Annotated in this window: 50 protein-coding genes, 1 tRNA gene and 2 pseudogenes; 22 read left to right on the top strand and 31 right to left on the bottom strand. The window is 62.7% G+C overall.

Annotated features, from left to right (window positions below):
• A pseudogene (locus E5X88_RS12380) lies at positions 1–1483 on the bottom strand (glutamate synthase subunit alpha); the annotation flags it as partial.
• Positions 1484–1961: 478 nt separating this feature from the next.
• Between E5X88_RS12380 and E5X88_RS12385 the strand changes: the two are divergent.
• Positions 1962–3014 carry a low specificity L-threonine aldolase gene (locus E5X88_RS12385; RefSeq protein WP_292161569.1) on the top strand — a complete coding sequence of 351 codons (1053 nt, stop codon included), beginning with the start codon at positions 1962–1964 and terminating at the stop codon, positions 3012–3014.
• Between the two features lie 80 nt (positions 3015–3094).
• Here E5X88_RS12385 and E5X88_RS12390 read toward each other — a convergent pair whose 3' ends face one another.
• The gene (locus E5X88_RS12390) at positions 3095–3562 is read right to left on the bottom strand and encodes an Hsp20 family protein (protein WP_292161570.1); all 468 of its coding nucleotides are present in this window, start codon (positions 3560–3562) and stop codon (positions 3095–3097) included.
• A 580-nt stretch (positions 3563–4142) separates the two neighbouring features.
• Between E5X88_RS12390 and E5X88_RS12395 the strand changes: the two genes are divergently transcribed.
• Complete coding sequence (locus E5X88_RS12395; protein ID WP_292161571.1) at positions 4143–5117, top strand: alpha/beta hydrolase; 975 nt, start codon at positions 4143–4145, stop codon at positions 5115–5117.
• 30 nt (positions 5118–5147) lie between these two features.
• On the opposite strand, the gene E5X88_RS12400 is transcribed toward E5X88_RS12395, so the two are convergent.
• The 3 genes from E5X88_RS12400 to E5X88_RS12410 all read right to left on the bottom strand — a co-directional run bounded on the left by E5X88_RS12400 (position 5148) and on the right by E5X88_RS12410 (position 8065).
• Positions 5148–5678, bottom strand: coding sequence for a DUF1579 domain-containing protein (locus E5X88_RS12400; RefSeq protein WP_292161572.1), 531 nt, complete (start codon positions 5676–5678; stop codon positions 5148–5150).
• 259 nt (positions 5679–5937) lie between these two features.
• Positions 5938–6711: a histidinol-phosphatase gene (gene hisN, locus E5X88_RS12405; protein WP_292161573.1), complete on the bottom strand. Its 774-nt coding sequence runs from the start codon at positions 6709–6711 to the stop codon at positions 5938–5940.
• A 412-nt stretch (positions 6712–7123) separates the two neighbouring features.
• Positions 7124–8065 carry an N-formylglutamate amidohydrolase gene (locus E5X88_RS12410; protein ID WP_292161574.1) on the bottom strand — a complete coding sequence of 314 codons (942 nt, stop codon included), beginning with the start codon at positions 8063–8065 and terminating at the stop codon, positions 7124–7126.
• A 163-nt stretch (positions 8066–8228) separates the two neighbouring features.
• Here E5X88_RS12410 and cpdR point away from each other — a divergent pair, with 163 nt between their 5' ends.
• Together cpdR and E5X88_RS12420 are read left to right on the top strand one after the other, a co-directional pair.
• Positions 8229–8591, top strand: a complete 363-nt coding sequence (cpdR, locus tag E5X88_RS12415; protein ID WP_006199474.1) for a cell cycle two-component system response regulator CpdR — start codon at positions 8229–8231, stop codon at positions 8589–8591.
• A 115-nt stretch (positions 8592–8706) separates the two neighbouring features.
• Positions 8707–8781, top strand: a tRNA-Val gene (locus tag E5X88_RS12420).
• 181 nt (positions 8782–8962) lie between these two features.
• On the opposite strand, the gene E5X88_RS12425 is transcribed toward E5X88_RS12420, so the two are convergent.
• The 3 genes from E5X88_RS12425 to E5X88_RS12435 form a co-directional block, all read right to left on the bottom strand.
• A complete protein-coding gene (locus tag E5X88_RS12425) occupies positions 8963–9256 on the bottom strand; it encodes a hypothetical protein (protein ID WP_292161575.1) in 294 nt (97 codons plus the stop codon).
• 103 nt (positions 9257–9359) lie between these two features.
• Entirely contained in the window at positions 9360–10322 is a 963-nt protein-coding gene (locus E5X88_RS12430; protein ID WP_292161576.1) for a GDP-L-fucose synthase, read from the bottom strand.
• Positions 10323–10462: 140 nt separating this feature from the next.
• Complete coding sequence (locus tag E5X88_RS12435; RefSeq protein WP_292161577.1) at positions 10463–11617, bottom strand: dihydrodipicolinate synthase family protein; 1155 nt, start codon at positions 11615–11617, stop codon at positions 10463–10465.
• Positions 11618–11855: 238 nt separating this feature from the next.
• Between E5X88_RS12435 and E5X88_RS12440 the strand changes: the two genes are divergently transcribed.
• The 13 genes and pseudogenes from E5X88_RS12440 to E5X88_RS12500 all read left to right on the top strand — a co-directional run bounded on the left by E5X88_RS12440 (position 11856) and on the right by E5X88_RS12500 (position 26647).
• Positions 11856–12899 carry a LacI family DNA-binding transcriptional regulator gene (locus E5X88_RS12440; protein ID WP_292161578.1) on the top strand — a complete coding sequence of 348 codons (1044 nt, stop codon included), beginning with the start codon at positions 11856–11858 and terminating at the stop codon, positions 12897–12899.
• Positions 12896–13912, top strand: coding sequence for a Gfo/Idh/MocA family oxidoreductase (locus E5X88_RS12445; RefSeq protein ID WP_292161579.1), 1017 nt, complete (start codon positions 12896–12898; stop codon positions 13910–13912). Before E5X88_RS12440 ends, E5X88_RS12445 begins: the two co-directional genes overlap by 4 nt.
• The gene (locus E5X88_RS12450; RefSeq protein ID WP_292161580.1) at positions 13909–15510 is read left to right on the top strand and encodes an acyl CoA:acetate/3-ketoacid CoA transferase; all 1602 of its coding nucleotides are present in this window, start codon (positions 13909–13911) and stop codon (positions 15508–15510) included. Before E5X88_RS12445 ends, E5X88_RS12450 begins: the two co-directional genes overlap by 4 nt.
• Entirely contained in the window at positions 15503–16279 is a 777-nt protein-coding gene (locus E5X88_RS12455) for an enoyl-CoA hydratase/isomerase family protein (RefSeq protein ID WP_292161581.1), read from the top strand. The genes E5X88_RS12450 and E5X88_RS12455 overlap by 8 nt, the downstream gene beginning before the upstream one ends.
• Before the next feature lie 16 nt (positions 16280–16295).
• Entirely contained in the window at positions 16296–17807 is a 1512-nt protein-coding gene (locus E5X88_RS12460) for an aldehyde dehydrogenase family protein (RefSeq protein ID WP_292161582.1), read from the top strand.
• 59 nt (positions 17808–17866) lie between these two features.
• The gene (locus tag E5X88_RS12465) at positions 17867–19120 is read left to right on the top strand and encodes an ABC transporter substrate-binding protein (RefSeq protein ID WP_292161583.1); all 1254 of its coding nucleotides are present in this window, start codon (positions 17867–17869) and stop codon (positions 19118–19120) included.
• 155 nt (positions 19121–19275) lie between these two features.
• On the top strand, positions 19276–20235 hold the full coding sequence (locus tag E5X88_RS12470; RefSeq protein ID WP_292161584.1) for a carbohydrate ABC transporter permease: 960 nt from the start codon (positions 19276–19278) through the stop codon (positions 20233–20235).
• Positions 20232–21176 (top strand): carbohydrate ABC transporter permease, encoded by a 945-nt coding sequence (locus tag E5X88_RS12475; protein WP_292161585.1) that lies wholly within the window; start codon positions 20232–20234, stop codon positions 21174–21176. Before E5X88_RS12470 ends, E5X88_RS12475 begins: the two co-directional genes overlap by 4 nt.
• A 4-nt stretch (positions 21177–21180) precedes the next feature.
• A complete protein-coding gene (locus tag E5X88_RS12480) occupies positions 21181–22296 on the top strand; it encodes an ABC transporter ATP-binding protein (protein WP_292161586.1) in 1116 nt (371 codons plus the stop codon).
• Between the two features lie 5 nt (positions 22297–22301).
• Positions 22302–23816: a GMC family oxidoreductase gene (locus tag E5X88_RS12485; RefSeq protein WP_292161587.1), complete on the top strand. Its 1515-nt coding sequence runs from the start codon at positions 22302–22304 to the stop codon at positions 23814–23816.
• Positions 23813–24574: a 3-ketoacyl-ACP reductase gene (locus E5X88_RS12490; RefSeq protein ID WP_292161588.1), complete on the top strand. Its 762-nt coding sequence runs from the start codon at positions 23813–23815 to the stop codon at positions 24572–24574. Before E5X88_RS12485 ends, E5X88_RS12490 begins: the two co-directional genes overlap by 4 nt.
• 12 nt (positions 24575–24586) lie before the next feature.
• A complete protein-coding gene (locus E5X88_RS12495) occupies positions 24587–26245 on the top strand; it encodes a choline dehydrogenase (protein WP_292161589.1) in 1659 nt (552 codons plus the stop codon).
• An 89-nt stretch (positions 26246–26334) separates the two neighbouring features.
• Positions 26335–26647 (top strand): annotated as a pseudogene (locus E5X88_RS12500) (Dabb family protein).
• A 1-nt stretch (position 26648) separates the two neighbouring features.
• Here E5X88_RS12500 and E5X88_RS12505 read toward each other — a convergent pair.
• The 9 genes from E5X88_RS12505 to E5X88_RS12545 form a co-directional block, all read right to left on the bottom strand.
• Positions 26649–27494, bottom strand: a complete 846-nt coding sequence (locus tag E5X88_RS12505) for an EamA family transporter (RefSeq protein WP_292161590.1) — start codon at positions 27492–27494, stop codon at positions 26649–26651.
• A 7-nt stretch (positions 27495–27501) separates the two neighbouring features.
• Positions 27502–28416 carry an endonuclease/exonuclease/phosphatase family protein gene (locus tag E5X88_RS12510; RefSeq protein WP_292161592.1) on the bottom strand — a complete coding sequence of 305 codons (915 nt, stop codon included), beginning with the start codon at positions 28414–28416 and terminating at the stop codon, positions 27502–27504.
• A gap of 320 nt (positions 28417–28736) precedes the next feature.
• On the bottom strand, positions 28737–29726 hold the full coding sequence (locus E5X88_RS12515; RefSeq protein ID WP_292161595.1) for an SIS domain-containing protein: 990 nt from the start codon (positions 29724–29726) through the stop codon (positions 28737–28739).
• A gap of 56 nt (positions 29727–29782) precedes the next feature.
• Complete coding sequence (locus tag E5X88_RS12520; RefSeq protein WP_292161597.1) at positions 29783–30691, bottom strand: sugar kinase; 909 nt, start codon at positions 30689–30691, stop codon at positions 29783–29785.
• An 87-nt stretch (positions 30692–30778) separates the two neighbouring features.
• Positions 30779–31873: an ABC transporter ATP-binding protein gene (locus tag E5X88_RS12525; protein WP_292161599.1), complete on the bottom strand. Its 1095-nt coding sequence runs from the start codon at positions 31871–31873 to the stop codon at positions 30779–30781.
• Between the two features lie 51 nt (positions 31874–31924).
• Positions 31925–32803 carry a carbohydrate ABC transporter permease gene (locus tag E5X88_RS12530; RefSeq protein ID WP_292161602.1) on the bottom strand — a complete coding sequence of 293 codons (879 nt, stop codon included), beginning with the start codon at positions 32801–32803 and terminating at the stop codon, positions 31925–31927.
• A complete protein-coding gene (locus E5X88_RS12535; RefSeq protein WP_292161603.1) occupies positions 32800–33687 on the bottom strand; it encodes a carbohydrate ABC transporter permease in 888 nt (295 codons plus the stop codon). The genes E5X88_RS12530 and E5X88_RS12535 overlap by 4 nt, the downstream gene beginning before the upstream one ends.
• A gap of 66 nt (positions 33688–33753) precedes the next feature.
• A complete protein-coding gene (locus E5X88_RS12540; protein ID WP_292161604.1) occupies positions 33754–35028 on the bottom strand; it encodes an extracellular solute-binding protein in 1275 nt (424 codons plus the stop codon).
• Positions 35029–35209: 181 nt separating this feature from the next.
• Positions 35210–36373 (bottom strand): ROK family transcriptional regulator, encoded by a 1164-nt coding sequence (locus E5X88_RS12545; protein ID WP_292161605.1) that lies wholly within the window; start codon positions 36371–36373, stop codon positions 35210–35212.
• A 153-nt stretch (positions 36374–36526) separates the two neighbouring features.
• Between E5X88_RS12545 and E5X88_RS12550 the strand changes: the two genes are divergently transcribed.
• Complete coding sequence (locus tag E5X88_RS12550; protein WP_292161607.1) at positions 36527–37675, top strand: DSD1 family PLP-dependent enzyme; 1149 nt, start codon at positions 36527–36529, stop codon at positions 37673–37675.
• A gap of 52 nt (positions 37676–37727) precedes the next feature.
• Here the strand turns inward: E5X88_RS12550 and E5X88_RS12555 are convergent, their stop codons facing one another.
• The 10 genes from E5X88_RS12555 to E5X88_RS12600 all read right to left on the bottom strand — a co-directional run bounded on the left by E5X88_RS12555 (position 37728) and on the right by E5X88_RS12600 (position 50143).
• Positions 37728–39278, bottom strand: coding sequence for a sodium:proton antiporter (locus E5X88_RS12555; RefSeq protein ID WP_292161610.1), 1551 nt, complete (start codon positions 39276–39278; stop codon positions 37728–37730).
• Positions 39279–39454: 176 nt separating this feature from the next.
• Positions 39455–40519: an ABC transporter ATP-binding protein gene (locus tag E5X88_RS12560; RefSeq protein WP_145720683.1), complete on the bottom strand. Its 1065-nt coding sequence runs from the start codon at positions 40517–40519 to the stop codon at positions 39455–39457.
• A gap of 28 nt (positions 40520–40547) precedes the next feature.
• Positions 40548–41342, bottom strand: a complete 795-nt coding sequence (locus E5X88_RS12565; RefSeq protein ID WP_292161865.1) for an ABC transporter permease — start codon at positions 41340–41342, stop codon at positions 40548–40550.
• Positions 41339–42232 (bottom strand): ABC transporter permease subunit, encoded by an 894-nt coding sequence (locus tag E5X88_RS12570; protein ID WP_292161613.1) that lies wholly within the window; start codon positions 42230–42232, stop codon positions 41339–41341. The genes E5X88_RS12565 and E5X88_RS12570 overlap by 4 nt, the downstream gene beginning before the upstream one ends.
• Before the next feature lie 73 nt (positions 42233–42305).
• A complete protein-coding gene (locus tag E5X88_RS12575) occupies positions 42306–43412 on the bottom strand; it encodes an ABC transporter substrate-binding protein (protein WP_292161614.1) in 1107 nt (368 codons plus the stop codon).
• 242 nt (positions 43413–43654) lie between these two features.
• On the bottom strand, positions 43655–44827 hold the full coding sequence (locus tag E5X88_RS12580) for an iron-containing alcohol dehydrogenase (protein WP_292161615.1): 1173 nt from the start codon (positions 44825–44827) through the stop codon (positions 43655–43657).
• 17 nt (positions 44828–44844) lie between these two features.
• Positions 44845–46233, bottom strand: a complete 1389-nt coding sequence (locus E5X88_RS12585) for an aldehyde dehydrogenase family protein (RefSeq protein WP_292161616.1) — start codon at positions 46231–46233, stop codon at positions 44845–44847.
• An 88-nt stretch (positions 46234–46321) separates the two neighbouring features.
• On the bottom strand, positions 46322–47692 hold the full coding sequence (locus E5X88_RS12590; RefSeq protein ID WP_292161617.1) for a glutamine synthetase family protein: 1371 nt from the start codon (positions 47690–47692) through the stop codon (positions 46322–46324).
• A 96-nt stretch (positions 47693–47788) separates the two neighbouring features.
• A complete protein-coding gene (locus E5X88_RS12595) occupies positions 47789–49303 on the bottom strand; it encodes an amino acid permease (RefSeq protein WP_292161619.1) in 1515 nt (504 codons plus the stop codon).
• A gap of 18 nt (positions 49304–49321) precedes the next feature.
• Positions 49322–50143, bottom strand: a complete 822-nt coding sequence (locus E5X88_RS12600; RefSeq protein ID WP_292161621.1) for an N-formylglutamate amidohydrolase — start codon at positions 50141–50143, stop codon at positions 49322–49324.
• A gap of 134 nt (positions 50144–50277) precedes the next feature.
• On the opposite strand from E5X88_RS12600, the gene E5X88_RS12605 reads away from it, so the two are divergent.
• From E5X88_RS12605 to E5X88_RS12620, 4 genes are all read left to right on the top strand, one after another.
• Positions 50278–51105, top strand: a complete 828-nt coding sequence (locus tag E5X88_RS12605) for a MurR/RpiR family transcriptional regulator (RefSeq protein ID WP_292161623.1) — start codon at positions 50278–50280, stop codon at positions 51103–51105.
• A gap of 358 nt (positions 51106–51463) precedes the next feature.
• Entirely contained in the window at positions 51464–51730 is a 267-nt protein-coding gene (rpsU, locus tag E5X88_RS12610) for a 30S ribosomal protein S21 (RefSeq protein WP_023797519.1), read from the top strand.
• Between the two features lie 147 nt (positions 51731–51877).
• Positions 51878–52723 (top strand): tetratricopeptide repeat protein, encoded by an 846-nt coding sequence (locus tag E5X88_RS12615; RefSeq protein WP_292161624.1) that lies wholly within the window; start codon positions 51878–51880, stop codon positions 52721–52723.
• A 276-nt stretch (positions 52724–52999) separates the two neighbouring features.
• Positions 53000–53473 (top strand): DUF992 domain-containing protein, encoded by a 474-nt coding sequence (locus E5X88_RS12620; protein ID WP_126034642.1) that lies wholly within the window; start codon positions 53000–53002, stop codon positions 53471–53473.
• 98 nt (positions 53474–53571) lie between these two features.
• On the opposite strand, the gene E5X88_RS12625 is transcribed toward E5X88_RS12620, so the two are convergent.
• The 4 genes from E5X88_RS12625 to E5X88_RS12640 form a co-directional block, all read right to left on the bottom strand.
• On the bottom strand, positions 53572–54732 hold the full coding sequence (locus tag E5X88_RS12625; protein WP_292161625.1) for an ABC transporter permease: 1161 nt from the start codon (positions 54730–54732) through the stop codon (positions 53572–53574).
• A 55-nt stretch (positions 54733–54787) separates the two neighbouring features.
• Positions 54788–55531: an ABC transporter ATP-binding protein gene (locus E5X88_RS12630; protein WP_292161628.1), complete on the bottom strand. Its 744-nt coding sequence runs from the start codon at positions 55529–55531 to the stop codon at positions 54788–54790.
• A gap of 7 nt (positions 55532–55538) precedes the next feature.
• Positions 55539–56993: an efflux RND transporter periplasmic adaptor subunit gene (locus E5X88_RS12635; protein ID WP_292161630.1), complete on the bottom strand. Its 1455-nt coding sequence runs from the start codon at positions 56991–56993 to the stop codon at positions 55539–55541.
• A 140-nt stretch (positions 56994–57133) separates the two neighbouring features.
• Complete coding sequence (locus E5X88_RS12640) at positions 57134–57460, bottom strand: hypothetical protein (RefSeq protein WP_292161633.1); 327 nt, start codon at positions 57458–57460, stop codon at positions 57134–57136.
• Positions 57461–57671 lie beyond the last annotated feature (211 nt).

Here is a 57671-nt window from a genome sequence, read left to right on the forward strand (position 1 = left end):
GGCTGACATCCTTGCGCAGCGCGCGCGGTTCGACCGGCTTCAGGTCTTCGAGGATCAACTGCGTGTTGGCGAGCCAGTTCTTGTAGGGGTGCCTGGTCGCGATCTCCGACTTGATCTCCTCGTCGGAGATGATGCGGCCCTTCTCCAGGTCGATCAAAAGCATGCGGCCGGGCTGCAGCCGCCACTTCTTGACGATCCGCTCCTCCGGCACCGGCAGCACGCCGGCCTCGGAGGCCATGATGACGCGGTCGTCGTCGGTGACGATGTAGCGCGCCGGGCGCAGTCCGTTGCGGTCGAGCGTCGCGCCGATCTGGCGGCCATCGGTGAAGACGACCGCCGCCGGCCCGTCCCAAGGCTCCATCAGCGCGGCATGATATTCATAGAAAGCCTTGCGATCGGCATCCATGAGCTTGTTGCCGGCCCAGGCTTCCGGGATCAGCATCATCATGGCGTGGCTGAGGCTGTATCCGCCCTGAAACAGGAACTCGAGCGCATTGTCGAAGCACGCGGTGTCGGATTGGCCGTCGTAGGAGATCGGCCAAAGCTTCGAGATATTGTTGCCGAACAGCTCGGAGTCGACGGACGCCTGTCGCGCCGCCATCCAGTTGTTGTTGCCGCGCACGGTGTTGATCTCGCCATTGTGCGCGACCATGCGATAGGGATGCGCCAGCTTCCACGACGGAAACGTGTTGGTCGAAAAGCGCTGGTGGACGAGGATCAGAGCGGTCTCGAAACGCGGATCGATGAGGTCCTTGTAGTAGGCCCCGACCTGATAGGCCAGGAACATGCCCTTGTAGACGATGGTGCGCGCCGACAGCGACACGCAATAGGAACCGATGTCCTTGTTGTCGTTCTCGGCGTAGATACGGCCCGATATGACCTTGCGCAGCAAATAGAGCCTGGCCTCGTACTCCTCGTCGTCGGTAATGTCTGCCGTGCGGCCGATGAAGACCTGCCGATGGAACGGCTCGGATGCCACGATGTCCGGAGCCTTCGACAGGGACGAATTGTCGACGGGCACGTCACGGAAACCGATCAACGGAAGCCCCTCGGCCTGAGCCGATTCGGCGATGATGTCCTCGATATGGGCGCGAAGTGCTGCATCCTGCGGCATGAACCAATGTCCGACGCCGTACTGACCCGCTGGCGGCAGATCGATGCCCTGGGCTGCCATTTCCTCGCGGAAGAAACGGTCTGGAAGCTGCACCAGAACGCCGGCGCCATCGCCGACGAGCGGATCGGCGCCGACGGCGCCGCGATGCGTCAGGTTTTCGAGCACGGCAAGGCCGTCCTTGACGATCTGGTGCGACTTGACGCCCTTCATGTTGACGATGAAGCCGACGCCGCAGGCATCGTGCTCGTTGCGCGGATCGTAAAGGCCGTGAGCGGCGTAGCCGGTAGGGGTTCGCAATGGATTTTTGACGGCTGGCGCTTTCGTCTGCGCGGCCGGGCCGTTCGTCGCAGATGGCGTCACTTCCGTCATCATCCTGTCCTCCGTTCCGCGCCGCTTAGGGGCGCTGGTTTCCATCGGGAAGCGCATGGGCTTCCCTCTCATCCTTACGGCACGTCTTGCGAAATCCTTGCCGAACCAAGTGGCTTTCCACATGGTTCGCATCCGGCAATCTACAGGCCAGAGCCAGACTGTCTACCTGTCGCTCGCGGCAACAGCCGGAGAGGCCCGATGATACGCCAATCCAGCCTGTTTTGCGCGACAAAATAAGACAGCACTACTGTCCTAAATTTTTATGACAGAAATTGCAGATGCGCACAAGACCGATTCACAACAATCTTGGGCATTCAGCGATAGAAAATTACGCACGGCCATGTCAAAACGTAACCTTCGGTCGTTTGTCTCCATCCTTGCCTCTCACTGGCTTTACCGCTTTTTCGGCGCCTGGCACTTGCGGGCGGCATGCGAAAGCGGCCAAGGTCGCATCGATTTTCCCAGCACAGGCAAACGCATGATTTTCGCTTCCGACAATTGGGCAGGCGCCCATCCCGACATCGCCGCGGGCCTGTCGGCCCATGCCGGCGGCTTTTCCATCGCCTATGGCGACGGCGCCCTCGACCAGGCCGTCTACCGACGCTTCAACGAAATCTTCGAGCGCGAGGTCGCGGTGTTTTTCGTAGCGACCGGCACTGCTGCCAATTCGCTGTCGCTGACCACCTACAACAAGCCCGGCGGCATTTCCTTCTGCCATCGAGAATCGCACGTCATCGAGGATGAATGCGGCGCGCCGGAATACTTTACCGGCGGCTCACGACTTTACGCCGTCGACGGTGCGCTGGGCAAGATCGATCCGAACAAGCTGGAAAGGGCGGTCAGCCGGTTCGCGCCTGAAATCGTCCATTCCGGGCGCCCGATGGCAGTGTCGATCACCCAGTCGACGGAGGTCGGCACCATCTACACGCTGAACGAAATCGACCGGATTTCGGAGATCGCCAAGCATCACAAACTGCCGCTGCACATGGATGGCGCCCGCTTCGCCAATGCGCTGGTCGCGCTCGACACAACGCCGGCGGAGATGACCTGGAAGCGCGGCATCGACATCCTTTCCTTCGGCGGCACCAAGAACGGCTGCTGGTGCGCCGAGGCTATCGTGCTGTTCGATCTCGACCGCGCCGGGGAACTGGCCTTCCTGCGCAAGCGCGCGGCGCAATTATTCTCGAAATCGCGCTTCGTCGCTGCGCAATTCGAAGCCTATTTCAAGGACGGCTTATGGCTCGACACGGCCCGGCACGCCAACGCCATGGCAGCGCGCCTTGCAGCAGTGATCGAGGATTCCCCGTCGGCGCGTCTGGCTTGGCTGCCGCAAGCCAACGAGGTCTTCGCGGTGATGAAAAAGGCAGAGGCTGAAAGAGCGCAAGTGGCCGGTGCGGCCTTCTATGACTGGCACAAGCCGCATGGCTTTGACGGCCATATCGGCGAGGACGAGGCACTCTACCGGTTCGTCACCAGCTTTGCCACCACAGCCGAAGACGTCGACCGTTTTGGCACCCTGATCGCTGGGTAGCGGCACTCGTCCACCCAATAGAAAAGGGCGGCGCTTGGCGCCGCCCTTAGTCCCTGACGAGACCGTTTTGGTTACGCAGCTTACGCGGCGTTCTTGGCCTCGATCTGCTTGGCCTTCGCCGAAGACGCGGTGATCGCGATCTTGCGGGGCTTCAGCTCCTCGGGAATGTTCCGCTTGAGGTCGACGAAGAGGAGGCCGTTCTTCAGCGTTGCGCCGACGACCTCGACATGGTCGGCAAGCTGGAAGCGGCGCTCGAAGGCACGCGACGCGATACCGCGATAGAGCAGTTCGGAGCCTTCGCCATTGCCCTCTTCCTTGCGCTCACCCTTGACGGTCAGCACATTACGGTGGGCTTCGATCGAAATCTCGTCTTCCGAGAAGCCGGCGACCGCCATCGAGATGCGATAGGCATCCTCGCCGGTGCGCTCGATGTTGTAGGGCGGATAGGTCTGCGCGCCGTCGGGCTGCGCAAGCGAATCGAGCATGGTGAACAACCGGTCGAAGCCGACGGTCGAACGATAGAGCGGGGAAAAATCAACGTGACGCATGGTGTGTTCTCCTGTTGAGCAACAAGGTTTGCGTATGGCCGGTGCAAAACCCGTAAAGGCGTTCCGGATGGGCCAGCGGCCCCGACATTGGCGGCCGCACTCAACATTTGGGGAGTAGCCGAAAGCATTTCAAGATTTCTCGATGAACGGCAGATGAACCGGGGCTTCGGCCGACGTTCAGCTTAGCGGCGCTAGACTGTTTCCAGGATCAAGCAACAGGCGGCGGTTATGGCGCCGCGCGTCCGCCGGGCGCGCAAAGGACGCTGTAACACTTTGATTGCGCATGATCTCCAGCGAAAATCGGGTCCGATTTTCGGGGTCATGCGCGAGGCGCCGCGACGAGGCCGACCGGGTGTAACGTCCCTTCCTCCCGGATCGACAGAGGCCGGAAGCAGCCGCAGGCTGCTTCCGGCCTTGCTCGTTGCCTGCGCGCTCATCCACCCGGAACTCCTTTGCTTTTGGCGCATGGGCGTCTATCACCATGCCCTGGGGCTTGCATCCAATGCAGGCCTCAATGCCGGCCATACCGGCCCAATACCGGCCCAATACCGGCAATGACATACCAAGAACGAAGTGCCGAATGACGGACCTCCTCCACGAAGTTCCCATCTTCCACGAAATTCCGGGCAATCCGTCACCGGAAAATGCGGCCGGCGGTTTCTTCACCACGCGTGACGGCAAGAAGATCCGCTACGGCCTATTTCCGGCCGTTGCCCGCCCGATAAAGGGCACCGTGATCGTCCTCACCGGCCGCAACGAGTGCATCGAGAAATATTTCGAGACCATCCGCAACCTTGCCGACCGCGGCTTCGGCGTTGCGACCCTCGACTGGCGCGGCCAGGGCGGCTCCGACCGGCTGATCGGCGACCCCCAGCGCGGCTATGTCAGGAGCTTCCTCGACTACACCGCCGATCTGGAACAGTTCTTCGAGGAGATCGTGCTGCCCGACTGCCGGGGGCCATACTACATATTGGCCCATTCGGCAGGGGCGGTGATTACGCTGCTTGCCGCGCCGTCGATGGTGAACCGGGTGCGGCGCATGGTGCTGATCGCGCCGTTCTTGACCGTGCCCGACCTGCCGGTCTCGATAAAGACCGTTCGCCGCCTCTGTTCGTTGTTCTGTTTCCTCGGCCTTGGCCGTCTCTATGCCGCCTGGGGGCCGCGGCCGAAGGAGCCCGCACCCTTTGCAACCAACAAGGTGACATCGGATCCGGAGCGATATCGGCGCAACACGCTGATCTACGAGACCTACCCGCAACTGGCGCTCGGCGGCCCGACGATCCGCTGGCTGAAAGCAGCCGCGGAGGCGTCGGTAACCATCAGCGATCCGGGCTTCATGGCCCGGATCCAGGTCCCCTTGCTGGTGATCGCCGCCGGCGCCGATCAGGTCGTTTCGACCAAGGCCGTGGAAGCCTATGCCAGACGTCTGCGTCTCGGCTCGCTGCTGACGATCGATGGCGCACGCCATGAAATCCTGCAGGAAGCCGACATCTATCGCGAGCAGTTCCTTGCCGCCTTCGACGCCTTCATTCCCGGAAGCGACGACACGGCCTGAGCGACCGGCCGGTGTTTCGGCATGGGTGGGTCATGCGCTGGCCGTTGACTCGGCCTGCCGGGCGAAATCCATGATCCAGTTGGTTTCCCAGCTCTTGCCGCCATCCGGTGAAAAAGCCTGCTCCCAACGCGCCGAGTTTTCAGTGTTCCGCGACCAGAGGAAGCGAACCTGGATCGTGCGGCCGTCGAAGACGTCTTCGCACAGGAACGTGCCGACCTCCGCCTTGAAGGTGCCACGCATCGGAACATCCATTGTCGACGGGTTGCGGCCGTCGATCCACCAGATCGACCATTGTCTCGCCGCCGGATCGAACGTCCGCAGCGTGGCGGCGCGATAGGCGCCGCCGGGCAATTCAATGACATTGTCGTCGACATTGCCGAGGCCGCCAAGGATCGGGCGCACGTCGCATGTCCCGCCAAACACGTCCCAGTTCATGTCGCCTTGCAGGCGCTTCCGCAACCGTCGATGGCTGACGTTCCAGCATCCGTGGAAGAAATCGAAATCGGTCCGGCCGTCTTGCGGGCCTTCGTCGGAACGGCTTGCTGTTGCTTGCGTCGGCATGTGTGATCCTCCCTCTGGTGACACCCTTCCATAGCAGAGGGCTACTGACATCCTGCTGTCAGGACTGGCCCCGTCGAATCTAGCAATCGCTGCCTGATCCACCCGTAACTGCGCCAGGGGTCCGTTGAGATTCAGGTCAGGCCAAGTCGAAAATCGTGGCTTCCGAGAACCGGAGCGGAGCGTACTTTTGGGTACGTGAGCCCCGGAAGCGCAGGAAGCGGCGGTTTACAGACCGGCATCACCTGAATATCAGCGGACCCTAGCCGCGCAGCGCGGCCATCGCGGCGGCATGAAGCTCCGGTGTCGCTGCGGCCAGGATGTCGCCGCCGTTTTCCGCCGGTCCGCCTTCGAAAGTGGTGACGACACCGCCGGCCTTCTCGATGATCGGGATCAGTGCGACGATGTCGTAGGGTTTCAATCCGGGGTCGGCGACGATGTCGACGCTTCCCGCCGCGACCATGGCGAAGGCGTAACAGTCGGTGCCGTAGCGGGCGAGCTGGACCTGCTGCTCGAACAGATCGTAGCGCAGGCGAGCGTCTCCCTTGAACAGAGCCGGCGTGGTGGTGAACAGCGTCGCCTCGGCGAGATCAGTCGTCTTGCGTGTCGTCAGCCTTCGCGGTCCGCCCGGACCTTCGTAGTGGGCACCGGAAGCGTTGGCGTAGAAAAGCTCGCCGGTGAAAGGCTGCGACATCATGCCGGCAACGGCATCGCCGTCGACCGTCAGCCCGACCAGCGTGCCCCACACCGGCAGGCCCGAAATGAAGGCGCGCGTGCCGTCGATCGGATCGACCACCCAGACATGCCTGCTGGAGATGTTCTCGCTGCCATGCTCCTCGCCGAGGATACCGTGATCGGGATACTCCGCCGATATAAGCGCCCGGATGACCCGCTCGGCCTCACGATCGGCCTCGGTGACCGGGTCGAAGCTGCCTTGCTCCTTGTTGGCGACCGCGCCTTGGCTGCGGAAGCGCGGCAAGGTTTCGGCCGCGGCGGCATGTGCAATGCGCCGCATGAAATCGATGCTGATGTCCAACGGATTCTCCCGCGTTGCGGCATGCTGAGACAGTCGTTTGCCTGTGGTCTTCCGCCAAAACAAGGGCGTGTGGAAACTTTTGCGCAGCGGCAACTGTTGCTCGAATGCAACGCTGCCTACCTCGAAATGCAATTTTCACATCACAGTGAATTAAAAACGCCTGCCGGCGCCTTGACATTTGTGCAGCGCACAATAGTTTTGTTCTCGGACAGGTTTTCCTGTCCATGCCCTCCTTGGGCGTTTCCTCCCTAGACTTCGACCGTGTCGTGCAAACGATGCGGTCTTTTTTTCGGCGCGACATCCAGCGAACCGTGCGCCTTTCCCCGACCCGCACGCTGACGCCTTTATCCGGCGCAAGATCTCTTCATCTGGTGCAGGATCCCTTGCAAGAATCGATTCCCGATTTTTGGCGTCATTCAGCGGCAAGCGGCAGATCGATGAAATGGTGATCGGGCATCGCCATCAGGTCGGCCGAGAATTGTGCCAGGTCGTCGGCGAGCGCATCGAAGCCGGCGGATTTCTGGAACGTCCGCTCGTTCATGTAAAGCCCGCGATTGACCTCGATCTGCAGTGCATGGAGATGGCGCACCGGGCGGCCATAGTGCTCGGTGATGAAGCCTCCGGCATAGGGCTTGTTATGGGCGACGGTGTAGCCCATGCCGATGAGCAGGCCGATCGCCGTCTCGGTCAACGCTGCCGAGGCGGACATGCCGAAACGGTCGCCGACGATGAAGTCCGGCCTGAGACCGCTGTCGCCGACCCTGATGCTCGCCGGCATCGAGTGGCAATCGATCAACACGGCAAAGCCGAACCGCGCATGGGTCCTGGTCAAAAGCCGTTTCAGTGTCTCGTGATAAGGCTTGTAGACAGCCTCGATACGCGCGATGGCTTCCGCCAGCGGCAAGCGGCCGGCATAGATGTCGAGCCCCTCTCCCACCAGCTTCGGCACGGTGCCAAGCCCACCGGCCACGCGCGCCGAGCGGATGTTGCAGAAGGACGGCACGGGTTCGGCGAACATGCGCGGATCGAGTTCCCATGGCTCCCGGTTGACGTCGAGATAGGCGCGCGGGAAGTTTGCCGCCAGCATCGGCGCGCCGAGCGCAACGGCGCCGCCGAACAATTCGTCGACATAGCAATCCTCGGACCGGCGGATGGCGTTTCGGTCCAGCCTTGCCATGGCCAGGAACCGGTCCGGATAGTGGCGGCCGCTATGCGGCGAGTTGAAGAGGAAGGGGACGCGCTGTTCGGCGCCCGACCGGATTTCGAAGGGTGGAACGACCGAAAAATCCTCGGCTGCCGTTTTCAATTTGAACGAACCCGAAAATACGAATGCATCATGGTTGGAAAGTGCCACCTCACCGGCCGCATGTCCAGCATTTCGGCGTCCGGACCGCTTTGTTAAATACGGGTCGGGCTCTTCATCGTTCACTTGATGTTTACCGTCACCTCCTCATATACAGGATGGTTAACGGGCTTGCCCCACGGCAGTCTCGGGTGGGTGATTCGGACGGGATAAGATGGCACGCATTCTACTGGCGGAAGACGACGACGATATGCGCCGGTTCCTCGTCAAGGCGCTGGAGCGTGCCGGCTACCAGGTCAGCGATTTCGACAATGGCGCCAGCGCCTATGAGCGGCTGCGCGAAGAGCCTTTCTCGCTGCTCTTGACCGATATCGTCATGCCGGAGATGGACGGCATAGAACTCGCCCGCCGCGCCACCGAGATCGATCCCGACCTCAAGGTCATGTTCATCACCGGCTTCGCCGCCGTTGCGCTCAATCCGGACTCCAAGGCGCCGAAAGACGCCAAGGTGCTGTCGAAGCCATTCCATCTGCGCGATCTCGTCAACGAGGTCGAAAAGATGCTGCAGGCAGCCTGAACCGATTCAGGCAGGCCTTCGGCACGCCCTCAACGGTGCGACAAGGCGAGCCTTTCTTTCCCTTTTCCTGCTATTGACGCGCCGGCGCAAAAATGGTGTATGCGCGGCTTCGGATGGGCGTGTAGCTCAGCGGGAGAGCACTGCATTGACATTGCAGGGGTCACAGGTTCAATCCCTGTCACGCCCACCATCCAGACAAATCGTCCGTCTCCTGTATTTCGCCTGCATCGCGTCGGTTTATCCCCGAGCGGCCTCCGGATCGGTATTGCCTAGCGAATACCATGAGAAAGCTGTGAGCGGATCTTGAGAACGCCCCGCCCTGAAACGTGGGACGCCCGCCCCGGCTCGAACCAGGACGGGCGGGGTCGGGATCATTGGGGCCTTGGGTCTGGCGTATTTCCCGGTCTGCCGCCGTTGCCTTCCCGGCAGTTGGTATCGCCCACGCCGCAGCATTTGCCGCTGTAGACGGTTTTTGTATTTGGTTTGTCGCACTCTCTCGTCACTGTCGTCTGACAACCCGCCAGCACCGAAGCGGCGACGGCGGCAAGAAAGATATTTCGTATAGCAATAGACATGAGAAGTTCTCCATGATTGACCGCGCTTTGCAAACGCAGTGCTTGGTTGCTTCTCGGGCAGGATTGGTTCACAAGAAAATTAAAGGACATGCCAAAACGTCTGCGAAGCCGTCGCTTCCAGGCGCCGCATGAGCCTCGCGACGCGCTTCGGGGCGGGGCGGTCGTCTCCTTTGGCAATCGGTGCGATTGAGAGTCAGGCCGCGCCGAGGCGGAGATCGCCCTTCTCGATATGCTGGAGAAACCACGCATAGGTCTGTTCCAGTCCGCTGCGAAGCGGGTACCGCGGGCGCCAGCCCGTGGCAAACAGGCGCGACACGTCCATCAGCTTGCGCGGCGTGCCGTCCGGCTTCGTCGCATCGAATGTGAGCCTGGCATCGGCGCCGACGACGGAGAGCATGGTGCGGGCCAGTTCGGCAATGGTGATGTCTTCGCCCGAGCCGACATTGACGTGGCTGTCGCCGGCATAGTTTTTCAGCAGCCAGACCAGGGCATCGGCGGCGTCGTCGACATGCAGGAATTCGCGCATCGGCGTGCCCGATCCCCAGACCTCCAGGCTTTTGTCGCCGGCGCGCTTTGCCTTGTGCGCCTTGCGCATGAGAGCCGGTACGACATGGCTGGTGGAAAGGTCGAAATTGTCGCCCGGACCGTAGAGGTTGGTCGGCATCGCCGAGATGTACTCGACACCATATTGGCGCCGATAGGCCTGGCACAGTTTCAGCCCGGCGATCTTGGCGATCGCATACCATTCGTTGGTAGGCTCGAGCGGCCCGGTCAGCAAGGCGTCCTCGGAAATAGGCTGCGCCGCGAATTTCGGATAGATGCAGGACGAACCGAGAAACAGCAATTTCTGCACCTCGTTGCGAAAAGCGCTCTCGATGACGTTGGTCTGCATGATGAGATTGTCCTGCAGGAAATCCACCGGCAACCTGTCGTTTGCCAGGATGCCGCCAACCTTGGCCGCCGCCATCACCACCGCGTCCGGCCTGTGGTCGGCCATCCAGCGCCGCACGCCGGCTTGGTTCATCAGGTCGAGTTCATCACGGGAAGCGGTCAGCACTTCGCAGTCCTCGTCCGCCAGCCTGCGCACGATGGCCGAACCGACCATGCCGCGATGCCCGGCCACGAAAACGCGCTTGCCCTGAAGTTCGAAATCCATTGGCGTATCCCTGTGCAGAACGGCCGCTATGACCATCTGGCGTCGGTGCGCCGGATGGGCCTGCGTCGGACGCATACCGCATACAGATTTGGCCGGACAAGGCAAATCGAAGATTTAGGCGGAGTCTTTTCGGCAAACAGTCAGACACCCGCGACGGCACACAGGCTCTTCATTCTTGCGACGGCAAGCTCCGGGTCGGCCAGCAATCCGGCCTGATCGGCAAGGCGGAAGACATCGGCATAGTGGCGGATGCCGCGTGCCGATTGCATGCCGCCGACCATCGAAAAATGCTCCTGGTGGCCGTTCAACCATGCCATCAAGACGATGCCGGCCTTGTAGTATTCGGTCGGCGCCTCGAAGATCTTCCGCGACAAAGGCACGGTCGGCGCCATCAGCGCGTCATAGCCGGCGCGGTCGCCGTCGGCCAGTTTCGCCAGCGCGGCATTGGCGACCGGCGCGATGGCGTCGAAAATGCCGAGCAGCGCATGCGAATGTCTTTCGCCATCGCCGGCGATCAGCTCGGGATAGTTGAAATCGTCGCCGGTGAACATGACCACCCCGTCAGGCAGCCGGTTCCGCAAGGCAACCTCTTTGCCGGCGTCGAGCAGCGAGATTTTTATCCCCTCGACCTTGCCGGCGTGCCGTTCGATGAGGGCGACGACCGTATCGAGCGCGACCTCGAAGTCATGGCTGCCCCAATAACCCTTCAGGGCCGGATCGAACATGTCGCCCAGCCAGTGCAGGATGACCTTGCCGGATGCCTGAGACAGGATGCGGTCGTAGACGCTGATATAATCGTCAGCCCCCCTGGCGACAGTCGCCAGCGCGCGGCTGGCCATCATGATCGCCTTGCCGCCCAGGCCTTCGACGAAACCGAACTGCTCTTCATAAGCCGCGATGACATCGTCGAGCCCCTTGGCGGCATCTGGCGTCAGATGGTCTGTCCCGGCACCCGAAGCGAGATCGGCGCCTTCAACCGTTCGCGCCTCGGCGATCGAACGCCGGATCAATTCCCTGGCGTTTGCCCAGTCGAAGCCCATGCCGCGCTGCGCGGTGTCCATCGCCTCGGCGACACGGAAGCCGAGCCGCCAGAGATGATGGCGGAACGCCATCGTGCAATCCCAGTCGATCACGGGATGAGACCACGGATCGGTCATGGAAAGCGGGTCGGCAACGACATGAGCAGCCGCATAGGCGATGCGCGAAAACCGGGCGCCGATTACCGGCTGTGCCGGCTGGCCGACAAGACGGTAGCGCGTGCTGCGGCCGCCCTCCTCGGGCAAGGCAATGTCCATCGATCTCTCCCTTGGCCGCGCCTATTAAATGGAACGTTCCAATAAATCAAGTGCCGTTTTGATTCTGAGATCCGCTCTCGGCAGATGTTATGTCGCAGCATAATCCCTTGGAAGCACCGCATTCAGTGCGCTGAACTCCTCGTTTTCCGATGGGAAAAATCCTGATTGACTCAGATGCAGCATCGGGATTAGAACGTTCCAATAAATTCGATCTGAAATACCGGGAGGACGGATCTGGATGGCCAGCAGGGCCAAGGCGACGATACTCGACATTGCCCGTGAGGCGGGCGTGTCCAAATCGACGGTGTCGCTCGTGCTGCAGGGCAGCGGGCTGATCCGGCCTGAAACCGCGCTGAAGGTGCGCAAGGCGATCGAGGACGTCGGCTATGTCTACAATCGCGGCGCCGCCAATCTGCGCAAGGCCCATTCCAATGTCATCGGCATGGTCATCAACGATCTCACCAATCCCTTTTTCGCCGAAATGGCGGTCGGCATGGAGCGCGTCTTCCAGTCGGCAGGCGTCGTGCCGTTCATCGCCAACACGGCGGAGAACCCAGTGCGTCAGGAAGAAGTGCTGAAATCGCTGATGGAACAAGGTGTCGCCGGGCTGATCGTGTCGCCGGCGCGCGGCACGACGCCCGGTGCCTTCCGCCGCATCGAGACGGCGGGCCTTCCGATCGTCTTCACCATGCGCCGCCTTCCCGAGAGCCGCATCCCGGTGATCGCGCCCGACAATCATCGCGGCGCAAGGCTCGCTACCGCCCATCTGATCGGCAAGGGCCATCGGCGGCTGGCCTTCTTCGGCGGATCGTCGGATCTGGTGGTCTATCACGAGCGCCTGGGTGGTTTTCGCGAGGCTTGCGAGGCGCTCGGCATCGCCTCGCGCGATACGCTCGTCGTCGAAGGCGAGACCAGCCGCAGGGGCGGCATTGCCTGTCTGGAAACGGCCCTCGCCATGGCCGAGCCGCCGACCGCGGCGCTGTGCTTCAACGATGCGGTCGCTTTCGGCGTCATGCTGGCGCTGCGCAAGCGCGGCCTCGAGCCCGGCGCGGATTTCGCCGTCGTCGGCTTCGACGACGTGGTCGAGGCCCAGCATTACATGCCGGCGCTGACCAGCGTCGCGGTGGATTCGGCGGGGCTCGGCGAGCGCGCCGCCCATGTCATGCTGAAGATGATCCAGTCGCGCACGACGCGCGCCGAGGATCATATCGGCGCCGTCAACCTCGTCGTCAGGGACAGTTGCGGTCCTGATCGGCGTGCGGGAATGGGAGACGCGGCATGACCGTGAAATGGGGACTGATCGGCGCAAGCACGATCGCCAGGCAATTCATGATCAGCGCCATCCGCGCTCAGGCCGACGGGCGGATCGCGGCGGTGATGAGTTCCAGCCCGGAGCGCGCCACGTCCTATGCGAAGGAGAACGGCATTCCGCTCGCCGTCTCGACGCTCGATGAATTGCTCGGCTCCGACATCGACGCCGTCTACATCTCGACCACCAACGAACTGCATCTCGAACAGGCATTGGCAGCCATCAAGGCGGGGAAACATGTGTTGTGCGAAAAGCCGCTCGCGCTGACCAGCGCCGATGCGCGCAGGATGGTCGCCGCCGCCAGGGCGGCCGGCATCGTGCTCGGCACCAATCACCACCTGCGCAATGCCGGCTCGCACCGGGCGATGCGCGAAGCCATTGCCGCCGGCCGCATCGGCAAGCCGATTGCCGCACGCGTCTTCCACGCCGTCTATCTGCCGGAAAACCTGCAGGGCTGGCGCATCACCAGGCCGGAAGCGGGTGGCGGCGTGGTGCTCGACATCACCGTGCACGATGCCGACACGCTGCGCTTCGTGCTTGGCGACGATCCGCTCGAGGTCTCGGCGTTCACGCAGACGGCAGGCATGGCCGGCAGCGGACTGGAAGATGGCGCGATGTGTGTCTGGCGCTTCAAATCGGGCATCATCGCGCAGTCGCATGAGGGCTTCACCACCAAATTCGCCGGCACCGGCTTCGAGGTGCATGGCAGCGAAGGCTCGCTGATCGCGAAAGATGTGATGACCCAGAAACCGATCGGCTCCGTGCTGCTGCGCACGGCAAAGGGCGAGGAGGAATTGAGCTTCGACCGCGAGGATCTCTATGTCAGGTCGGTGCGGCAGTTCCATGCGGCGATCCATGGTAAGGGCCGACCGTCGGCCACCGGCGAGGACGGCGTCTGGTCTCTGACAGCGGCCGAAGCGGCGTTGCATTCAGCCAAGTCCGGCAAATCAGTCGCGATCGATCCGAAACTCGAGGGCGCAGGATGAGCAAGCTCGTCTCCGCCGCACAGGCCGCGAGCCTGATCAGGGACGGCATGGTCGTTTCCGTCTCGTCGTCGAGCGGCCTCGGCTGCCCGGATGCGGTGCTTGCCGCGATCGGCGAGCGCTTCGACGCCGAAGGCCATCCGAAGAACATCACGACGCTGCACCCGATCGCCGCCGGCGACATGTACGGCATCAAGGGCATCGATCATCTGGCCAAGCCCGGCCTGTTGACGCGCACGCTGTGCGGCTCCTATCCGTCCGGCCCCTCCTCCTCTGAACCACCGCAGATCTGGAAGATGATCGGCGACAATTCGGTCGCTGCCTACAATGTGCCGTCAGGCATCCTGTTCGACATGCATCGCGAGGCCGCTGCCAAGCGCCCCGGCGTGCTGACCAAGGTCGGCCTCGATACCTTCGCCGATCCGCGTCATCAGGGCTGCGCCATGAATGCGGCCGCGAGCGAGCCGATCGTTTCGGTGCAGCAGTTCGACGGCGAGGAATGGCTCTATTTCCGCTCCATCGTGCCTGATGTCTCGATCATCCGGGCGACGACGGCCGACGAGCGCGGCAACCTCACCTATGAGCACGAGGGCGCCTATCTCGGCGGGCTCGAGCAGGCGCTCGCCGCCCGCAACAATGGCGGCATCGTCATCGCGCAGGTCAAACGCGTCGTCGAGAACGGTACGCTGAAGCCGCATGACGTGCGCGTGCCCGGCGTGCTGGTCGACCATGTCGTGGTGGCGCCCGACCAGTTGCAAACGACGCTGACACCCTATGATCCGGCGATCTCGGGCGAGATCTTCAGGCCGCTGTCGACCTTTCGCACCACCGAGATGAGCGTCCAGAAGGTGATCGCCCGGCGCGTCGCGATGGAGCTTGCCGACGGCATGGCCGTCAACATCGGCTTCGGCATCTCGGCCAACGTGCCGCGCATCCTTCTCGAGGAAGGCCAGCACGGCAAGGTCACCTGGGTGATTGAGCAGGGCGCGGTCGGCGGCGTGCCGCTGCTCGACTTCAAGTTCGGCTGCTCGTCGAACGCCGATGCCTTCATGCCCTCGCCGCACCAGTTCATCTATTTCCAGGGCGGCGGCTTCGACGCTTCGCTGCTCTCGTTCCTGCAGATCGACCGCCACGGCTCGGTCAACGTGTCGAAGCTTTCGGCGAGGCCGCATGTCACCGCTGGCGCCGGCGGTTTTGTCGACATCACCGCACGGGCGAAGAAGATCGTCTTTTCCGGTTTCTTCAATGCCGGCGCCAAGCTGTCGCTGGCCGATGGCGGCATCCGCATCGACGGGGAAGGCAAGGTCAAGAAGGTGGTCGGCGAGGTCGAGCACATCTCGTTCTCGGGCAAGCGCGCGGTCGCGCAAGGACAGGACATCACCTATGTCACCGAGCGCTGCGTGATGATGCTGACGCCGGATGGGCTGATGGTGACGGAGCTGGCACCGGGCATCGACCTTGAGCGCGATGTGCTGGCGCAGGCCGAGATTCCGCTCGGTGTCGCCAACGACCTGAAAGTGACACCTTCGGTGCTCTATCAGGATCGGCCGATCGGCCTGTCGCTCAATGGCGGCGCCTCGCTTGGAGGTGCGCATGCCTGAGCGTCTCGTCACCTTTGAAACCGACGGGCCCCTCGGCATCGTCACGTTGCGCCGGCCGGAGAAATTCAACGCGCTCGACATACCGATGCTGCGCGCGCTGGAAGCCGCGCTCGACGAGGCCGAGGCAGCGGATGGCGTCCGCGTCGTGCTGCTATGCGGTGAAGGCAAGGGCTTTTGCTCCGGCGGCGACGTCGAAGCCTGGTCGCAGATGAGCGCCGCCGATTTCCAGGTTCAGTGGGTGCGCTACGGCCACCGCGTCTTCGACCGGCTGGCAAGGTTGCGGCAGCCGACCGTCGCCGTGCTGTCCGGCCATGCGCTGGGCGGCGGGGTGGAACTGGCGGTCGCCTGCGACTTCCGCGTGGCGGAAACGCAGGTGAAGCTCGGCTTCCCTGAAACCTCGATCGGCGTGGTGCCCGGCTGGTCCGGCACGCAGCGCGCGGTGCGCCGCTTCGGCGCGCAGACAGTGCGGCGCATGGCGCTCGGCGGCGAGGTCTTTCCCGCTTCCGAGGCGCTTGCTCTGGGCATCATTGACCGCGTGGTGGAAGCCGGCAAGGCACTCGCCGAGGCCAAGGCCTGGGGAGAAAAAATCGCCGCGCGCGGGCCGCTGGCGACCGAGGCCGCCAAGCTGATGATCGCGGTCGCCGAGGGGGAGGAAAGTGCCGCCGCGACAGAGGCGCTGGCCAGCGGCTTCATTGCGCTGACCGGTGACATCAAGGCCGGTGTCGGCGCTTTCAAGGCCAAACAGAAACCAGCGTTTTCAAGATCATAAGCGGAATCCAAAACGTATGAACTTGCCCCTCGAGATCGCCATGCCCACCGAGGCATCCACAGCGCCGAAGGCGTACCGGCTGCTGATCGACGGCAAGCATGTCGATGCCCGCGATGGGCGGACGCTGGAGCGCAAGAGCCCCGGCCATGGCTTCACGGTTTCGCGCTATGCGCAAGCCGGGGCTGCGGACGTCGAGGCGGCGGTGACCGCCGCGCACAAGGCGTTCGAGACCGGCCCCTGGCCGCGCATGAAGGCCGCAGAGCGCGCCGCGATCCTGCTCAAGGCGGCGGACCTGATCGAGGCGCGGCTCGAGGAGATCGCCCGGCTCGATGCGCTGGAATCCGGCAAGCCGATCGCCCAGGCGCGCGGCGAAATCGGCGGCGCCGTCGACATCTGGCGCTATGCGGCATCCCTTGCCCGTACGCTCCATGGCGAAACCTACGCCAATCTCGGCGACGCCATGCTGGGCGTCGTGCTGCGCGAACCGATCGGCGTCGTCTCGATCATCACGCCATGGAATTTTCCGTTTCTCATCGTCAGCCAGAAGCTGCCCTTCGCGCTTGCCGCCGGCTGCACGGCTGTCGTCAAGCCGAGTGAGATGACATCGGCCTCGACCTTCGTTCTCGGCGACATCCTGATGCAGGCCGGCCTGCCGAATGGCGTCGTCAACATACTCGCTGGCCTGGGCGCCGATGTCGGCGCAACGATGGTCAGCCATCCGCTGGTCGAGATGGTGTCGTTCACCGGCTCCACCCGGGTCGGCAAGATGACCATGGCGTCGGCTGCCAATTCGCTGAAGAAAGTGTCGATGGAGCTCGGCGGCAAGAACGGCCAGATCGTCTTCCCCGACGCCGACCTCGAGGCAGCCGCCGACGCGGCAGTGTTCGGCGGCTTCTTCAACGCCGGCGAATGCTGCAACGCTGGCAGCCGGCTGATCGTGCATGAAGCGATCGCCGACGATTTCCTCGGCGCGGTGAAGGCACTGACCGCCAGGGTCACCGTCGGCGATCCGCTCGACGACGGCACCAAGGTCGGCGCGATGATCTCTTCCGAGCACCTGGCCAAGGTCACGGGCTATGTCGCAGCGGCGGCGAGCGATGGCAGCCAGGTCACCAGCGGCGGCAAGCAGATCGCCTCGAGTGCCGGCCAGTATCTCGACCCGACCATCATCCGCGGCGTGACCGAGGACATGGCCATTGCACGCGAGGAAGTGTTCGGCCCGGTGCTCTCGGTGCTGACCTTTGAATCGATTGAAAAGGCGTTGCGCATCGCCAACAACACGCCCTATGGTTTATCGGCGGGCGTGTGGAGCGCCAGCATCGACACCTGCATGTCGGTGGCGCGGAATGTGCGTTCGGGAACCGTTTGGGTGAACACGTTCATGGAAGGTTATCCCGAGTTGCCTTTCGGAGGCTACAAGCAGTCCGGTCTCGGACGCGAACTCGGCAAGCGAGCCGTCGAGGATTATACCGAGGAAAAGACAATCCAGTTTCATCGCGGCCAGCGCACCGGATGGTGGGTCGGCTGAGTTGGGAAGAACCCGGCGGACAACCGCCGGTCGTGTAACTGCAACAAGGGAGGAAGTACATGTTGCGCAAACTGCTTATCGGAACGGCCCTCGGGTCGGGCCTTGCGTTCGCGGCCCATGCCCAGGACGTCAAGGAAGTCGAGATGCTGCATTGGTGGACGTCTGGCGGCGAAGCGGCCGCCTTGAACGTGCTCAAGGAGGATCTGGCCAAGCAAGGCTTTGCCTGGAAGGACGTGCCCGTGGCCGGCGGTGGCGGCGATGCCGCCATGACCGCGCTGAAGGCGATGGTCGCGGCCGGCAACTACCCGACCGCCTCGCAGATGCTCGGCTATACCGTGCTCGACTATGCCGAGGCCGGCGTGATGGGCGACCTGACCGAGACGGCGGTAAAGGAAGGCTGGGACAAGTCCGTTCCGGCCGCCCTGCAGAAGTTCTCGGTCTATGACGGCAAGTGGGTCGCGGCTCCGGTCAACGTCCACTCGGTCAACTGGCTGTGGATCAACAAGGCGGTAATGGACAAGATCGGCGGCACCGAGCCCAAGACCTTCGACGACTTTGTCGCGCTGCTCGACAAGGCCAAGGCTGCTGGCGTCATCCCGCTCGCGCTCGGTGGCCAGAACTGGCAGGAAGCCACCATGTTCGATTCGGTCGTGCTGTCGACCGGCGGACCCGAGTTCTACAAAAAGGCCTTCAACGACCTCGACGAGGAATCGCTGAAGTCCGACACGATGAAGAAGTCGTTCGACAATCTCGCCAAGCTCGTCACCTATGTCGATCCGAATTTCTCGGGCCGCGACTGGAACCTTGCCACCGCCATGGTCATCAAGGGCGATGCGCTGGTGCAGGTGATGGGCGACTGGGCCAAGGGCGAATTCAACGCCGCCAAGAAGACCCCGGGCACCGACTTCCTGTGCTACCGCTTCCCGGGCACCGACGGCAGCGTGGTCTACAACTCCGACATGTTCGGCATGTTCGACGTTCCGGACGACCGCAAGGCCGCCCAGGCCGCCTTGGCCACCGCCACTTTGTCGAAGAGCTTCCAGTCGGCCTTCAACGTCGTCAAGGGCTCGGTCCCGGCCCGCACCGACGTGCCTGACACCGACTTCGACGCTTGCGGCAAGAAGGGCATTGCCGACCTGAAGGCCGCCAACGAAGGCGGCACGCTGTTCGGTTCGCTGGCGCAAGGCTATGGCGCGCCTCCGGCCGTCGCCAATGCCTACAAGGACGTCGTCTCGAAATTCGTCCACGGCCAGATCAAGACCTCGGACGAGGCCGTCACCGAGCTGGTCAACGCGATCGAAGACGCCAAGTAAGGCCTTCTCGATCTGAAAACGCCTTCCCCGCGTGCGCGGGGAAGGTCCTCTTGAGGCAGGGTTTGGGACAGCTTGATCGGCACGCTTCGAAGGTGCCAGTGAGCTCCAGGATACCGGATGAGCTGATACCGGATGACCCGTTACTGGATGAGCCAATGAGCACGGTTGCCGAAACCAATATCAAGCCGACGCCGGAGCATGGTACCCGTCCGGGCGCCTCGATCCGTTCGCGCCTGCAGGACGCGCTGCCGAAGATCGTACTGGCGCCGAGCTTTGCGATCACCGTTGTCTTCGTCTACGGCTTCATCCTGTGGACGGTCTATCTGTCCTTCACCAACTCCAAGACCTTCCCGTCTTACGCCATCACCGGGTCACGCGCCTATCAGCGGCTGTGGCGCTGGACCTTCGAGAGCGACCCGCCATCGAGCTGGTACACGTCGATCACCAATATGGGCATTTTCGGCTTTCTCTACATCTTCATCTGCCTGGCACTCGGCCTGTTCCTGGCGATCCTGCTCGACCAGAAGATCCGCGGCGAAGGCATGTTGCGACCAATCTATCTCTACCCGATGGCGCTGTCCTTCATCGTCACCGGCGTCGCCTGGAAATGGTTCCTCGATCCCGGCCTCGGCCTTGAGCAGACCCTGCACCAGTGGGGCTGGACGAGTTTCCATTTCGACTGGATCAAGAACAAGGATTTCGTCATCTACACCGTGGTGATCGCCGGCGTCTGGCAGGCCTCCGGCTTCATCATGGCGATGTTCCTCGCCGGCCTGCGTGGCATCGACGGCGAGATCATGAAGGCAGCACAAATCGACGGCGCCACCACTTTCCAGCTCTATCGCCGGATCGTCATCCCGCTGCTGCGGCCGGTGTTCCTTTCTGCCTTCATCGTGCTCGCCCACCTCGCCATCAAGTCCTACGATCTGGTCGTCGCGCTGACCAGCGGCGGGCCGGGCGGCTCGGCCTGGCTGCCTTCGAACTTCATGTATGAGTACACCTTCAAGCGCAACGAGATGGCCGTCGGCTCGGCCAGCGCCGTGATCATGCTGATGACCATCACCGCGATCATCGTGCCCTATCTCTATTCCGAGCTCAGGGAGAGGCCGCGATGAGCGTCATTGCCACGCCCGCTCGCCAGAGCACTGGCGGTACCAGCGCCAGGACCATCAACCGCATCGTCATCTACGGGCTGCTGGCGCTGTTCGCGCTGTTTTACCTGATGCCGCTGTTCGTCATGCTGGTGACCTCGTTCAAGACCATGGAGGAGATCCAGAACGGCAACATGCTGGCGCTGCCGCAGGCGCCGACATTCGAGCCGTGGGCGAAAGCCTGGGGCGAGACCTGCGTCGGCCTGACCTGCGCCGGCATCAAGGGCTATTTCTGGAACTCCATCAAGATGGTGGTTCCGGCAGTGCTGATCTCGACGCTGCTCGGCGCGCTCAACGGCTATGTCCTGACCAAATGGCGCTTCCGCGGCCACACGCTGGTCTTCGGCCTGATGCTGTTTGCCTGCTTCATCCCGTTCCAGTCGGTGCTGTTGCCGATGGCGACGATCCTAGGCAGCCTCGGCCGTTTCGGCGTGACGCTTCGCAACGCAACGGGATTTTCGTTCGGCTTGGGCAATCCGACGGTCAACCTGGTCTTTGTCCACGTCGTCTACGGCCTTGGCTTCACCACCTTGTTCTTCCGCAACTATTACGAGGCCTTCCCCACCGAACTGATCAAGGCGGCGCAGGTCGACGGCGCCAGCTTCTTCCAGATCTTCCGGCGCATCATGCTGCCGAATTCGATGCCGATCTTCGTCGTCACCGTCATCTACCAGTTCACCAACATCTGGAACGACTTCCTGTTCGCCTCCGCCTATGCCGGTACCGGCGACGCGATGCCGATGACGGTGGCGCTGAACAACGTCGTCAACACCTCGACCGGCGTCGTCGAATACAACGTCAACATGGCGGCGGCGATGATAGCCGCACTGCCGACCCTTCTCGTCTACGTGGTCGCTGGCCGCTATTTCGTGCGTGGCCTGATGGCCGGCGCCGTCAAAGGATAATCGGATGGCTTTTCTCGAAATTGATGGGCTGAAGAAGCGGTTTGGATCGGTCGAGATCCTGAAGGGCATCGACGTCGAGCTCGAAAAGGGCGGCTTCCTCGTGCTGGTCGGCCCGTCCGGCTGCGGCAAGTCCACCCTGCTCAACACCATCGCCGGCCTCGAAACCATCACCGAAGGCGAAATCCGTGTCGACGGCCGCACGATCAACGATCTCCACCCCTCGAAGCGCGACATCGCCATGGTGTTCCAGAGCTACGCGCTCTATCCGAACATGACGGTCGCAGGAAACATTGCCTTCGGCATGGAGATGCGCGGCGTGCCGGCTCAGGAGCGCCAGAAGGCGATCGACAAGGTGGCGAAGGTGCTGCAGATCGGCCACCTCCTGCAGCGCAAGCCAAGCCAGCTTTCCGGCGGCCAGCGCCAGCGCGTCGCCATGGGCCGGGCGCTGGTGCGCGACCCCAAGCTCTTTCTTTTCGACGAGCCGCTGTCCAATCTCGACGCCAAGCTGCGCGTCGACATGCGCATCGAGATCAAGCGGCTGCACGCGACCACCGGCACAACCATCGTCTACGTCACCCACGATCAGATCGAGGCGATGACGCTGGCCACCAAGATCGCGGTGATGCGCGATGGCGAGGTGCAGCAGTTCGGCACGCCGGCCGAGATCTACAACAATCCGACCAATCTGTTCGTCGCCGACTTCATGGGCTCGCCGGCGATGAACCTGGTCCCGGCGACGATCGGCGGCAACGGCAGTGCACTCTCTGTGGTGCTGCAGCGCGAGGCGCGCGATCCGATCTCGCTGCCGCTGGCCAATGCGCCTGCCGGCCTGTCGGCATTCCAGGGCAAACCGGTCATCTTCGGTGTCCGCCCCGAGGCCTTGACCGATCCGGAAGGCGCCGAGCGCAACGCGTCGAACATCGCCACCGCCGACTGCCACATCGAGGTCGTCGAGCCGGCGGGCTCCGACACCTTCGCGGTCACCAATCTCGGCGGCAAAGCTGTGGTGGCACGCCTGCGCGCCGACGCCAACATCCAGCCGGGCACCAGCACGCCGCTCGCCTTCAACCTGACCAAGGCGGTGTTCTTCGATCCTGCGACCGAGAACCGTATTCTCTGACGGCTATGGCAAACCCCGACATCGTCATCATCGGCTCCGGCATCGGCGGCGCCACGATCGCCTCCGGCCTTGCCGGCAGCGGTGCCTCGATCCTGATGCTGGAGCGCGGCGAGACGCTGCCGGCGACGCCGCATACGCGCGACACGCGCGCCATCTTCGTCGATGGCCACTACCGGCCGAAGGAGATGTGGCGCGAGGCCGGGGGTGCTGCGTTCAACCCCGGCAATTACTACTACGTCGGCGGCAACTCGAAATTCTACGGCGCGGTGCTGATCCGCTACCGCGAGCAAGATTTTTCCGCCATGGAGCATTATGGCGGCGTCTCTCCGGCCTGGCCGTTTTCCTATGAGGAGTTCGAGCCGTGGTACTCGAAGGCCGAGCAGCTTTTTCGCGTGCGCGGCGCGCTCGGCGAAGATCCGACCGAGCCGTTCCACTCGATCCCTTACGCCTTCGGGCCGGTCCCGGACGAGCCGCCGATCGCGCGCGCCCGCGCCGAACTCAAGGGCCTCGGCCTGCATCCCGCATCGCTGCCGCTCGGTGTCGATATCGACGCCTGGCTGAAGGACGGCAAGACAGGCTGGGACGCATTTCCCAACACCGGGACCGGCAAGGTCGACGCCCAATCGGGGCCGCTGACCGCGGCCCTTGCCGACCGGAACATCCGGCTCGAGACCGGCGCCCATGTCGAATATCTCGAAGCCGCGAGCGACGGCAAAACCATCGCAGCCGTCCACTACAGCCAGAACGGCGAGTTAAAGAAAGTCACGCCGAAGCTGGTCATCCTCTCGGCCGGCGCGGTCAATTCCGCCGTGATCCTGCTGCGCTCGCCTTCCCCCAGCAGCAAGGGAGGCGGCAAGGGCCTCGCCAACCGCTCCGACCAGGTCGGCCGCAACTTCATGAACCACAATTCGAGCGCCATGCTGGCGATCGACCCGCGCCGCAGGAACGATGCCGTCTATCAAAAGACGCTGATGCTCAACGACTACTATCTGTCCAACGGCAAGGGCGGCAAGCCGCTCGGCAACGTCCAGCTTCTCGGCAAGATCGACGGCAATATCCTGCGGGCCAACGTCAAGCTTGCGCCCAAATTCGCGCTGGATTTCATGGCCGGCCACGCCGTCGACTGGTACCTGATGTGCGAGGATCTGCCCGATCCCGAAAGCCGCATCATGGTCGACGGCAAGGACATCGTCATGCAGTGGCGGCGCTCAAACATGCAGTCGCTCGACGGGCTGACCAAGGTGATGCGCGAGAACTTCCGCGCCTGCGGCTACCCGATCGTGCTGTCGCGACCTTTCGACAAGCGCACGCCCTCGCACCAGTGCGGCACGGTCAAGATGGGCGACGATCCGGCGACCGCGCCGCTCGACCCGTTCTGCCGCTCGTTCGACCACAAGAACCTGTTCGTCGTCGATGCCGGCTTCCTGCCGAATTCGGCCGCCGTCAACCCGGCGCTGTCGATCGCCGCACAGGCGCTGCGCGTCGCCGATCATATCCGCAAGACGGAGCTTGTCGCATGAGCCGCCCGGCAGCCATCATCACCGGCGGCGCGCGCGGCATCGGCCGTGCCTGCGCCGAGGCGCTGGCTGATGCGGGCTTCGATATTCTCGTCGTGGACCTCGCCGACAACGCGGCCAAGGACCTTGCCGCCAACATCACCGCGCGCGGCGCCAAATTCGCCTATCATTGCGGTGATATCGCCAATCTCGACACCCACGCAGCACTGGTCGATGCCGCGACAAGCACCTTCGGCCGCATCGACTGCCTGGTTAACAATGCCGGCATCGGCGCTGTCGTGCGCGGCGATTTGCTGGAGTTGAAACCGGATAATTTCGACCGGATCCTCGCCATCAACCTGCGCGGCACGGTGTTTCTCAGCCAGGCTGTTGCAAGGGCGATGCTTGCGGCGCCGGGCGATCACCCAAAATCGATCATCACCATCACCTCGGTCAGCGCCGAAATGGCCTCGCCGGAACGTGCCGACTATTGCATCTCCAAGGCCGGGCTTTCGATGTGGATAAAGACCCTGGCGCTGCGGCTCGCTGCCGAGAATATCGGTGTGTTCGAGGTGCGGCCGGGCATCATCCGCACCGACATGACCGCAGGGGTAACGGCCAAATACGACGCCCTGATCGATGGCGGGCTGGTGCCGGCAAAACGCTGGGGTGAAGCGGGCGACGTCGGCGCCGCGGTGGCGGCCCTTGCCAGCGGGAAACTCGGCTTTTCGACCGGCTCGATCATCAATGTCGACGGCGCACTCTCGGTGCCGAGGCTGTGAACAGGTGACGCCATGACCGACTACATCATCGTTGGCGCCGGCCCGGCCGGCTGCGTCCTGGCCAACCGGCTGAGCGAAGATCCGTCGCATCGGGTGCTGTTGCTCGAAGCCGGTGGCAAGGACTGGCATCCACTGATCCATATGCCCGCCGGCTTCGCCAAGATGACCAAGGGCATCGCCTCCTGGGGTTGGTCGACTGTGCCGCAGAAGCACATGAAGGACCGCGTCTTCTGGTACACGCAGGCCAAGGTGATCGGCGGCGGCTCCTCCATCAACGCCCAGATCTACACGCGCGGCAATGCCCGAGATTACGACGCCTGGGAAAAGGAAGAGGGCCTTTCCGGCTGGGGCTATCGCGACGTGCTGCCCTATTTCAAGCGGGCCGAGAACAACCAGCGCTACGCCAACGATTTTCACGGCGATCAGGGCCCGCTCGGCGTCTCGAACCCGATTGCGCCGCTGCCGATCTGCGAGGCCTATTTCCGCGCCGGACAGGAGATGGGCATCCCGTTCAATCCCGACTTCAACGGAGCAACCCAAGAGGGCGTCGGCTACTATCAGCTGACGCAGAAAGATGCCAGGCGCTCCTCCGCCTCGGTCGCCTATCTCAGGCCGATCCGCGAGCGCAAGAACCTGACGATCAGGACCGGCGCGCTGGTGACGCGCATCGTCATCGACAAGGGCCGCGCCGTCGGTGTCGAAATCGTCAACAGGCCGGGCGCCCAGCCGACGATCCTGCGCGCCGAGCGCGAGGTGATCGTCTCGTCCGGCGCCATCGGCTCACCGAAGCTCCTGATGCAGTCAGGCATCGGCCCAGCCGACCATCTGAAATCGGTCGGCGTGACGCCGGTGCACGATCTGCCCGGCGTCGGCTCCAACCTGCAGGACCATCTCGACCTGTTCGTCATCGCCGAATGCACCGGCGACCACACCTACGACAACTACGCCAAGCTGCACCGGACGGTATGGGCCGGCCTGCAATATCTGCTGCTGAAGAAGGGACCGGTTGCGTCAAGCCTGTTCGAGACCGGCGGCTTCTGGTACGCCGACCCGACCGCCGCCTCGCCCGACATCCAGTTCCACCTCGGACTCGGTTCCGGCATCGAGGCCGGCGTCGAGAAACTCAGGAATCCGGGCGTGACGTTGAACTCGGCTTTCCTGCGCCCGCGCTCGCGCGGCACGGTGCGGCTGAACAGCGCCGACCCGGCCGATTACCCGCTGATCGATCCGAATTACTGGTCCGATCCCTACGACCGCGACATGTCGATCAAGGGCCTAAGGCTGGCGCGCGAGATCATGCGGCAGAAGGCGCTTGCTCCCTATGTGCTGCGCGAGGTGTTGCCGGGGCCGACACTCACCAGCGACGACGAGCTGTTCGACTATGCCTGCCGCAGTTCCAAGACCGACCACCATCCCGTCGGCACCTGCCGCATGGGCCATGACGACATGAGCGTGGTAACGCCCGACCTCAGGCTGCGCGGCATTGAAGGCCTGCGCGTCTGCGACGCATCGGTGATGCCGCGCATACCCTCCTCCAACACCAATGCGCCGACCATTATGGTCGGCGAAAAAGGCGCCGATCTGATCCTTGGGCACGAGTCGCTGCCGCCGGCCGTGTTTTCAGGCAACCACAGCGCCGCGCGTCCTATGGACGCGCAAAGGACGCTGTAGCACTTTGATCTGCGCATGATCCTTTACCGAAAACCGATTCCGGTTTTCGGGGTCATGCGCTACGCAGCACAGGAAGAAAAAGAGAAAAAATGATCAGGCACTGTGTTTTCGTCAGGTTCCGCGACGACGTCGACGCCACCGAGCGCGCGGCGATCCATGCCGACCTCGAGGCGCTGCGGCGGGTGGTCGACGGCATGGGCAAGGTCGAATTCAGCGCCAACACCAGCCCGGAACCGTTCGCGCGGTTTCACGCACGGCTTCACCATCGACTTCCGCGATGCCGCCGCACGCGACGCCTATCTGGTGCATGACGATCACAGCCGAGCTGGCGCCCGGCTGGTCGCGGCGCTTGAAGGCGGCACCGACGGGCTGATGGTGTTCGATCTGGAGATAAGCGTTTAGCCTATCCAAGCCTCAGCGCGACGACGCCGGCAACGATGCTGAGCACGGCGGCACCCCGCCAGGCCGTCATCTTCTCGCCGAGCGCAAACACCGAGATCATCATGGCGAACAGGATCGAGGTTTCGCGCAGCGCCGCGACCGAGGCGATTGGCGCCTTGGTCATCGCCCACATCACGATCCAGTAGGCGGCCCCGCTGAGCACGCCGGTATACACGCCCGCCTTCCAGTCGCGCGCCAGCACCGGCAGCGCCTTTGGCCCGCGGAAGATCAGGCACAGCACGAGCGCCCACAGCGCATCGCAAACGAATAGCCATGCGGCATAGCTCGAGGCCGTCGCGGCCAGCCGCGCACCGCTGCCGTCGGACAGCGTGTAGCTGGCGATAAAGATCGAGGTGCCCAGCGCAAAGCCGACCGCGCGCAGGTTTAGCCGCTCCAGATGAGCGCCGCCGCGAAACGACAGCACCAGCGTGCCGGCCGACAGCAGAACAATGCCGAGAATGGCCAGCGGCGCCGGAACTTCGGCGACGACCACCATGCCACCAAGTGCCGCAAGCAGCGGCGCGGTGCCGCGCGCCAGCGGATAGGTCTGGGCGAAATCGCCGGCCTTGTAGGCGCCGATCAGGAACGTCCTGTAGCCCATATGGAAGATCACCGAGGCGATGATGTACGGCCACACCTCGGCTTTCGGCACCTCGACGAAAGGCAATGCCAAAAGTGCAACACCGCCCATGCCGAGCGTCATCAGCGTGATCGACAGGAAGCGGTCGAGATGGACCTTGACCAGCGCGTTCCACATCGCGTGCATGGCGGCGGCGGCAAGCACCGCGAAGAAGACGAACAAGGTCATAGGTGACTCATCCGCCTCCGGTCCCTGTCGCGAACGGCGTTTCCAGGTCGATGTCGACCCGCAGCGGAAAATGGTCGGAGGTGATTTCGCCGATATCGGCACCGACCGAGCGCACGCGTCCGGCGAGCATGCCGCCGACGAAGCAATGGTCGAGTCGTCGCTTCGTCAGCCTGCCGTCGATTGCCTTCACATGGGTGTGGAAATCCGACGTCGGTTCGCCGGCGACAGCGGCGGCATCGACAAAACCGTCGAGATAGGCAGCGCCCCGATGATAGGGCGTGCTGCCGACGATGCGCCGGTACTCGGTGCTGCCCGGCTCCATGTTGAAATCGCCCATCCAGATCGCCGCCAGCGGGTTTTCCGGCTCCGGCTCGCCATTGCTCCAGTTGCGCACGGGCTCATCGTCGGCGCCGCTCCACGGGCCGCCGTCGATTGGTGCCCGGCGATGTTCGGCGAGCAGGTAGTCGATCTGCTCCAGCCGCTCTTCGGCGGCGATATGCGCGAGATGCAGTGACAGTACCCGCACCGGACCGGCCGGGGTGCGGATCATGCATTCGAGCGCCGCGTTGCGGGTGTTGAGCGGACGCACTGTGCGGCGCAGCGGTAGCGTGTGCAGGCGCGACCAGACGATCGGCAGCTTCGACAGCACCATGGTGCCGAATTGCCGCCGCCGGTTGACGACGCGGCCGTCACGCCGCTCGCTGGCGTCCATGTCGAAGGCTGGGCCATAGACGCAATAGTATTCGGGCAGCAGCCGCGAGAGGATGTCCGGCTGGTCGTCCTCGTTACTGCGCAGCCAGTGCCGCTCCACTTCCTGCAACGCGATGATGTCGGCGCCGGCGACGACCTTGGCGCAGCGCGCGAGATCGTAGCGACCGTCGCCGCCGAACCCGTACTGGATGTTGTAGCTGACGAGCTTCATTGCTTAACCGGCTCAATTTCGTGATGGCAGTAGCGGTTTGGCGGATTTGTTGCAATGCGCCTGGCGAATGGGGAGAGCTTGGGCCAGAAATGTTTCCTCCTGCCTTGGCAGAAGAATCACGCAAGGTTCTAAAGCGTTGAAGGGTTTCTTGCTCGCCGGAAAACGACACACGCGGCGGCGCACCTCGGCGCGGTCGAGGTGATCAGGACGGGGGGTCCTGCTGGACTTAAGCATACTGGACAAGGAGGCCGACAACGGGTGCCGGCCAGATTGGCAATCGAACGGTATGTATGATTACTGCAATCCGTGCCCGCCCTGGATCAGGGGATCTTGGTGTCGGTCTGCCGGTAGCGGAACTTGGTGTCGGTGAGGCCCGCCGCATCCGACAGCTCCGCTGCAAGCAAGTGCGCCACCATAATGTCGAGAATGCCGCGGGCGATCCGGTTCTCCTCGGCGGGCACGCGCAGCACCGTCAGCTTGCCCTTGTCGTCGATGTCGCCATTCGCGGTGATCAGGACGACCGGGCAGCCGAGTCCATCGAGCTGTTCGGCAAGGCGCACTTCGCGACCGTCGCCAATGACAACGACGCCCGTGGTGGCGTCCATCGATTCCATCGGGCCGTGCAGATAGTGACGCGTATCGGTGGCACCAGCCGGAATGCGCGAGGCTTCACGGATCAGCAAGGAGGCGCCATCGGCGGTGCCGAGCGACGAGACGGCACCGACACAATCGATAGCACGGCGGGCGGCGAACAATTCGCCGATGTGCTTCATCTTGGTCGCGGCGCGGCCAAGCAGGTCGGCCACTTTGCCCGGCAGCGCGTCCCAGTCGGTCGCTGTCGCGCCGCAAAGGCTTTCGGTGAGCAGCCCGGCGGCAGCAAGCGACCCGGTATAGCCGGTGCTGGAGGGCGTCGCATCGTTGCCATTGTCGAGCTTGATATGGCGACCTGCGGCCAACGCCAGCGGGCTCGTCTCACCCTTTGTGATGGCCAGCGCCGGCACGCCTGCTTGCGCCTTCAGCGCATCGACAGTCTCCACGCTACGGCCACGATGCGACATTGCGATAATGGCGTCGGCGACATCTGTGCCGTCGATCATGTCAACAGCGCGCATGGCGACCGCACGACGACCGCGCCTTGCCAATTCGCCAGCCACGACGACCGATGCAGCGTAGCTCGCACCAATGCCGGTCACCGCGACAAGGCCGGAGCTGAACGGGGATAGATCGACGCTTGCCAATCCCTGACGGGCCGACCGGATGCAGGCTGCGATGGATTCCGGTTGGCGTGCGACTTCGGAGCGATAGCTCATATGGTGCCTTTCTTTGCTTTTTGCGTGTGGCTTGTCGTCAGACTATGGCGCGGCAACTATTGCGTGGCTGGGACCCAATCCTCGGCCATCGCCTCCGCCATGCGGCAGGCGCCTTCGACGGGCGGTCCATGAAAGATCCTTGCAGCGAGAGTTCCCCGCGACTGGACCTCGATTTCGGCCAGGAACGCCGCAGCAAGCGACTCCTGCGCGACCATCACCCCGCCCCCGGCCACCACCATGTCGGCAGCCGCGCCATTGTGCTTCAGGCGCATCGCCAGCTCAGCGAGATGACGCGCGCCATCGCGGATCACCTTGCCTGCCAGTTTGGAGCCTTGCTCACACGCCGCAAAAACAAGCGGCGCGTGGTATCCGAGGGCCGCTGCCCCGCCCTGGCGCGCGATCGAACTGCCGACGCGGGCGGCGCTCCTGATCCCGAAGGCTTCGAAGAAGAGGCGCACCAGGGGTTCGTCGAACGAACCGCCGCAATCCAGATGCAGGCTGATCGCGCGGCCCGCCTCACGCACCAGCCCCGCAGCGCTGCCTTCGTCGCCGATAACCCAGCCCCAGCCGCCGGCAACCATCATGCCGCGTGAGGCGTCGCGGCAGACGGCGATCGAACCGGTTCCGGCGACCAGCCCGATCTGCCGCTCATAACCGAGCGCCGCGGGCAGCAGTTCCGCGTCGTTGACGACCTTGACGGAACAGGTCGCACGGCGTGCAAGGGCTGCCTCGAAGGCTTCGCATTCGGAGGTGTCGTCGCAGCCATGCGCGCCAACGGCGAGCGCTGCCACGTGCCCACCCTCGACCAGCTGCTTGACGTTTTCGAGCAGTGCCGCGGCGTCCCTGTCCCAGTCACGGACCCGCCAATCGGCCGTCGGCATGACAAGCTCGCGAGCGGTACCGGCAGCATCGCAGGCACGCAGATGAGTCTTGGTGCCGCCAATATCGATTCCAACTCTGATCAACGGATTCCTCCAGGCAATTGCAGCGCGCAGACTGCTCGGCATGCTACAGTTTCCCCGCAGCGCGGGGCGCATTGTCAGGCAATTCGGTCAAGCGCTTCTGATCCGCTCGCCGTTCGTGCCGAACAGCAGCACACCGGCCGGGTCGAGCTTCACGAAACACTCGGTACTACTGCCCCTGTGGCGAGCCTTGCTGCTGCGCACGACAAGCCGCTCGCCCGTGGGCAGGTCGGTGTGGATGAAGGTGACGTCGCCGAGCTCTTCGACGAATGCGACCTTGGCGGCGAGGATGTCGGTCGTGCCGGCGTCTTGCGCGATGTCTATATGCTCGGTGCGAACGCCGAGTTCGACCTCACGAATGTCGGCGTCGAAATTGCGAAACGGCAATTCCAGCCTGGAACAGCCGCCGAGATCCGACAGGGTGATGGCGTCGGTCCGCACCGCTTCCACCTTGGCCTTGATGAAGTTCATCTTCGGCGAGCCGATGAAGCCGGCTACGAACTTGTTGTCCGGATCGTCATAGAGGCCGAGCGGTGTGCCGTGCTGCTGGATGATGCCACCGTTCATCACCACCATCTTGTCGGCAAGCGTCATTGCTTCGACCTGGTCGTGGGTGACGTAGATCATCGTCGTGCCAAGCTTGGCATGCAGCTGGATCAGTTCCGCGCGCATCTGGACACGCAACTCGGTGTCGAGGTTCGACAACGGCTCGTCGAACAGGAACACCTTCGGCTCGCGCACGATGGCGCGGCCGATCGCCACCCGCTGTTTCTGACCGCCGGAAAGCTCGCCAGGCCGGCGATCGAGCAGCCTTTCCAGCCGCAGGATAGCGGCGGCGCGGCCGACCTTCTCCTTGATAACGGCCTTCGGCTCGCGCGCCATGGTCAGGCTGAACGCCATGTTCTGGAATGCCGTCATATGCGGATAAAGCGCATAGGACTGGAACACCATGGCAACGCCGCGCTTGGCCGGATCGACGCGATTGACCACCTTGCCCTCGAGCCTGATCTCGCCGGTCGGCGCTTCCTCGAGGCCGGAAATCATCCGCAGCAAGGTCGACTTGCCGCAACCGGACGGGCCAACGAAGACCACGAACTCGCCGGACGCGATCGACAGGTTGACGTCGCGCAGCACTTCCACCGCGCCGTAGGATTTCGAGACGTTGATGATTTGGAGATCAGCCATGCCAATGCCTTTGTTGATGTTCGGATTCGGAGCTTCGCGGGACGGAGCCGCTCAGCCCTTGGAGCCGGACATCGCGATGCCTTCAACGATCTTGCGTTGGAAGAGCAGGAAGAAGATGAGCGGCGGAAGTGCCGCAAGCAGGTTCGCCGCCATGACGATGTCGACGGTCACATGCGAGAACGGCGCATTGAACAGACCGACAACCTGCCCGACCGTGTACATTTGCGGACTGGGTGCCACGATAAGCGGCCAGATGAAGTTACCCCAGGTCTGCATGAAGATGAGAATGGCGAGCGTCACCAGCGCATTCTTGGACATCGGCAAAGCGATGTGACGGTAGATCTGAAAATGGCTGGCGCCATCGAGCCGGGCCGCTTCGATCATCTCGCGCGGGATCGTCCGCATGAACTGAATCAGCATGAAGAGGCCGAACGCGGAGGCGAGCCCGGGGACCACCAGTCCTTGCATGGTGTTCAGCCAGCCGAGATTGGCCGTCAAGAGATAGGTCGGAATCAGGGTGACCGCCGTCGGCACCATCAGCGAAAGCATCACGATCACAAACATCGGCCGCTTGCCGGGAAATTCGAACAGCGCGAATTCGAACGCCGCCATCGAACCAATCAGAAGCACGCCGGCAATCGTCAAAAGGCTGTAGGTGATCGAAATGTAGTAGGCGTGCAAATAGCTGGTTTCACTGAGGATCGTGTCGATCTTGGCAATGCCGGCGCTGAGCGATGTCGGCAGCAGGCGCGGATTGATCGACACCGGAACACCCGGCTCGGCGAACACCACGTTGATCATCCAGATGATCGGGAAGACAGCGACGACGGCGACGCAGATGGCGACGGTCCATTTCAGCACTGTCCAGATCGACAGGTCCAGCGCATAGCCCGGCGCCGCGGTTCGGATGAGCCCGACGTCGGTCGTCATGGCTGGTGGCCTTTCTTGCGCAGTGCGAACATCACCGCTGTCACGCTGACGATGACGGTGGTCAGGATGAAACCGTAGGCTGCCGCCTGGCCGAACTTCAGTTCGCCGAAGCCGCGGCCCATCATGTCCATGACCGGAAACAGCAGCGCGTTCTGGCGGCCGCCATACTGGGAGAAGGACGACCCGGTCAGCAGCCATGGTGTGTCGAAGACCTGAAGGGCGGAGATCACGCCATAGGTCGTGACAAAGAACAGCACCGGATAAAGCATGGGAATCGTGATGTAGAAAATCTCCTGCAACTTGCTCGCACCGTCGAGGCGGGCCGCCTCGTAATATTGCCTGGGGATGTTCTTCATGCCGGCGAGGATGATGACCATGTTGAAGCCGGCCGAAACCCAGACATCGACCGCGATGAGCGAATAGAGCATCGTCGATGTGTCGTTGAGGAACTGAACCGAGGGCAAACCGAAGAAGCCGCGGGTGGTGTTCAGGAGGCCGATATTAGGCGTGTAGATCCAGCGCCAGATCGTCGCCGCCAGAAACATCGGCAGGACGACCGGCATAAAGAAGATGCTGCGGAAGAAGTTCTGCCAAAAGCCCTTGAAGCTGTCGACCAGCAACGCAAGGCAGAAGGCGACCGCGATGCCGACGGGCACGGTGATGATGATGTAGGATCCGAGATTCCACATCGCCTTGGAGAAATCGCGCGAATGAACGATGCGCTGGTAGTTGGCCAGGCCAACGAAGCGGGACGTTGTCGTCGCGTTCCAGTCGTAGAAGGAATAAACGAAGCCGCTGACGATCGGGTAGAGGAAGAACACCGCAAAGAGGGCCAGGAACGGAAACACCATCAGAAGGTGGGGGATATGTTTCTTGTCGAACATGGTTGTCCTCGATGCGGTCTTCCGGCCAGGTGGGAGGTCCTGGCCGGAAGGTCGGCAGGCTGGGCGTCAGCCGCCGGCCAGGCACTCGTTGAGCTCTTCGACAAGCTCCTTGGCACCGTCTTGCGGAGTGACCCCGCCATCGGCGACCGTCTGGGCATTGTCGGTCAGGATGGAGCGGTAGCAGTTTGGATAAGCGCCCTTGAAATAGGGCGGCATGCCGTCGATCGCGTTTGCCGCCGCCTTGTTGGTGATGGCGATCAGCGGGTCGCTGGCGACCGAAGGATCCGCCATTGCCGCCGCGCTGGCATTGTATCGCGAGAGCAGTTTCGCCCAGCGCAGCATCTGCTCCTTGGCGGTGACGTAGGCCGCGAATTCGAACGCAACCTGCGCATTCTTGTTTGGTGCGACACCGATGAACTCATAACCCTTGATGCCGCCATAGTCGCCTTCAGCCTTGCCGGGCACCAGCACGTAATCATACTTCAGGCCGGAGGTCTTGGCTGCTTCCGCATAGGTCGGGTTGACCCAGGGGCCGACCAGATGGAAGGCGAGCTGGTTCGAGATGAACAGATCCTTGGTCGCCTGGTCGTTGCGGCTGGTGCCGCTGGTGTATGGCTGCATGTCGACGAACATCTGCAACGTTTGCGCATATTTCGCTTCATTGACCTTGGTCTTCTTGGTCTCGAAATCCGCACCCCACTCGTCAGGCGTCGCAACGCCCGAATAGGTATCGACGATCGACTGCCAGGCCTGGGTCTGGTCCGGTACGGCGTATTTGCCGGAGGCCTTGACCTTCTCCATCTGCGACAGCCAGTCGGCCCAATCCTTGATCGGCGCCGCGGCGTCGACGCCGGCATCCTTCAGGACGGTCAGGTTGCGGAACATGAAGGAGCCGTAACCAGTATAGGGCAGGCAATACATCGTTTCGGGCTTGGGCGAGCACATCGCGATAAGGGCCGGATCGAACGATTGGCGATACTCCTTTGGCATCGCCATGAATTCGGCATAGATGTTCTTGAGCACGCCGGCCTCGACCAGCGTGGCACCGACATTGACGCCGTTCATGAACACGTCGGGAAGGTTCCCGGAGGCAGCCCCCGTAACCTGGCCGGTCGTCAGATCGTCGTCACCCTTGCCGGAGATGTTGATGGTGACGTTCGGGTGGGTCTTGCGGAATTCCTCGATAAAGGCCTGCTGAAGCTTGAGCGCCTCACCCTGGGCGAAATCCGAATAGACCCAATATTCCAGGGTTACGGGTTCCTGTGCGCGAGCCCCGCTGATCGTTGCGGCCGTGGCAAGCGCGAGGGCGCAGGCCGCATGCATGTAACGTGTCGAAATCATTCAGACCTCCATTGATGGTTTACGAGTTCCCGATCGAGACATGGCCGGATCGACCCAAGGCGCTTCTGCTTCTTATTATGTTACGCACCTTAACAAACAAATTCGAACCCGCAAGTGGGAGTCGCACAAAATTGTTCATAGAGCGACTGGAGGGTAGCGGCGAGGGTCCGGTGGCGACGGATTACTTGCCGACGAGCAACTCGCACGCATGGTCGGCGGCTATCTTCTCGATGCCGAGCACGGTTGCGTCGACGCCGAGGCTGCTGGCATGGATCTCCGTCGGATAGCTCAGCCTGTCGACGGTCTCGCGAACATAAGGAAGCATGATCGCATTGTCGCCGATGCCGCCGCCGAGCACCACAATTCCAGGGTCGATGACGCCGACGCAGGCCGACACGATGGCGCCGATGTCCTCGGCATGACGCTTCACCTGGGCAAGGGCAGCGGCATGCCCCTCGCCGGCCAGCGCAAAGAGCGTCGCCGCGTCGGCGGGTGCCGCCCCGGCATCCTGCGGCCACGCTGCACGCGTTCGCTGCATCAGCGCCTCGGCGCCGACATAGTCCTCCAGCCCGGCATTCTGGGGCCGCAGGCCGGGTCCCCACGGGAACGGCAGATGACCGATCTCGCCGGCCGCGCCGCTGCGGCCGCGGATCAAGCGGCCGCCAAGCACCACGCCCATGCCGATCTTCAGGCCGATCTGGATATAGGCGAAATCCTCCAGGCCCTGCGCGACCCCATGGCTCTGCTCCGCCAGTGCAGCGCAGTTGACATTGTTCTCGAGCAGGAGCGGGACACCGTCGGGCGGCGTAAAATGCGAGAACAGGTTCTCCTGCCCGGTCGCCGCCCGGGCAGCATTGTCGGCAACGACGCGGGAAGGCAGTGCGATGCCGAGAGCGCGCAACTTTCCCCAACCCGGCTCCGTCAGCGCCAATGTCGCCTCGACCTCCTCGGCGACAGCCTGGCTGATCTCGGCGCCAAGGTGGCGCTGGTTGGACGACAGCCGATAGACACGATGATGAAGAAGCCGCCGGTCGAGCGTGGCGACGCGCGTGCGCACATGGGTCGAACCGGCATCGATCGCCACCACATGGCCAGCGCCGGGGCCCAGCCGGTACATCGCTGCCTTGCGACCAAGCGGACCCTGCACTTCGCCGATCTTCTCGACATAGCCAGCCGCAAAGAGCTCGGCGATCGAGGAAGACAATGTCGGCCGCGACAGGCCAAGCGTCGAACCGAGCTGAGGCCGCGTCGCCGGGCCCGATTGGAAAAGCGTGCGGAACACGGAACGCGCGCTGGACGTGAAGGCAGCCCGGATGTCAGCCTCGCTCAACTGTTTTTGCTTCACACGGCCTTCCTAAAGTTAACTGGCTTGACAAAATCTATAGATGAGGCAATCCAGAACATCAAATCGATTGTCCTCGCGCAGACTGCCTGAAACCTGGCCAACTGAAAATCCTTGGGCAGCCGACAGCGCAAACCAACGGTGGAAAGTGCCTGCATGAGCAGTGGTCGCAACGATCTGGAAATAGGCTACGACGTGCCGGCCGCGATAGGCGACGCGGTCGAGGATATTCAGACACCGGCTCTGGTCATCGACCTCGACGCTTTCGAGCGGAATGTTGAGCGCATGCGTTGCCATATCGAAAGCATGGACGTTCGGCTGCGCGCCCATGCCAAGACCCACAAATCCGCCGACATCGCCCTCTTCCAGATCGCCAAGGGCGGCGCCTGTGGCGTCTGCTGCCAGAAAGTGTCGGAGGCCGAGGCCTTGGTGCGCGGCGGCGTCAGGGACATCCTCGTCTCCAACCAGGTCACCGGCCCGCTCAAGGTCGAGCGGCTGGCACGACTTGCCGGCAGAGCGCGCATCATCGTCTGCGTCGATGACGCCACCAACGTCGCTGCGCTGTCGAAGGCGGCACAGAGCGTCGGCTCCACGATCGAAGTCCTTGTCGAGATCGATTGCGGCGCCCGCCGCTGCGGTGTTCAGCCGGGTGTGCCGGCGGCCGATCTCGCGCGCTGCGTCGCAGCGACGCCCAACCTCGTGTTTTCCGGTCTTCAAGCCTACCACGGCAGTGCGCAGCATATCGTCGATCCGGTCGAGCGCCGGGCGGCGATCGCCTCGGCGATTGAAATGACACGCGACACGGTGCGTCTTCTGGCCGAACACGGTCTCGAATGCGCGATCGTCGGCGGGGCCGGCACGGGCAGCTTCGACATGGAAGGGTGCTCAGGTGTCTACAACGAATTGCAGTGCGGCTCCTACATCTTCATGGACGCCGATTATGGTCGGGTCCGCGACGATGACGGCGGCATGGTCGGTGGGTTCGAACACGCGCTCTTCGTGTTGACGTCGGTCATGAGCAAGACGGCGCCGACACGTGCCGTGTGCGACGCCGGCCTCAAGGCGTTGGCCGTCGACAGCGGCCTCCCGCTGATTTTCGACCGGCCCGGGATTGCCTATGCCGCAGCCAATGACGAGCATGGCAAGATCGACGATCCGGGCAACCGGCTCGCCATCAACGACCGGCTGCTCCTGGTGCCGGGGCATTGCGATCCGACCTGCAATTTGCACGATTGGTTTGTCGGCGTTCGCAACGGGAAGGTCGAGACGTTGTGGCCGGTAACGGCGCGCGGAAAGCTCTATTGACGTCCCTTGCGGACATTCTGGATTTGGCTGCGGCCGAAATCGACAAAAGGCGCTAAGTCGTCAGCGGCTGGAATCGTCCGGGCGGAGAAGCGGCCAATTCCGACCAGTCGATTTCTTCTTCCAGGCGATGATACGCTTCGTCGCCGATCGTCCCGTCGCTGCGCAGCCGTTCCAGCGCATCACGCTGGCTCTTGATGGCATACAACCGCAACCTGTCATACTCGGTCGCCGCCTGGGCATCCTCCGGGTTTTCGGCGATTATGCGCTGCGCGGTAAATTGCTCGCGCACCGCTGCCGCGGCATTCGATGTCTTGCCGCTCAGGACGTCCAGCGCGGCCTGCATGATGACGACGCGTGCCTGCGCGACTTCGAGGTCGACCGTCTGGTCAGGGTCGAGACGAAGCAAGCGCAGCAGCGGCTTGAGACTCATGCCTTGCAGCACCAATGTGCCGAGGACGACTGAGAAGGCGGCGAGCACGATCGGGTCGCGGGCCGGAAAGTCGGCCGACAAGGCGAACGCTGCGGCGAGGGTGACCAGGCCGCGCATGCCGCACCAGCCGATCAGCACACCGCCGCGAAACGACGGGGCTTCGGCCTGCCGGGCCGCGTCGCCAAAGCTGGCAAGCCACCTCATGATCGCGCCGCATCCCAACACCCAGACGAAGCGCGAAACGATGACGACGGCCAGCACGGCCGCGGCGAAGACGAAGGCCTCGCCCTGCCCCTGCTCGGCAAGCCGGCCGACGATCGATCGTGCCTGAAGGCCCATCAGGACGAAGGCCAGCACGTTGAGCACGAAGACCGCCGTCTCCCAGACCGAGTAGGAGCTGACGCGATTTCTGGCCGGCATCCGACGCGGCGCGGTGCGCGCGATGGTCATGGCATAGACGACGATGGTTATGATGGCGGAGAGCCCGATCCTGTCGGCCAGGATCCAGACGCCAAATGTCCCGGCGAACTGCACCACCGTGCCACTTGCCGGATCTCTGATGTGACCGAGTGTGGCCAGAAACAATCGGCCGAGCGCGTAGCCGGCCGCAAGGCTGCCGACAGTCGACAGCAGGATCGTTGGAACGGCGCTGCTCAGAAGGACGGAGCCGATGGTTGCCGAAACCGCCATCCGGTAGATCAGGAGAGCGGTGGCATCGTTGAGCAGGCTTTCGCCCTGCAGGATGGCGGTGATGCGATGCGGCACCTTGAACTGTCCAAGCACGGCCGACGCTGCGACGGCATCGGGCGGCGCGACGATGGCGCCGAGGGCGATGGCCGCGGCGAGAGGCAGGCCTGCCATTGTCCAGCCGAACAGTGCCACGGTCGCGGTGGTGAAAACGACGGCACCGAGCGCCAGCAAGAAGAGCGGCAGCCTGTAGCGATTGAGGTCGCGCAGCGATGTGTCGTAGGCCGCGTCGAGAAGCACCGGCGCGACGAACAGGGCAAGCGCCAGTTCCGGGTCGATCTCGATCGTCGGTGCGAAGGGCAGGAAGGCAATGCCGGCGCCCGCCAGCGCCAGCAAGGAAGGATAGGGAATCTGGAGACGCCGCGACAGCGCCGTCAGCGCGACGGCTATCAGCAGGAGAACGAGGGTCAGCTCGAAAAGCGCCATGCCTTATCGTAGCCGTGAAGTGGCATTGTTGGCAGGGGCAAAGCGGCAAGATGCTGTTGATTGTCCAGCAGGTTCGTGCTGCCTGGCAGTAGAGATCGGATCGTCCCGGGCAGATCGCATGCTTTTGGAGATTGGCCGAGATGCTGAGGCTCTAACCTCGTTCCCTGCATCCCGCCCTAGTGCAGCACCAGCATGTCGCCCGACGAGAAGGAAATCTCGGCCTTTTCGCCGACGGCCGGCGGCGGGGTCGCCGGGCTGTTGAACGTGTCGAGCGACACCGTGCTGCCGCCGATGCCGACGCGAACCCGGATGACCGAGCCGAGGAAATGTACTTCGGCGATCTCGCCCGAAAGGCTGGAATCGCGGCCGGGATGGCGGCCGAGCGAAATCGCCTCGGGCCGCAGCGCCAGCGACAGCGTGTCGCCGGATTTGGAGCCATTGAGCTTGCCCTTCAGCGAGACCTCTTGCGCGTTGACGCGCACCTTGCCCGATGCCGCGTCGGTGACGGTGCCTTCGAGCACGTTCAGCGTGCCGACGAAATTGGCGACGAACTTGGTCGCCGGCCGGTTGTAGATCTCGAACGGCGTGCCGACCTGCTCGGCCTTGCCGCCATACATGACGGCGATGCGGTCGGAGATCGACAGCGCCTCTTCCTGGTCGTGGGTGACGAAGATGGTGGTGATGCCGAGTTTCTTCTGGATCGAGCGGATTTCCTCGCGCAACGACACGCGCACCTTGGCGTCGAGCGCCGACAACGGCTCGTCGAGCAGCAAGAGCTTCGGCTTTGGCGCAATCGCCCGCGCCAGCGCGATACGCTGCTGCTGGCCGCCGGAGAGCTGATAGGGATAGCGGTCGCCCATCTGCGGCAGCTTGATGAGGTCGAGCATCTCGGCGACGCGCCTGTCGGCATCGGCCTTGGGCATGCCCGCGACCTTCAGCCCGAAGCCGATGTTCTGCGCCACGGTCAGGTTCGGGAACAGCGCATAGGCCTGGAACACCATGCCGACATTGCGCTGGTTGGGCTTGAGCCGGGTGATGTCCTTGCCGGCCACCACGATCTTGCCGGCGCTCGGCTCCTCGAAGCCGGCGACCATGCGCAGCACTGTCGTCTTGCCGCAGCCCGATGGCCCGAGGAAGGAGACGAACTCGCCCGGCTCGACGTCGAGGTTGAAGTCCTGGACCACGGTGGTGGCGCCGAAGGATTTTCGCACCTGCTGGATTGAGAGGAATGGCTCGGCCATGGCTTTTTCTTTCGGTCAGTACTTTCGATCAGTTTGGGCGGTTCGCCGATCTCGGCGCAAAACGCGACAGGATCTGGATCAGCGACATGCAGCCCCAGGTGATGGCGAACGAAATGATCGCCAGTGCCGACGGCTCATATGCACTGTTGGCGCCGATGTTCTGCAGATAGGGGCCGAAGGCTGGGCGGTTCAACAGCGAGGCCATGGTGAACTCGCCGATGACGATGGCAAAACTCAGGAACGCGCCGGATAAAACGGCGATCAGTACGTTCGGCAGGATGATGCGGGCGATGATGGTGGTCCAGCCGGCGCCGAGGATTTGTGCGGCTTCGGTGAGCGTTCTCACATCGATGGTCCTGAGACCGGTATCGACCGCCCGGTACATATAAGGCAGCGCCAGCACCGCATAGCCGATGACCAGCAGAACATCGGTGCCGCGCGCTGTCGCCAGAAACGGCAACGCCGAATTCGAACCGAACATTCTGATGTAGCCGAAGACGATGACGATAGCGGGAATAACCAGCGGCAGCAGAGTAATGAACTCTACGACCGGCCGCAGATTCGGTAGCCGCAACCGAATCCAGTAGGCCGTCGGGACAACGAGGAGAACGCCCAAAAGAATGGTGAAGACTGCCACAACGACGGAGTAGGTAAATGTCGTCTGGAAATTCGGATCTTCGAAGACTGAGCGGTAGGCGTCAAAGGAGTATTCCCCGCGCCGCTTACGCAAGGAGAATTCAAAGGTCGCCAAAAGCGGCAGGATAAAATAGGCGGTTCCCACGCCAAAAACGAGCCAAGCCCAAAAGCGGCTGCCTTGCTTCATTTCAGCCACCGTTCGGCTCGCCGTTGGAACAAGATATAGAAGAGGTTGGCCAGGCCGGTGATGACGATCATGCCGAATGCAAGCGCATAGCCTAGATTCGGATTGTAAAGCACGTCGCCGCGAATCTGCGCGAACAGCTGGATTGGCACGATGTTGAGTGACGGTCCCGTCAGTGCATAGGCCGTGGCGACTGCTCCGAACGCGTTGGCAAAGAGGAGGACGGTCGTACCGAGAAAACTCGGCCATAAGACCGGGATGACGACCATGCGCCAATATTGCCAATTGGTTGCGCCGAGCGTGGCGGCGGCTTCGCCCCATTCCTTCTTCAACCCATCGACCGCCGGTGTGATGATGACGATCATCAATGGAATCTGGAAATAGAGGTAGGTGAGGATCAGGCCCCAGAACGAAAAGATACTGAAGCCGAGCGAATAGATGTTAATGCCGAAAATGTCTCGCAAAAGGATCGTCGCCACTCCGAGCCGACCTAGCGTCGCGATGAACGAGAATGCCAGCGGCACGCCGGCGAAATTCGAGGCGACGCCCGAGAAGGTCAAGGTTGCCGAGCGTAACCACGACGGCAAGCCTCCGCGAACAGCTGCCACTGCCATTGCTAGGCCGATCAGGGCGCCAAGGGCCGCAGAAACAAAGCTGATCTGAATGGATACCAAATAGGCCGCGGCGAGCTTGGGTTGCGACAACGCTATGATGTTGTCGAACGTATAGTCGCCGGCTGCATTTTTGAACGCGCCCGCGATCAGCCCTACCGTTGGCAAGATCAGAAAGACCAGCGCGAAAACGAAGAACGGAGTTACGCCTAACCAATGCAGTGGCAGCCGAAAGCGGCTGATCTCCGGTGCGCCAGGACTGACGCTGGCTGTCTGGGACATAGTGGAGTCTGCCATGGGATTCCCGAAGTTTGGCATAGGGCGCCGGGCGGCGAACCGGCCGGCGCCCTATGAATTACTTCACGACGGCGCCAACGATGGCATCCCAGTTCGTGCTAATTTCCTTCTTGGCAGCGTTCTGTTCCTCCAAGGTAGGGAACACCGCTTTTTCGTAATTCTCGGCCGCCGGCAGCTTGTCCAGCATCTCCTTCGGGATCGCGCCCTTCTTGGCGAGGTCATTGAAGCGGATCGGGTGGCAGTAGCCCTTCAGCCAACCGAGCTGGCCTTCGTCTGAATAGAGATACTCCATCCACAACTTGGCGGCATTCGGATGCGGCGCATAGGCGCTGATCGCCTGTACGTAGACGCCTGCAACCACCGCTCCCTTTGGCACAACGATTTCGATTTCCGGATTGCCGGCCATCTTGTCGCGCATGGCAAGCAGGTTGTAGTCCCAGTTCATCACGATCGGCGTCGTGCCCTGAGCGACAGCTGCCGCTTCAGCGTCGACCGGCACGAAGTTGCCGGCATCGTTGAGCTGCTTGAAGAACTGCAGACCCTTGGCGGCGGCGTCCTGGCCGCCGGTACCGCCAGCCGCGAGGCCCGAAGCGTAGACCGACATGACGGCGTTGTTCGACGTGCGCGGGTCACCGGCGAGCGCCACCGAGTTGGCATATTCCGGCTTCTGCAGGTCAGCCCAGTCCTGTGGTGCGTTCTGCACGACGGCCTTGTTCACGCCGAAGGCGAGCACGCCGTAGTAATCGCCGTACCAGTAGCCATCGGCATCCTTGGCGCTGTCAGGGATCGTATCCCAGGTCGACACCTTGTAGGGTTGGATCAGGTCATCGGCCTTGGCGGACGGGCCAAAAGACAGGCCGACGTCGATGACATCAGGCGCCTGCGGGCCTTTATTGTCCTTGTTGGCCTTGATCGCCTCGATCTCGTCGCCGGAGCCGGCATCGGGATTGAGCTCGTTGATGGTGATTTCCGGATACTTCGCCTTGAAGCCGGCGATAACGTCGCCGTAGCCGCACCAGCTGTGCGGCAGCGCGATGGTGGTGAGCTGGCCTTCCGCCTTGGCGGCGGCGACCAGTTCATCCATGGACTGAGCCGACGAGATGGCAGAGGTCGCCATCAGGGCGACGGCCGAAAGGGAAAGCACTTTTCCCGTGAATTTGAACATGTGTTCTCTCCGTTGAACTGACGCCGTTGGACGCCTGCGATGCGGTATCGTTTTCGTGTGACAGCCAGATGAAAGCTTTGTGAAAGCGATGCCCTGCAGTACGAAAAAGTAACTCTTTTTAACCGGCTGTAGCAATCGCTCTGCGATTCTTTTTCCGGCTAACGAATTTCTGCCTTGCCTGCCATCCTTTCCCCCTTTCTTTGCCCTCGGTTCCCAGATCAATTTCCGGCGCGAAAACCGTCTCAGACGGTGCCGGCAATGGCGTTTTCGAGCAGCGTCAGCGCCGCCTTCCTGGTCAGCTTGACCGGGTTGCCGCCGGCGGTCGGATCGACCACCGCCATGTCGGCGATCAGGCCCTTGCGCTTCTTGTCCATGTCGAGCCCCTTGATCAGGCCCGGCAGCGCATGCGGCACCTTCAGCTCCTTGCGCAGCTTGATGACCGCCCTGGCGAAACCGTCGAAGCCGCCCTTGATGCCGCAATAGGCGGCGAGCCGGGCGATGCGCACCTCGATGGCGTCGCGGTTGAAGGCCAGCACATAGGGCATGAACACGGCGTTGGTCATGCCGTGATGGGTGTCATAGAGCGCACCGATCGGATGCGACAGCGAGTGGATGGCGCCCAGCCCCTTCTGGAAGGCGGCGGCCCCCATGGCGGCAGCGCTCATCATGTGAGCGCGGGCGACGAGATCCTTGCCGTTGGCATAGGCCTTCGGCAGGTTCTCGAAGACGAGCCGCACGCCTTCGACAGCGATGCCGTCGGCCATCGGATGATAGCCCGGCGCGCAATAGGCCTCGAGGCAATGGGCGAGCGCATCCATGCCGGTGCCGGCGGTGATGAAGCCCGGCATGCCGACCGACAGTTCCGGATCGGCGATGACGATCGCCGGCAAGAGTTTCGGATGGAAGATGACCTTCTTGGTGTGGGTCGCCTCATTGGTGACGACACCGGCGCGGCCGACTTCCGAGCCGGTGCCGGCCGTGGTCGGCACGGCGATGATCGGCGCGATCGCATCGGAGTTGGCGCGCGTCCACCAGTCGCCGACATCCTCGAAATCCCAGACCGGCCGCGTCTGGCCGGCCTGGAAGGCGATCAGCTTGCCGAGGTCGAGCGCCGAGCCGCCGCCGAAGGCGATGACGCCGTCATGCTTGCCCTTCTTGAACACCGCAATGCCGGCGGTCAGGTTGGAGTCCACCGGGTTCGGCTTCACCTCGGAAAACACGCCGTAGGGCACCTTTGCATCGTCGAGGATCTTCAAGGTCGAAGCGACGACCGGCAGCTTCGCCAGCCCCGGATCGGTGACGAAGAGCGGCCGCTTGATGCCGGTGGCATCAAGCACATCAGGCAATTCCTTGATGCGCCCGGCACCGAAGCGCACGGTTGTTGGGTAGTTCCATTTGGAAATGAGTTTTGTCATTTTGTTCTTTCGGAAAATCAGATCGCTTCACGCAGATGATATGATTTCGGCCTGGTCAGATTGTCGTAGCCGATGGCCGACAGCGCGGCGCCCTTGCCGGTGTCCTTGACCCCGGTCCAGACCAGCGCCGGGTCGAGATAGTCGCAGCGGTTCATGAACACGGTGCCGGTCTCGACGCGGTCGCCGATCGCCACCGCATGCTCGGTGTCACCGGTCCAGATCGAGGCCGTCAGCCCATAGGGGCTGTCGTTCATCAGGGCGATTGCCTCCTCGTCGTTGCGCACCTTCATGATGCCGACAATCGGCCCGAAGCTTTCTTCGCGCATGACGCTCATCTGGTGGTCGACTTGGGTCAGCACTTCCGGCGCAAGATAGGGCGAGCCGGCCATGTCGTTGGCGACCTTCATGTTGATATGCGCGTTGGCGCCCTTACGCAGCGCCTCGGCCTTCTGCTCACGGATCAGGTCGGCGAAGCGCGCCTGCGCCATCGGTCCCATCGTCGTCGCCTGCTCCAGCGGATTGCCGACGACGTAGTTCTTCGTTTCGGCGATGAAGCCTTCGACGAATTCGTCATAGACCTTCTCGTGCACATAGACGCGCTCGATGCCGCAGCAGCACTGGCCGGAATTGTAGAAGGCGCCATCGACCAGATTGGCGACGGCATGGTCCATCTTGGCATCGGCCAGGACATAGGCCGGGTCCTTGCCGCCGAGTTCGAGGCCGAGCGTCATGAAGGTGCCAGCCGCGGCTTTTTCGATGGCGCGGCCGCCGGCAACCGAGCCGGTGAAATTGACATGGTCGATCTTGCCTGAACCGAGCAGCTTTTCGGTCTGGGCGTGGTTCATGACGAGGTTCTGGAACAGGCCCTTGGGCAAGCCAGCCTTGTCGAATGCCTGTTGAAAGCGTTCGCCGACAAGAAGCGTCTGCGCCGCGTGCTTGAGGATGACGGCACTGCCGGCCATCAACGCCGGCACGATGGTGTTGACGGCGGTGAGATAGGGATAGTTCCACGGCGCGATCACCATGACCACGCCGAGCGGCACCTTCTTCACATAGCGGCGAAACCCGTCCTTGGGATTGGAAGCCATCACCGGCTTGAGTGCCGCTTCGGCGATCTCGACCATGTAATTGGTGCGTTCCTTGACGCCGCCGAACTCGCCGCCATAACGCACCGGACGGCCCATCTGCCAGGCGATCTCCGGCACGATCTCGTCGGTCATGGCGACCAGCGCTTCCAGCATGGCGAGCATATACTTGCCGCGCTCGACGATCGGTGTCTCAGCCCATTTTTCCTGCGCCGCTTTGGCGCGCTCGACCGCGGCGTTGATCGCCTGGTCCGTGGCTACAGGCCGCTCGGCATAGATCGAACCATCGACGGGGGATTTTATTTTGACCGTTTCGGTCATTACCTTGAGTCCTCGCAGTTTATGACAATCTTGGTTTTGAGCCGCCACCCTTCCGGCATCAAAGGCCGAACGGCAGCACTGGCGTAGTTTAGTACCGCTCGAACCCCCTGTGCAGTTCCCAGTCCGTAATCCGGCGGTCGTATTCGAACTGCTCCCACCGCGCGGTGTGCACGTAATGTTCGAGCACGTCGTCGCCGAGCGCCTGCTTGAGCATTTTCGACTTCGCCAGCGTCTCGGTCGCGTCGCGCAGTGTCTTTGGGATCTCCGGCAGGCGCGACGCCTGATAGGCATCGCCGACAAAGGGCTTTTGCAGTTCGAGTTTTTCGTCGATGCCGGCAAGACCGGCCGCGATCAGCGCCGCGAAGGCGAGGTAGGGATTCAAATCGGCGCCGCCGATGCGGCACTCCATGCGGATGCCCTTGGTGCCCTCGCCGCACAGGCGGAAACCGGCGGTGCGGTTGTCCTCGCTCCACATGATCTTGGTCGGCGCGAAGGTGCCGGCCTGGAAGCGCTTGTAGGAATTGATGTAGGGCGCCAGGAACCAGGTAAATTCCTTGGCATATTTGAGCTGGCCGGCCGCCCATTGCTGGCCGAGCGTCGACAGCGTCCAGTCAGCCTTCTTGTCGTAGAACAGCGGCGTCTTGCCGTCGGCGCTCCACAGCGAATTGTGGATGTGGCTGGAATTGCCGGCGAGCCCGTAATTGTACTTGGCCATGAACGAGATCGCCTTGCCTTCGGACTCGGCGATTTCCTTGGCGCCGTTCTTCAGGATGACGTGGCGGTCGGCCATGTCGAGCGCCGCGGCATAGCGCACATTGATCTCTTCCTGGCCCGGACCCCACTCACCCTTGGAATTCTCGATCGGAATGCCGGCCGCCTCCATCTCGTTGCGCAGCCGGCGCATGACGCCTTCTTCCTTGGTGGTGATGCCGATCTGATAATCGCCGATATAGGGCGAAGCGGTATCGAGGCCCTGCCAGTGCTTCTTGCGGGCGGAATCGTAGGTCTCGCTGAACAGGTAGAATTCGAGCTCGGAAGCGAAATAACCGATATAGCCACGTTCGCTCAGCCGCTTGACCTGCTTCTTCAGGATGGCGCGCGGCGAATGCGGCAGGTCGTCATGGGTGTGATGGTCGAGCACGTCGCAGATCACCAGCGCCGTCTTTTCGAGCCACGGGATGCGCCGCAGCGTCGACAGATCAGGCTTCATGACGAAGTCGCCATAGCCCTTCGACCAGCTCGCCGCCTTGTAGCCGGGCACCGGTTCCATATCGATGTCGGCGGCCAGCAGATAGTTGCAGCCATGCGTCTCGTCATGGGCGGAATCGACGAAATACTGTGCCAGGAACCGCTTTCCCGCGAGCCGGCCCTGCATGTCGACGATGCAGGCCAGCACCGTGTCGATCTCGCCGCTGGAGACCGCCTTCTTCAACTGATCGAACGAGAAATTTCCGGCCATTCCTTCACGCTCCGCCGCCTTATGGCGCTTCGAGAGTTCAAATCTGGACCCGGCCGCGGGGAAGCGGCCGGGTGTTTTTTGGGGGTCCGAGACAGGTCAGGCTTTCTGCGCGTGCTCCAGCGCGAACTCTTCTTCCGGCGACAGGATCAGCTTGTGACGGCCGATCAGCCCGAAATAGACGATCGCGATGGCGAACCACAGTGCCACCCACACCACGCCCTTGGTGAAGTTCGCGTCCTGAATCTGATAGAGCAGAGTGACCACGCCAATGACGATCGTCAGGACGGCGCCCGGGATACCAAGCGGGCTGCGATAGGGACGTTCCATGTTCGGCTGGTTCCGGCGTAGCATGATGAAGGACACCGCCTGCAGGATGTAAGAGAACATGGCGCCGAACACTGCCATGTTCAGCAACACCGAGCCGATGAGCGACCCGGCGGCATCGCCGCCAAGCGCGAACCACATGATCAGCATGATGCCAAGGCCGACGATAGCGCCCGCGAACATCGCCACATGCGGCGTCTTGTGGGATTTGTGAGTCACCGACAGCGCGGACGGGAAATAGCCGGCGCGGCTCAGCGAATAGACCTGGCGGCCCATGGCGAAGATGATGGTATGGAAGCTGGCGATCAGTCCAATCAGCGCGATGAGGCCAAGCAGCACTGCGCCCGAGTCGCCATAGATCGCCCGGAACCCGTCAAGCAAAGGTTCGGCGGACGTGGCGAGCTTGAAGGAGCCGACTCCGACGACCGACGGGTTGAGCAGCACGATCATGAACGCCGAGACCATCAGCGTCAGCATGCCGGCGATAATGCCGCGCGGCATGTCACGCTTGGGGTCGACCGATTCTTCCGCCGCCAGCGGAAGCTGCTCGATCGCCAGGAACAGCCACACCGCGAAGGGCAGCGTCGCCAGCACGCCCGAGAAGCCAAACGGGAACATCGAGCCGTTGCCTTCGGGGAGCTCCATCGCCGCTCCGTCCGGGCCGACGCCGATGTTCAGCGCCCAGCGCGAAAAGTCCATGCTCGGGATGGCGCTGATCCAGAATATGACCAGCACGGCGAGCGACAGCAGCGTGACGATCAGGGTGACGCGGAAGGACAGCGCGACGCCGAAAACATTCAACGCCAGGAACAGGACATAGGTCACCAGCCACCACATTGGCGGCCAGACGCTTGAGTCGGGAAAGGCGACCGACCAGATGCCTCCCATATAGGAGCCAATGAAAAAGGCGATGACGGCGGGCGTCACGACATACTCGACATTTTCGCAAAGCCCGGTGATGAAGCCGCCCCACGGCCCCATGGCCGTCCGGGCGAAGGAGTATGCAGCGCCGGTGTGCGGCAAAGCCGGGCTCATCTCGGCGATCGAGAAGACGAGGCCAATGTACATGATGGCGATGATGATGCCGGCCACCAGCATGCCGCCCCAGCCGCCTGTCCCGAAACCGAAATTCCAGCCCGAGAAATGTCCGGATATGACGGCGCCGACGCCGAGCGCCCACAAATGCCAGACATTGGCATGACGCACGAGTTGTCGGTCTTCGAAATAGGATTTGTCGCGCGTCGCATAGGCGACGCTGCCGACTTGCTTCGTATCACCGCTAGCCATTGGAAAGTCCCCTTCTTGTCAGTTGACCGGTTCCACCGGATGGCCGAGCCCGCGCCGGCCGGATCCCTGGGATCCGGATGATGGCTCGAGATCGGAAAAAATGCCCGTGAGCAGATCCGCCCATTTTCGCTGCCCGGCTTCGTCGGATATTTCATCGTTGCGGATTTCGATCATCGCGCAGGCAAGGCCGCGCGAGCGTGCGTGCCGCTCCAGCGTGAAATAGACGCGGTCGGCCGGCGAATAGGGTTCGTTGATACCGACATTGATGCCTGCGAGCCGCTTCAGCGCGGCAATCAGCGGTGACGCCAACCGGCGGTCCTCGTCATGAATGATGCCGATGTGCCAGGGCCGGCTCTTGCCCTTGTAGACAGGCGTGAAGGAATGGACGGATACCAGACGGGTCTCCACTCCGCGCGCCAGCCTTTTGTCGATGATACTCGCGACCGCGTCATGGAAGGGCTGCCACGACAAGGCGATGCGCGCGGCGCGCTGCTTTTCCGACAGGCCGGCATTGCCCGGAATGGCCGTGGTTTCGCTGATCGCCGATATCAGGTCAGGCGCGTCGAGCGAGCGGTTGCAGTCGATCACCAGGCGCGAAATGCGGGTTTCGACCAGCGTCGCGTCAAGCGCCTCGGCCATGCGGCGGGCGACCGGCAGCGCGCCGGGATCCCAGGCGATGTGGCGGGAGAGCTCTTCGGCAGCAAGGCCGAGCGTTCCGAATTCCGGCGGCAGGAAGTTGGAGGCGTGATCGCAGGTCAGCACGAAAGGGCTTGATCCGCCCGAGTTCGTCACCCTCACGGTTTCAGACGATGCAAGGCTGGCGGGCCGTGCTGTCTCCATTGGTAGCAGTCCCCGGGGAGCGCTGTATCGTATGTTACGTATTTTGCCTCATTGCGTCCCTATGGATGATTTCATACAGTTTGACCGGTTTTGTCAAATGCGATTTCGGCAAAACAGCCAGGGGTGGGGAAAAGATGATTTCCAGCATTGCCGAACTGATCTCGGACCGTATCGGCACGATGCCGGCAGGCGAGCGTCGCGCCGCACAGACGCTGATCGCCAACTACCCGCTGATCGGCCTGAAGACGGCCGCCGAGTTCTCAGCTGCCGCCGGCGTCTCCTCGCCGACGATCCTGCGTTTCGTCGCCCGGCTCGGCTTCCAGAATTACCCGGAATTCCAGTCAACGCTGCAGGACGAGCTGGCGGCGCAATTGCAGTCGCCGGCATCGCGGACGCTCAATCCGTCGTCGTTGGGCGGAAGCGCGGTGTCGCCGATGCTGGAGGCGACGCTCGACAACATGCGCGAGACGTTCAGACACCTGTCCGACAAACAGCTTGCCGACATCGTCGCAAAGCTTGCCGACCGGCGCGGCAAGACGTACCTGATCGGCGGCCGCTTCACCGACCCGCTGGCACGCTACATGGCCGCCCACCTCGCCATCGTCCAGCCCAACGTCTTTCACCTGGCCGGGCAGGAGAGCATCTGGCGCGACCGGCTGATCGACATGGGCAAGCGCGACGTGCTGGTGATCTTCGACATCAGGCGCTACCAGGACAGCCTTGTCCGCTTTGCCGAAACGGCGCATCAGCGCGGCGTGCAGATCGTGCTGTTCACCGACCAGTGGCTGTCGCCGATCGCCCGCTTCGCCCGCCATGTCATCGCCGGGCGCACCGCCGTGCCCTCGGCCTGGGACTCCTCGGCGGCCCTTTTCGTCGTTGCCGAAACCCTGATCGGCGCCGTCACCCGGCAGCTCGAGGCCGACAGCGCCAAACGCATCCGCGAGTTGGAAAGCCTGCGGTAAAACCGACGCGACTTGAACCGGGACCTGCGGCTGGGGTCGTCCGGAACGCAGCGGCCCGCACCTGCGCTGTTGCGTGAGCACCTCAGGACATTGTTCTTACGCCCTGCCTTAAAAGGCAGACCACACTGCCCGAGCTCGCGATCAATCGATTGCTTTCTGACGGCAGTTATGCTATTGATTTAGATACGGTGCTGATTTGCGCTGACGACCCGCCGTTAGGCGGGTTTTTCGTTTCGGCAGTGGACAAAGCGGCATGATTCTGCTATCAGCCGCCGCAATTCGTGGTGTAGCCCACTGCGGAGGCTGGTGGCTATGGCCGTTTGCCTATTGATATCAAACCCGAAAGACAGGATTGCCCGTGCAGGTACTCGTCCGCGACAACAATGTTGACCAGGCGCTTCGCGCGCTCAAGAAAAAGATGCAGCGCGAAGGCATCTTCCGCGAAATGAAGATGCGTGGACATTACGAGAAGCCTTCCGAGAAGCGCGCGCGTGAGAAGGCGGAAGCCGTTCGCCGCGCCCGCAAGCTGGCCCGCAAGCGCGCCCAGCGCGAAGGCCTGTTGCCGATGACGCCGCGCCCGGTGGCGGCCGGTGCTGCTGGTGCTCCGCGTCCGCCGCGGTTCTGACGTCAATTTTTCGTCCTTTTCGAAGGATACCCGGGGTGGCGCGATGCGTAATCGCCGCCACCTTTTTGTTTTGAATTCGATCTGGTTCGGGGAGGCCGGTTCGAAGAGAGAACCTGACGGCGCGGCGGCAGTGAGGACAGAGCAGACATGAACGCAACAAGCCTGGAGCGCAGAACCGCAATGCGCGGCTTCGCCCTGACGGCAGCCCTACTTTCTGGCCTGGTGCTTGCCGGCTGCCAGACAGCCCCGACCGCCGGATTCAACAACATCGACAAGGCACAAGGGTCGGCCGAGAACATTTCCTCGCTATCGGCCGTGATCCAGCGCAGCCCCCAGGATCCGGAAGGCTACAATGTGCGCGGCTCGGCCTATGGCCGCGGCGGCCAGTACCAGGCGGCACTCAAGGACTTCAACACCGCCATCCAACTCAATCCGAATTTCTACCAGGCCTATTCGAACCGCGCTCTCATCCATCGCTTCCTCGGCGACCAGGCGGCCGCACTTGCCGACTACAACCACTCGATCCAGATCAATTCCAACTATGACGCCGCTTATATCGGCCGTGGCAATCTCTACCGCAGGGCCGGCCGCACCCAGGAAGCATTCAACGATTTCCAGAAGGCGATCCAGCTCGACACCACAGATGCCCGCGCCTACCACAATCGCGGCCTGATCTATCAGAGCCAGGGCCAGCATGCCTTCGCCATCGAGGATTTCTCGACCGCCATCTCCCTGGCACCGGACGCCGCCGAGCCCTATAATGGCCGCGGCCTTTCCTACCTCGCCACGAACGACGAGGACAATGCCTTCGCGGACATCAACATGGCGATCAAGCTCGACGGCAAGAACGCCGAGGCTTGGTCCAACCAGGCGCTGATCTACGAACGGCGCGGCGACAAGGTGAAGGCGGCGAAATCCTACCGCGAGGCCGTGCGCCTCAACCCCACCTACCAGCCGGCCAAGGATGGCCTGGCGCGCACCGGCGCCGGCTGACCGGCGGCGTCCGGCCTGATATGGCAGGCCTGCCGCTTGGCATGCCTTCGAAACGATCGAGGACTGCGCATTAAAGCGCATCGCATGTAATGGAATTCATGCGATGTGCTTCTAGTTTTTGTTTTTATGCATGTCGTTGTCCCAAACCGCTACGCGCCCTCGGTTCAAGACTTTTGGGCGACATGCGTTAACGCTCGCCTTGATCGCGCCAAGTTTTCGGCGGAACGCTCGCGACGCTTAGCCGTTGTTCAAGGCAATTCGCGAAAGGACCCTCCCATGATCAAGAAACTCGCCTGCGCCGCCGGCCTCGCCGCTACGGTTCTCGCCGCCCCTGCCAGCGCGGGCAGGCTTCAGCTCGGCGTGCTCGACTGCACCATCGACGGTGGCACCGGCTATATCGTCACGTCCAACAAAGGCGTGACCTGCACCTTTCGCCCCCATCATGGCGGCCCTTCCGAAGCCTATACCGGGGTCATTTCCAAGCTTGGCGTCGACGTCGGCAAGACGCATCAGGGCGAATTGATATGGGCGGTTCTGGCAGCCACCGGCAACCGTGCTTCCGGCGATCTTGCCGGCAGCTACTATGGCGTCAACGCCGAGGCCAGCGTGGTGACCGGCGGCGGTGCCAACCTTCTGGTCGGCGGATTGAACAGCGCCTTTTCGCTGCAGCCTCTCAACGTACAGGCGCAGACCGGCGTCAACCTGGCGGTCGCCGTCACGTCGCTGGAGCTGATCCACTCGTACAAATAAGCGGCATAGCGTGGCTCTGAGCGCGGCGCGGAACAGGATAAGACGTTCCGCGCCGCATGATTTTGTGGGGACGCAGAGGATTCAGCTATCCGTGCCGATCATTCCGCGCGCAGCGCTTCGATCGGCTGTAGGCTTGCGGCCTTGCGGGCGGGATAATAGCCGAAGAAGACGCCTACAGCCGCCGCAAAGCCGACAGCCAGCAGGACGGCGCTGAGGTCGATGATCACCGGCCATTGGGCGATAGAGCCAACAGCGATTGCCGCAGCAATCCCGATAGCCGCACCTAGAATACCGCCGAGCAAGGCCAGCGTTGCGGCCTCAACGAGAAACTGGGCAAGGATATCTCGCCGTCGCGCGCCGACCGCAAGCCGCAGTCCGATCTCGCGGACCCGCTCCGTCACCGTCACCAGCATGATGTTCATGATGCCGATCCCGCCCACCACCAGCGAGATTGAGGCCACCGCCGAAAGCAGCAGCGACACCACGCGCGTGGTCGAACCCTCGACATTCGCAGCTTCGGCGAGGTTGCTCACGATGAAGCTGTCTTCCTGACCCGTCCGCAACCGGTGGCGCTGCCACAGAAGGTCGCGGATAGCTGCCATCGTGGCCTCGGCCGAGGCCCAATCGGCGAACTTAACCGTGATGTTGTGGACGAAGGTCGGATTGGCACGGCTCGTGCCGATGAACTGACGTCGCGCCGTCCTCAGCGGCACAAGTGCGATATCGTCCTGATCATCGCCCCATACGCTCTGGCCCTTCCGCTCCAGCAGTCCGATCACCGTGAACGGCACCTCGCGGATGCGGATCGCGGCGCCTAGCGGGTCGGCTTTTCCGAACAACTTCTGCCGCATCGTCGTTCCGAGGAGCACCACGTTGGCGACGCGGTTGTTGTCCTCCGGGGTCATCTCCTGCCCGGCAGTAACCCGCCACTCGCGCGCTGAGAAATATCCCGGCGTCACGCCGCGAAGCACGCCTTGCCAATTGGCGGAGCCGATCGTGAACTGCTCGCGGGCGTGGAGGAGTGGCGCCGCCACCACGACGCCGGGGATTTCCATTCCGATCGCCGCCGCGTCCTCTTCACTCAGCCGCGGCGCGCCACCGGCCCCAAGCCGGACACTGCCCATCTTCGCACTGCCTGGACTGATGCTGATGAGATTGGCGCCGAGGCTGCGGATCTGGGCTGCGATGCGTTCGCGTGCACCAACCCCGATCGCGATCATCACCACGACGGCGGCGACGCCGATGATGATGCCCAACATGGTGAGCGCGCTGCGCAGATGATGGGAGCGTAATGACCGCAGGGCCGTTCTTGTGCTACCGGACATTGTTGTAAGCCAGCGATAGATGGCGAGTGTTACCCAAAGATCGGGCCTGTTGCGCGACAGGGGTGTCGGACACAACGCGACCGTCTCGAAAGGCCACAATGCGATCGGCATGGGCAGCTATCTCGGCCTCATGGGTGACCAGCACAATGGTCAGGCCCTCTCCATTGAGGTGGCGGAAAATTGCCATGATCTCCAGCCCGGTCTGGCTGTCGAGCGCACCGGTGGGTTCATCGGCGAGCAGAAGCAAAGGCTCCGTCACCAGAGCACGGGCAATGGCAACGCGCTGCTGTTGTCCGCCCGAGAGTTCGGCAGGAGTATGTCTGGCCCGATCGGCGAGCCCTACTTTGGCCAGCATCGCCAGGGCTGCGCGCCGCCGTTCTCCAGCCCACATGCGGCGATAGACAAGCGGCAGTTCCACATTTTCCAATGCGCTGGCCCGCGGCAGCAGATTGAACGACTGAAACACGAAACCGATATTGCGATTGCGGATCGCGGCGAGCTCGTCGTGATGGAGTCCGCCGACGTAAACCCCGTTCAGCCGATAGCGACCTTCGCTGGGGCTGTCGAGACAGCCCAGAATGTTCATGAAGGTAGACTTGCCCGACCCCGAAGGTCCGACCACCGCGATGAATTCGCCTCGTTGAATCGTCATGCTCACGCCTTCGAGCGCCCACACCGGGCCTCCGCCAACTCTGTAGCAATGGCGCAGCCGGTCGATTTCGATCAGGGCCATGGATGCCTCACCGCAGCCGGAACTTGACCAGGACTGAAGACGCGTCATCGTCCCGACGCGGAGCAGTGGCAAGCCCTATAAGGACCTGCTGCCCCTCGGTCAGGTCGCCTGCCTGCACCTCCGTCGCACGACCGTCGGTGATTCCAAGCCGGAGCGAAACCAGCTTCGGCTCGCGGTCTGGCCCAATTACAAAGACCTCGCCCGGGCTTCCTGCCTCTACGCCCGTTTCGGCAATGGCCGGCGCGGTTGAGCGCGCCTCGTCCCCGGTATCACTCGGCGGCCGGAAACGCAGAGCCGCATTGGGCACTTTCAAGATGCCCTGTCGCTTAGCCACTACCACGCTCAGATTGGCGGTCATGCCCGGCAACAGCAGCTCATCGGAATTTTCCGTGCCGACCACCACGACGTATGTGACGACATTTTGAACGACCTGCGGCGCTTTGCGTATCTGCTTGACCGTGCCGGTGAAAACTCGGTCTGGATAGGCATCGGCGGTGAAAGTAACCGGCTGCCCAAGCGCAAAACGGCTGATATCGGCTTCCACCACCGAAGCCTCCACCTGCATCTCAGTCAGGTCCTGGGCTATGGTGAACAGGATCGGTGTCTGCAGGCTAGCCGCAAGGGTCTGACCGCCACTGACGGCGCGATCGACCACAGTGCCGGTGACCGGCGCGCGTACATAGGTGCGGTCAAGATCGATTTGGGCCTGCTGAAGCATCGCTTCCTTCTGCTTCACCTGGGCAAGCGTGTTGGCGAGCTCCGCTTCGGCCATGTTGAGTGTCGCCTTGGCGGCTCGAACGGCTGCCGATTGCGACAGTTCCTCCGCCTGGGCGGCAGTCGCCTGCGCCTTGGCAGAATTGTGCTCGGTATTCTCCCGCTCCCATTCACCCAGCGCGATGATCTTCTGCTTGGCCAGGGAACGCTTGCGGTTCACTTCCTGCGCCGCACCATCGAGCGCGATTTCGGCGCGTGCAGTCTGTGCCGCGGCAGAATCATATCTGGCCGCGGCGGTCTCCATCTCTGCCCTGGCCCGCTCGATCTGGGCCCGCTGCACGGAAACCTGCGTTTGGGCCATCTCCCGTTCGGCAAGGGCTTGCGCTACTCTCGCTTCGTAAATTTCCGGCTCAACCCGGGCTATGACCTGGCCTTTGGTGACCTTGGAGTTGAAGTCGACATAGAGTTCCTTCACCCGACCCGAGAGCTGAGAACCGACTTCCACCATAACCAGTGCGTTCAGCGTGCCAGCCGCCTGCACCGTTGTGACGATATCGCCGCGCTCCACGGCTTGCGAGCGATAGGCGAGGGTATCGGGCCTGATGGAGGACGGTTTGAGCAGAGCTGAGAGGTGATTGAAGGCCGACAAAACCTGGCCGGAAGTCGCCGATGGCGTCGGTCCCGTTGAACTCCCGGGCGTCACGGCCGCGCCGAGGATTGCCGTAACGAACAGAATGCTGCGCATCATGTTCTGACCATCTCCAAGTCGGAAGGGAAAGGTAATCCCTTCCGACTTTAATCTGTTCTTGGCATATATAATTTACTCCACCTATATGACAAGACTATCAGAAGCCCGTCGTATAGATGAATATTGTATGGTTCTGGATATTACTGCTTGCATTGGCCTTGATTACCCTCGCAGCCCGTCTCGGTCTTGTTGCCGATGTTGCCCTTGCCGTCAGCCGTATCCTGCGTTGCCGTGCCGAACGCATTGCCATTCACATCCTTCGTGGTCTCATTGCATACGCAGTCCGGAACCGATCCTGTCTTTGTACAAGAGGCCACGCCAGCGGCGCCGCAGAAGTCTGTGCACTGCGTCGCCGACACGCCAGGACAGAGGTTCTGCGCCAGCGCTCCGCCTGGTCCGAGCAACAGTGCCCCACCCATGAAAGCCGCAATCGCGGCCAGCTTTAAACCACTATGTCCAACAATCATGTTCTCCTCCGAATTTTGCCAGAGCTAGAGGGTGCTGCACAGGCCATCTCTGGCACTGGTCGGCAGCATGAGGGCGCAAGAAAGCCCTCGATCCGGCTCGATCGATCATGCCGTGGGAGATGCGGAAGTTATGAGGCCGCCAGCAGCGAGTTAAGCTGCCGGGCCTCCCAAGACTCTTCCGGGTGAAGGGCCTTCTGCGGCGCATAGAACC

The organism is Mesorhizobium sp. (assembly GCF_004962245.1).
In the GTDB taxonomy this organism is placed as follows: Bacteria; Pseudomonadota; Alphaproteobacteria; order Rhizobiales; family Rhizobiaceae; genus Mesorhizobium.

Bases quoted from the DNA above. Each gene is read 5' to 3' on its own strand.
- E5X88_RS12385 (WP_292161569.1), top strand. From the start codon at position 1,962: ATGATTTTCGCTTCCGACAATTGGGCAGGCGCCCATCCCGACATCGCC.
- E5X88_RS12390 (WP_292161570.1), bottom strand. From the start codon at position 3,562: ATGCGTCACGTTGATTTTTCCCCGCTCTATCGTTCGACCGTCGGCTTC.
- E5X88_RS12395 (WP_292161571.1), top strand. From the start codon at position 4,143: ATGACGGACCTCCTCCACGAAGTTCCCATCTTCCACGAAATTCCGGGC.
- E5X88_RS12400 (WP_292161572.1), bottom strand. From the start codon at position 5,678: ATGCCGACGCAAGCAACAGCAAGCCGTTCCGACGAAGGCCCGCAAGAC.
- cpdR (WP_006199474.1), top strand. From the start codon at position 8,229: ATGGCACGCATTCTACTGGCGGAAGACGACGACGATATGCGCCGGTTC.
- E5X88_RS12425 (WP_292161575.1), bottom strand. From the start codon at position 9,256: ATGTCCTTTAATTTTCTTGTGAACCAATCCTGCCCGAGAAGCAACCAA.
- E5X88_RS12430 (WP_292161576.1), bottom strand. From the start codon at position 10,322: ATGGATTTCGAACTTCAGGGCAAGCGCGTTTTCGTGGCCGGGCATCGC.
- E5X88_RS12435 (WP_292161577.1), bottom strand. From the start codon at position 11,617: ATGGACATTGCCTTGCCCGAGGAGGGCGGCCGCAGCACGCGCTACCGT.
- E5X88_RS12440 (WP_292161578.1), top strand. From the start codon at position 11,856: ATGGCCAGCAGGGCCAAGGCGACGATACTCGACATTGCCCGTGAGGCG.
- E5X88_RS12445 (WP_292161579.1), top strand. From the start codon at position 12,896: ATGACCGTGAAATGGGGACTGATCGGCGCAAGCACGATCGCCAGGCAA.
- E5X88_RS12450 (WP_292161580.1), top strand. From the start codon at position 13,909: ATGAGCAAGCTCGTCTCCGCCGCACAGGCCGCGAGCCTGATCAGGGAC.
- E5X88_RS12455 (WP_292161581.1), top strand. From the start codon at position 15,503: ATGCCTGAGCGTCTCGTCACCTTTGAAACCGACGGGCCCCTCGGCATC.
- E5X88_RS12460 (WP_292161582.1), top strand. From the start codon at position 16,296: ATGAACTTGCCCCTCGAGATCGCCATGCCCACCGAGGCATCCACAGCG.
- E5X88_RS12465 (WP_292161583.1), top strand. From the start codon at position 17,867: ATGTTGCGCAAACTGCTTATCGGAACGGCCCTCGGGTCGGGCCTTGCG.
- E5X88_RS12470 (WP_292161584.1), top strand. From the start codon at position 19,276: ATGAGCACGGTTGCCGAAACCAATATCAAGCCGACGCCGGAGCATGGT.
- E5X88_RS12475 (WP_292161585.1), top strand. From the start codon at position 20,232: ATGAGCGTCATTGCCACGCCCGCTCGCCAGAGCACTGGCGGTACCAGC.
- E5X88_RS12480 (WP_292161586.1), top strand. From the start codon at position 21,181: ATGGCTTTTCTCGAAATTGATGGGCTGAAGAAGCGGTTTGGATCGGTC.
- E5X88_RS12485 (WP_292161587.1), top strand. From the start codon at position 22,302: ATGGCAAACCCCGACATCGTCATCATCGGCTCCGGCATCGGCGGCGCC.
- E5X88_RS12490 (WP_292161588.1), top strand. From the start codon at position 23,813: ATGAGCCGCCCGGCAGCCATCATCACCGGCGGCGCGCGCGGCATCGGC.
- E5X88_RS12495 (WP_292161589.1), top strand. From the start codon at position 24,587: ATGACCGACTACATCATCGTTGGCGCCGGCCCGGCCGGCTGCGTCCTG.
- E5X88_RS12505 (WP_292161590.1), bottom strand. From the start codon at position 27,494: ATGACCTTGTTCGTCTTCTTCGCGGTGCTTGCCGCCGCCGCCATGCAC.
- E5X88_RS12510 (WP_292161592.1), bottom strand. From the start codon at position 28,416: ATGAAGCTCGTCAGCTACAACATCCAGTACGGGTTCGGCGGCGACGGT.
- E5X88_RS12515 (WP_292161595.1), bottom strand. From the start codon at position 29,726: ATGAGCTATCGCTCCGAAGTCGCACGCCAACCGGAATCCATCGCAGCC.
- E5X88_RS12525 (WP_292161599.1), bottom strand. From the start codon at position 31,873: ATGGCTGATCTCCAAATCATCAACGTCTCGAAATCCTACGGCGCGGTG.
- E5X88_RS12530 (WP_292161602.1), bottom strand. From the start codon at position 32,803: ATGACGACCGACGTCGGGCTCATCCGAACCGCGGCGCCGGGCTATGCG.
- E5X88_RS12535 (WP_292161603.1), bottom strand. From the start codon at position 33,687: ATGTTCGACAAGAAACATATCCCCCACCTTCTGATGGTGTTTCCGTTC.
- E5X88_RS12540 (WP_292161604.1), bottom strand. From the start codon at position 35,028: ATGATTTCGACACGTTACATGCATGCGGCCTGCGCCCTCGCGCTTGCC.
- E5X88_RS12550 (WP_292161607.1), top strand. From the start codon at position 36,527: ATGAGCAGTGGTCGCAACGATCTGGAAATAGGCTACGACGTGCCGGCC.
- E5X88_RS12555 (WP_292161610.1), bottom strand. From the start codon at position 39,278: ATGGCGCTTTTCGAGCTGACCCTCGTTCTCCTGCTGATAGCCGTCGCG.
- E5X88_RS12560 (WP_145720683.1), bottom strand. From the start codon at position 40,519: ATGGCCGAGCCATTCCTCTCAATCCAGCAGGTGCGAAAATCCTTCGGC.
- E5X88_RS12565 (WP_292161865.1), bottom strand. From the start codon at position 41,342: ATGAAGCAAGGCAGCCGCTTTTGGGCTTGGCTCGTTTTTGGCGTGGGA.
- E5X88_RS12570 (WP_292161613.1), bottom strand. From the start codon at position 42,232: ATGTCCCAGACAGCCAGCGTCAGTCCTGGCGCACCGGAGATCAGCCGC.
- E5X88_RS12575 (WP_292161614.1), bottom strand. From the start codon at position 43,412: ATGTTCAAATTCACGGGAAAAGTGCTTTCCCTTTCGGCCGTCGCCCTG.
- E5X88_RS12580 (WP_292161615.1), bottom strand. From the start codon at position 44,827: ATGACAAAACTCATTTCCAAATGGAACTACCCAACAACCGTGCGCTTC.
- E5X88_RS12585 (WP_292161616.1), bottom strand. From the start codon at position 46,233: ATGACCGAAACGGTCAAAATAAAATCCCCCGTCGATGGTTCGATCTAT.
- E5X88_RS12590 (WP_292161617.1), bottom strand. From the start codon at position 47,692: ATGGCCGGAAATTTCTCGTTCGATCAGTTGAAGAAGGCGGTCTCCAGC.
- E5X88_RS12595 (WP_292161619.1), bottom strand. From the start codon at position 49,303: ATGGCTAGCGGTGATACGAAGCAAGTCGGCAGCGTCGCCTATGCGACG.
- E5X88_RS12600 (WP_292161621.1), bottom strand. From the start codon at position 50,143: ATGGAGACAGCACGGCCCGCCAGCCTTGCATCGTCTGAAACCGTGAGG.
- E5X88_RS12605 (WP_292161623.1), top strand. From the start codon at position 50,278: ATGATTTCCAGCATTGCCGAACTGATCTCGGACCGTATCGGCACGATG.
- E5X88_RS12615 (WP_292161624.1), top strand. From the start codon at position 51,878: ATGAACGCAACAAGCCTGGAGCGCAGAACCGCAATGCGCGGCTTCGCC.
- E5X88_RS12620 (WP_126034642.1), top strand. From the start codon at position 53,000: ATGATCAAGAAACTCGCCTGCGCCGCCGGCCTCGCCGCTACGGTTCTC.
- E5X88_RS12625 (WP_292161625.1), bottom strand. From the start codon at position 54,732: ATGTTGGGCATCATCATCGGCGTCGCCGCCGTCGTGGTGATGATCGCG.
- E5X88_RS12630 (WP_292161628.1), bottom strand. From the start codon at position 55,531: ATGGCCCTGATCGAAATCGACCGGCTGCGCCATTGCTACAGAGTTGGC.
- E5X88_RS12635 (WP_292161630.1), bottom strand. From the start codon at position 56,993: ATGATGCGCAGCATTCTGTTCGTTACGGCAATCCTCGGCGCGGCCGTG.
- E5X88_RS12640 (WP_292161633.1), bottom strand. From the start codon at position 57,460: ATGATTGTTGGACATAGTGGTTTAAAGCTGGCCGCGATTGCGGCTTTC.